Here is a 55061-nt window from a genome sequence, read left to right as displayed (position 1 = left end):
CCGCGACGGGTTGGGCGCGCGCGACCCATCTGGCACAGAAGTCACGCACTGACGACACGTTTCGGCGATTCACGCGGGTGGGGCTCGGCTGAAAAGGGTGCATCGTACCAAAACTCGCGCGGCCCGCCGGCCGGTGGCCGCTTTGCGGCGGCCCACACGCAAAAAAGGCGCGTGCCCCGCAACGGGAACGACGCGCCAAACCTGGTACAACAACCGGGAAGCCGCGCGACGGCGGCCGATCGGCGCCGAAGCTCAGCGCACGAGAAAACCGTAGGTCAGCGGGTCGCGTTCGTCGACGATCCAGTTCGCGAACCCGCAGATATGCGCGCTGCCTTCCACTTCCGGGATCACTGCCGGGATGTCGCCGACCGTCGTTTCGCGCAGCACGCGCCCCTTGAAGACCGTGCCGACGATCGATTCGTTGACGAGCGTGTCGCCGGCCGCGAGCAGCCCGCGCTGGTACAGCTGCGCGACGCGGCCGCCGGTGCCGGAGCCCGTCGGCGAGCGGTCGACCTCGCGATCCGCGAACACGCAGCAGTTCGCCTGCGTCGAGCCCGGATGACGCGGCGCGTTCGCGATGATCGTGCCGTAGATATGGTTGATTTCCGGAATTTCCGGATGCACGACCGGGTACTTCGCGTTCGCCGCCACCTTCACTTCCGCGCCGAAGCGAATCAGCCTTTCCACCGCGGACTCGCGCACCGGCAGGTCGAACGGCGCGCCGTCCACATAGAAGTAGAACGCGCCGCCATATGCGATATCGCCGGTCACGGTGCCGAACGACGGCGTGTCGACCGACACGTCGCGCCGCCAGATGAAAGACGGCACGTTGACGAAGCGCACGGGCCCCGCATGTTCGCCGTCCCATTTGACGAAGGCCTCGATGAAGCCGCACGGCGCGTCGATGCCGACCCGCGTTTCCGGTACCGTGCGCTGCACCCAGCCGAGCTCGACCGCCGCGGTCGACAGCGCGATCACGCCGTGCCCGCAGTGGTCGCTGTAGCCTTCGTTGTGCACGAAGATCACGCCGAAATCGGCGTTCGGCGACACGGGTTCGGTCAGGTAGCCGCCGTACATGTCGGCGTGGCCGCGCGGTTCGAACATCAGCGCGCGGCGGATTTCGTCGGCGTTCTCCTTGAGCCACGCGCGGCGCTGGACGATCGTGTCGCCCGGCAGGCGCGGCAGCCCGCTCGTGACGATGCGGAACGCTTCGCCGCCCGTATGGACTTCGACGGTGGAAAGGGATCGGGAAATTTTCATGGTCGATCGAATACGTGGAAACGAAGGACGGCGGTCCGACCGCCGTCCGGTGGCAGGCCGGTTATTTCGCGTACGGTTCCGGCAGGCCGTTGCGGATCACGTAGACGGTCGTCGGCGCGCCCTTCAGGTCGCCGTTCGCGTCGAACGAATAGGTGCCCGCGACACCCGCATAGTTCGACTTCGCGAGTTGCGCGGTCAGCTTCGCCTTGTCGGTGGTCGTGCCGGCCTTGACCATCGCGTCGGCGAGCAGCTTCATGCCGTCGTAGTAGTTGACGCCGTAGACCTGCGTATCCGTGTGATAGGTGTCGTGGTACTTCTTCAGGAATTCACGTCCGGCCGGCGTCTTCTCGAGCGCGACGCCGCCCTGCGCGCAGTAGACGATCGATGCCGCTTCGCCCGCGACCTTGCCCATGTCCGCCGAACAGATGCCGTCGCCGCCGAGCAGCTTCGCGCGCAGCCCGCGCTGCTTCATCTGCTTGGCCATCGGCGCGCCCTGCGCCGCATAGCCGCCGAAGAAGATCACGTCGGGGTTGCTGGCCTTGATCTTGGTGAGAATGCCGAGGAAATCGGTGGCCGACGAACTCGTGAATTCCTGGTCGACGATCTTGATCCCGTTCGCCTTCGCGACGCTCATGAACTGCTCGGCGACGCCCTGCCCGTACGCGGTGCGATCGTCGATGACGGCCGCGGTTTTCGCGTTCAGCGTCTTCGCGGCGAAGGTGCCCATCGTGCCGCCGAGCTGCTCGTCGCTCGCGCCGATCCGGAAGATGTTCTTGAAGCCCTGCTTCGTGAGTGCCGGATTCGACGCAACCGGCAGCATCGGCACGCCGGCAGTCGAATACACGCGCGACGCCGGGATCGCGACGCCCGAGTTGTACGGCCCGAGCACCGCGACGACGCCCTTGTCGACGAGGTTCTGCGCGACCTGCACGCCGGCCTTCGGGTCGGCCTGGTCGTCGTCGGATACCAGTTTGAACGTGACGGTCTTGCCGGCGACCTTCACGCCAGCCTTGTTGAGCTCGTCGACGGCGAGTCGCGCGCCGTTTTCATTGTCCTTGCCGTTCGCGGCCTGCGGGCCGGTCAGCGGCGCCGAATGGCCGATCATCACGACTTCCTGCGCATGCGCGGAAGTCAGCGCACCGGCGGCGACAGCCACCGAGAGCGCGGTAATGAAGTGTCGCATGATGTCTCCTGATTGGTTTTGTGTGAAACCAATGTAGGACATGCGTGGTCACATCGCAAGCAATATCAAAATATTTTTCGTATATTTGGTCATATTTCATACCAGAACGAAGGCGCATGCGTCATTTCGGCGTGATGTCGCGCCGTACGCGGCGGATGTGCTGCTCGACATAGAACGCGGCCGCATCGGCGTCGCCGGACACGATCGCCTCGTAGATCAGCCGGTGTTCGGACACGTAGAGCCGGATCCGGCCGGCGTCGTAGATACCGTCGTCCTTCAGCCGCTTCCAGAGCGGCTGGTCCATCGTCTTCGCGACTTCGTCCGCGATCTTCACGATCAGCGCGTCGCCGGTCATCAGCGCGAGCTGCCGGTGGAACAGCCGGTCGCTCTCGTTCCACAGCGCGCGCTGGTGCGGATCGTCGACGTCGGTGATGGTTTCCATCTGAGCCAGATAACGCTCGGCGCCCGGGTCGGCCCGCCCGTGCGTGGCCGCGAGGCGCGCGATCGCGGGCTCCAGGATCAGCCGCACGTCGAGCGTCGACGTCGGGCTGAAGTCGGCCTCGGACGCCGCGTGCATGTCGCCGCGCTGCGCGAGTACGTCGAGCGGCGACGCGACGACATACGTGCCCGAATTGCGCTTCGTGTAAACGAGCCCTTCGTTCTGCAGCGCGCCGAGCGCTTCGCGCACCGCCGGCCGGCCGACCTGGAACAGCCCCGCGAGCTCGCGCTCGGACGGCAACCGCGAATCGGCCGCATAGCGCCCCGCACGGATCTCGTCGCGGATCTTCTCGGCAACCTGCTCGTAGATCTGCAGCGGCCTGAAACCGCCTTCGAGTGATTCGGGACGCGCGGACATCATCGTGTGGCTCCTGCCCGGTCGCGGGCGTGGATTTGGAATGGGTTCGCACTATACCGGAGCAGCACCGGTACCGATGCCATGCGACCCTTCTGGACAGATATTAGAACCAAAAGCGGCGCGATGCTTTATTTTCTGGCTTGCGGGTGCGCCAGCAAGTGGTATAGATTCGATCCACACTGCCCTGTGTCACGGTATCCGGCAGCTCCGTGGCGGGCGCGGCATGCGCCCGTCGTCCACGCTCACCGACGCATACGACGTACACGATGACCGCCCTTTCCCCGATTCCCGTTTTCGATGCGGCCGACACGGCCGCGCTGCTCGACTACCCGGCGCTGCTCGCCACGCTCAGGCAGGCCGTCGCCGAGTACGCGGCGGGCGAGATCGTCAGCCCCGAACGCCTGGTCGTGCCGCTGCAGGCCGGCGGCGTGATGCTGTCGATGCCGTCGAGCGCACATGACCTCGCGTCCCACAAGCTCGTGAACGTGTGCCCCGGCAACGGCGCGCGCGGGCTGCCGACGATCCTCGGTCAGGTGACCGCGTATGACGCGACCACGGGCGAGATGCGCTTCGCGCTCGACGGCCCGACGGTCACCGGCCGCCGCACGGCGGCCATCACCGCGCTCGGCATCGACGCGCTGCATGGCGCCGCGCCGCACGACATCCTGCTGATCGGCACCGGCAAGCAGGCGGCCAATCACGCGGAGGCGCTGGCGGCGATCTTTCCCGAAGCGCGCCTTCACGTGCGCGGCACGACCGCCGACAGCGCGGCTGCCTTTTGCGCGGCACACCGCGCGCAGGCGCCGCGGCTCGTGCCGCTCGACGGCGATGCGATCCCCGATGCGATCGATGTCGTCGTCACGCTGACGACGAGCCGCACGCCCGTCTACCGCGAAGCCGCGCGCGAAGGCCGGCTCGTGGTCGGGGTCGGCGCGTTCACCGCGGATGCGGCCGAGATCGACGCGAACACGGTGCGCGGCAGCCGGCTCGTCGTCGACGACCCGGCCGGCGCGCGCCACGAGGCCGGCGACCTGATCGTCGCGCGGGTCGACTGGCAGGATGTCGCGTCGCTCGCCGACGTGCTGAACGGCACGTTCACCCGTGGCGGGCCGCTGCTGTTCAAGAGCGTCGGCTGTGCCGCGTGGGATCTGGCTGCGTGCCGCACGGCGCGCGATGCGCTGGACGCGCGCCAGGCCGGCTGACCCGGCGGCGCAGCCCGCCGGCTGCGCATGCGGCATCGCAACCTCGGAGCCGCTCCGGCGGTTTCCCGTACGCGTTGTAGGAAACGCCCTACAACGCGTCGAAGCGGCCTACACAAAGTTCCAATTCGGCCGATTTCATTTTTCGCGGCGCAACACGATACTGCCGGCATGAATGCCAGCCTGTCACCCGCCGCGCTCAGGGTGTTTCTCGTCGATCACGCCATTGCCGTCCGGCAGCGGATCGCGCTGCTCGTCGGCGCGATCCGCGGCGTTGCTGTCGTGGGCGAAGCGGAAGATGGCCAGGACGCGTGGACGCATATACGCAGCAGTCACGCGGACGTGGTGATCGTCGACCTGCGGCTCGCGGACGGCAGCGGTCTCGACCTGATCGGGATGCTGTCGAAGGCCGCGCCGCGCGTCGTCACGATCGTGCTGACGAATCACTCGGCGCCGGCATTCAGAGAGGCATGCGCGACGGCGGGAGCCGACTACTTCTTCGACAAGACCGTCGAATTCGACGCCGCATGCCGTGTCATCGAATCCCTGGTGCACGCTCGCGCGCACCGCCCCTGACGAGCCGGAGCGACTCATGTCCACCGCCACCGCCTGCGCCGCCGACGTACCCGTCGCGCCCCGCCCGATGATTCCGCTTCGCGCGGTCGCGCGCGCCGACGCCGCCAAACATCCCGCCGCGCGCTGCTCGGTCTGCGCGATGCGCTCGATGTGCCTGCCGCCGCACCTGACGGCGGCCGATTTCGGCCGGCTCGACGCGATCATCTGCACGACGCGCCAGGTTCGCCAGGGCGACGCGCTGTTCCGCACCGACGATCCGTTCCAGAGCATCTATGCGGTGCGCGCGGGTTCGTTCAAGACGGTGATGATGCATCGCGACGGCCGCGAGCACGTGACGGGCTTCCAGATCGCCGGTGAAACGCTCGGGATGGACGGCATCGGCGGCGGCCAGCACTGCTGCGACGCGATCGCGCTGGAAGACAGCGTCGTGTGCATCATCCCGTTCGGCGCGCTCGAAGCGGCGTGCCGCGAGATGAAGCCGATGCAGCACTTCCTCTACCAGATGCTGAGCAGCGAGATCGTCCGCGAATCGAGCCAGATGCTGCTGCTCGGCACGATGTCGGCCGAGCAGCGGGTCGCGCATTTCCTGCTCAATCTCTCTTCGCGTTTCGAGGCACGCGGTTATTCGGCGACGGAATTCAACCTGCGGATGACGCGCGAGGAAATCGGTTGTTATCTCGGGATGAAGCTCGAGACCGTCAGCCGGATGTTCTCGCGGTTCCATCGCGACGCGCTGGTCGAAACGCGCGGCAAGCGCGTGCGCATCATCGACGCGCAAGCGCTCGCACGGGTCTGACGCACGGCGCAGCGCCGCCCGTGCGGCGCGCCATGCGTCACCGTGCCGTTTCCCCGGTCGCCGCGTCGCGCAGCGCCATTCTTTTATCGCCCGCCTGCCACGCGATCAGCGCCTGTTCGGCCTGCGCGAATGCGCGGCGCAGCGCGTCGTCCACATCGTCGCCGACGCACGGCGGCAGCGGCCTGAGCGCCGCGTCGTGCATCACCAGGTCGAGCCGCACGTCGAACGTGCGTGCGCCATCGGCCGCGCCGCGCGATTCGATCGCGAGGTGACAGCCGTTGATCAGCGCTCGGAACCGTTCGAGCCGCACCAGCTGCGCGCCGGCTTCGGCTTCGATCGCGGCGGCGCCCGCGAATCCCCGGCAGGCAATCTGCATGCCCACGCCCATGTCGTATCTCCTGACGTGCCGCCCGCTCGTCGACCGCCTTGCATGTGCCGCCCGCACTGACATGCGGCGGCACGCGTTTCCCGTGGCGTGGCGCGAATTCTTCGTTCGCTGCCTGGCCGAGTGTTCGCCCGCGCCTGCGTCGGCGCGGGACCGTTCATACGTTGAATACCTGCGACGACTTCATTTCGATCCACGTCATTCCGGCCCGCAGCCCTTCGATCATCGCTTCGCGCTCGGTCGGATACGCATGACTGTGCTCGAAAGTATGATGAAAGCGCGCGGCGCCGCTGCCGTGCTCGACCGACACGCGGCAGCGGAATTCGCCCGATTCGCATGGGCGCGTCTCGACTTCGACCGACCAGTCGCGTTCGTGAATGTTCCCCTGCAGTGTCATGCACCCTCCTGCGTATCAGTCTTCGAGCCGGAAGTGGCCGCTGTGCAGCAGCACCGGCCGGCCGCCGATTTCCTCGAGCATCCGTCGCGCCATCGCCTCGATCGCCGACCGGTGTCCTTCGAACGCGGCCAGCAGGTCGCGTTCGAGCAGCGACGGTGCGCCGAAATGGTCTTCCAGTGCCTCGGCCGTGATCGCGCACTGCACGCAACGTCCGTCGACCAGCGCCGAAAACGCAACGACCAGGTCGCGTGCGCAATATTCGGGCGGTTCCGGCGGGAAGGTAATCTGCATCTGTCCGCCTGTCATCGTCGTGATCACTCCATGACGAGAGCATAGTGGCGCGCGCGACCGCGCGCTTGACCCACATCAACCGGTTCGCTGCGCCGCACGATCGCGGCGCGGCCGTGCGACGCCGCGTCAGCCCGCGCCGGGTTCGATCGCCGCGCCGCGCTCCGCGAGCAGCTCGCGCAGCACGCTGCGGTGGCAACGGTTTTCGTCGTCGCAGTAGCAGCCGATCGACAGCGCGGTGGTGGCCGACAGCGCCGCCAGCAGGTCCAGCACCTTCGCCGGATCGCCATGCGCCATTTCCGCGCGGAAATGACGCTTGAACGCACGCCATTCGGCGTCGGTTTCGGCCGCCTGCGCCTGCGCGACGAGCTCGGGGCTCGGCGACAGCGTCGGCAGCCATACATCATAGTAGTTGCGCGACGCGAATTCCGCCTTCGGCACGCCACGCGGCGGCCGCCGCACCGTCCCGATCCGCAGGCCCTCGCCGGCCGCGCGCGGCGTGCCGAGCTGGATGATCCGGATACCCATGTCGCCCCTCTGTCTTGCGTCCGATTCCGTGATCGTACCCCCGCGCCCGCGCTCGCGTCAGCCGGGTGGCACACATAGCGGCCACACAATAAAAAAACCGGCTGCCCCACGAAGGGAGACAGCCGGTTCGGCCTGCATCGCGGCGCGCCGCGTTCAGACGCCGCTTTTCAGCACCTTGCCGATCGCGTCCGCGACGATGCCGACGTTCGAGTCGTTCAGGCCCGCCACGCACATCCGGCCCGAACGCAGGATGTACACGCCGTGCACTTCGCGCAGCGCGTCGACCTGCGATTCGGTCAGGCCCGTGTACGTGAACATCCCGCGCTGCTTCACGTAGCGCGTGAGCGCTTCGCCGCTGACGTGGTCGCGCAGGCCGTCGTGGATCGACTGGCGCATCCGCGCGATGCGGCGGCACATCGCCGACAGTTCCTCTTCCCACTGCTTGCGCAGTGCGGGCGTGCCGAGCACGGCCGCCACGACCTTCGCGCCGTAGGTTTGCGGGTTGCTGTAGTTCGAGCGCACGGCGCCGGCCAGCTGGCCGAGCACGCGCTCGGCCGCGGCCGCGTCTTCGCAGACGACGCTCAGCCCGCCCACGCGCTCGCCGTACAGCGAGAAGTTCTTCGAGAACGAGTTCGCGACGAGCGCCGGCACGCCACGGCGGGCCAGCTCGCGCACCGCGAACGCATCCGCGTCGAGGCCCGCGCCGAAGCCCTGGTACGCCATGTCGACGAACGGCAGCAGCCCGCGCGCCTCGATCACGTCGATCAGCTTCTCCCACTGGCCTTCGTCGAGGTCGACGCCGGTCGGGTTATGGCAGCACGCGTGCAGCAGCACGACGCTGCGCGCCGGCAGCGCGTCGATCGCCGCGAGCATCGCGTCGAACTTCAGGCCGCCCGTCGCCTCGTCGTAGTACGGATACGTGTTCACCGTGAAGCCGGCGCGCTCGAAGATGAAGCGGTGGTTTTCCCAGCTCGGATCGCTGAGCCACACCTGCGCGTCCGGGAAATAGCGCTTCAGGAAATCGGCACCCACCTTCAGCGCGCCCGAACCGCCGAGCGTCTGCAGGGTCGCGATGCGGCCGGCCGCGCGGGCCGGGTGATCGGCGCCGAACACGAGCGCCTGCACGGCGTCGCGATACGCAGCCAGGCCGACCATCGGCAGGTACGGCTTCGGGCCGCTTTCGCGCTGCAGCGCGGTTTCGGCCTCGCGCACGGCGCCCATCACCGGAATCCGGCCTTCGGCGTCGAAATAGATCCCGATGCTCAGGTTGACCTTCTGGTCGCGCGGATCTTTCTGGAAGTTCTCGTTGAGCGTCAGGATCGGATCGCCCGGGTACGCGTCGATGTGTTCGAACATGGCTTGAGTCTGTCTCGTTTGGAAGAATGGTCGGGGCTGTCCTGCGTCAGCGTGCGGACGCGCCGTCGCGCATCGCATAGCCTGCATTCTTCTGACGGAAGCGATACCCGATCGCGAGCACCGCGAGCCATACCGGGATCAGGTACACCGACAGGCGGAGATCCGGCGTCAGGTACATCACGACGAGAATGCCGGCCATGAATGCCAGGCACAGGTAATTCGTGAAAGGATAGCCCAGACTGCGGAAGGAAGTCTCCTCCCCGGCTGCACGCTTGGCCTGGCGGAACTTCAGGTGGATCAGGCTGATCATCGCCCAGTTGATGATCAGCGCCGACACGACGAGGCCCATCAGCACCTCGAACGCCTTGCCCGGCATGAAGTAGTTGACCAGCACGCACAGGCCGGTCGCGAGCGCCGACGCGCCGAGCGCGGCGAGCGGAATGCCGCGCTTGTTCACCGAGCACAGCACCTTCGGCGCGTTGCCCTGCTGCGCGAGGCCGAACAGCATCCGGCTGTTGCAATACACGCCGCTGTTGTAGACCGACAGCGCGGCCGTCAGCACGACGACGTTCAGCACGTTCGCGACCACGTTGCTGCTCAGCGCATGGAAGATCAGCACGAACGGGCTGCCGCCGCTGACGACCTTCTCCCACGGATACAGCGACAACAGCACGGCGAGCGCGCCGATGTAGAAAATCAGGATGCGGTAGATGACCTGGTTGGTCGCACGCGGGATGCTGCGCTTCGGATCGTCGGCCTCGGCCGCCGTGATGCCGACGAGTTCGAGCCCGCCGAACGAGAACATGATCGCGGCCATCGACATCACGAGGCCCGACACGCCGTTCGGGAAGAAACCGCCGTGCTGCCACAGGTTCCTGACGCTGGCTTCCGGCCCGGCATGGCCGCTCGCGAGCAGCCAGCCGCCGAAGCCGATCATCCCGACGATCGCCGCGACCTTGATGATCGAGAACCAGAATTCGGTCTCGCCGTACGACTTCACGCTGGTCAGGTTGATCAGGTTGATGACGCCGAAGAACACGAGCGCCGACACCCAGGTCGGCACGCCCGGCCACCAGTACTGCACGTAGATCCCGACGGCCGACAGCTCGGCCATGCTGACGAGGATGTACAGCACCCAGTAGTTCCAGCCGGACAGGAAGCCCGTGAAGTGGCCGAAGTACTTGTTGGCGAAGTAGCTGAACGAACCCGCGACAGGCTCGTCGACGACCATCTCGCCAAGCTGGCGCATGATGAAGAACGCGACGATGCCGGCCACCGCATAACCGAGCAGCACGGACGGGCCGGCCATCTTGATGGTCTGCGCGATGCCGAGGAACAGCCCCGTGCCGAGCGCGCCACCGAGCGCAATCAGCTGGATGTGCCGGTTCTTCAGCCCGCGCTTCAGGCCGTCGCTCTCGTTTCCAGAAACCATGTCTTCTCCACTCTGTCCGCCTCCGCCTGAAGCGGTGCGGCGCGCCTCGGTGTGCCGGGCGCTGTTTTACTGTGTCGGTGGCCGTTCGTGGAGCCACCGGGTTGGGGACTGCAATCTTCGCGTGGCGGCGCCCGATTCGCGTCGGCGTGCCCGGCAGACTTGCGGCCCGCGCCGCATTGCTGCGGGCGCACACGAAAATCCGGGGTCAGTTTAGCGTCGCGACCGCGAAATCGGGTTTCGTAACCCGTTCATGCAAACCCTACATTATGAGATAAGATTGCATCCAGGAGACAAAAGAGGAAACAAAATGCCAGAACCGGCTCTCGACCGCATCGACCGCCATCTGCTTTCGATCCTGCAGGAGAACGGCCGCGCGTCGAACCTCGAACTCGCGAAGGCCGTCGGCCTGTCGCCCGCGCAGACGCTGCGGCGCCACCGGCGGCTGGAAGAAATCGGCGCGATCCGCCGCTACGAAACCCGGCTCTGCCCCGACACGCTCGGCTTCGGCGTCACCGCGTTCGTGCATGTGACGATGGAACGCGGGCATATCCGCGACCTGTCGAAGTTCCAGAAACTGGTGTCCGATCTCGCGCAGATCCAGGAATGTTTCTCGGTGACGGGTGATATCGACTACGTGCTGAAGGTCGTCGCGCACGACCTGAAGGGGCTGTCCCGGTTCCTGCTCGAAACGCTGATGCGGATTCCCGGCGTGAGCGGCGTGCATTCGAGCGTGTGCCTCGACGAGATCAAGTGCACGAGCGCGATGCCGGTCGAAAGCTGATGCACCGGGCCGCGCGCCCGGCCCGTTCTGCCCGCGCGTTCAGCGCACCGCTTCGAACGCGCTGATCAGCAGCGCGCCGGCCGCGATCACCGCGCAGCCGGCCGCACGGCGCGGCGTCAGCCGCTCGCCGAGATACACGCGCGCGATCAGCGCCGCGAACACCACGCTCGTCTCCCGCAGCGCCGACACGGGGCCCATCGGCGCGCGATCCATCGCCCAGATCACGATGCCATACGCGAGCGCCGCGAACACGCCGCCGCAGGCGGCCTTGGCCGTCTCGCCGACCTCCTGCGTCAGGCGCAGCGGCCCCGCGCGCAGCCGGTAGTACGCGGCCATCATCCCGCCCGTCAACACGAACATCCACGCGGTATAACCGACCGTGTTGCCACTCTCCCGCACGCCGATCCCGTCGACCACGCTATACGCGGCAATCGACACGCCGGTCGCGAACGCGGTTGGCAGCACCTGCATCATCCGGTGCTTCGCGCCGCGCCCGCGTTCGAGCCCGATCGCCATGATGCCCGCGCAGATCAGCACGAGGCCGGCTTGCGCGCCGGCGTTCAGGTGCTCGCCCGCGAACGCCGCCGCGCCGAGCGTGACGAGCAGCGGCGCGGTGCCGCGCGCGACCGGGTACGCGACGGTCAGGTCGCCGTGCTCGTATGCACGCACGAGCAGCAGCGTATAGACGACGTGGATCACGGCCGAAGCAACGACGCACAGCCAGCTCGCGGGCGTGATCGGCGCGGCGGCCGGCAGGAACAGCAGCGCGAACAGCCCGATCGCGATCTGCAACACCGTGGCCGAGCGCAGCCGGTCGCCGCTGCTGCGGACCAGTGCATTCCACGATGCATGCAGGAATGCGGCACACAGAACGGCAAACAGAACGGGAATCGGCACGCTGAATACTCGCTGACGGTCGGCAACGCGAAGGCGTCGCCGCAAGGCGTTCATCGTATGAATCCGTCACCCGATTGTCAAAAACGGGCCCCGCGCGGCGTCATGCATGCACCGGCCGACCGGGCCCTTTCGCCCGCCCCGCATGGCATCCGCGGCAACGGCCGCGCGCGCCGTGGAATGTGTCACTGAGGTGGCGTGCAGTCTGCCCCTTTCCGTTTTCTTTCGCTTGCCGCTGCGCCGTAATGAAATCGATACCGCAGCGCAATCGTCGCGAAATCACTCCGTCCCCATATCTTCATACGCGACTGTTCCAATGCGCGTGCTCTCTCACGAGCTCCGCGCCGAACCGACACGGCGACGGGGCCGCTCTCCACCATCGAAGACCTTACCTGGAGTTTCCCGATGTTCCGTCAAGCCTTGCTTGTCACCGCCTGCGCTGCCGCGGCGCTCGCGCTGTTCGCCTGCGGCGGCAGCGATCCGACGTCGACACCCGTCGTGTCGTCGCAGGACGCGCTGCAGACCGCCACGCCGATCAAGCACGTCGTCGTGATCTATGGTGAAAACATCTCGTTCGACCACTACTTCGGCACCTACCCGAACGCGTCGAACCCGTCGGGCGAACCGGCATTCACCGCCAAGGCCGGCACGCCGACGCCCAATGGCCTGACGGGCACGCTGCTCACCGCGAACCCGAACTTCACGAACACGGTCAACGGCACCGACGCAGCGAACCCGTTCCGCCTCGACCGCACGCAGGCCGCGACCGCCGACCAGAACCACGCGTACACGGCCGAGCAGCAAGCCGAGGACAACGGCCTCGCCGACCTGTTCCCGAAATACACCGGCAAGGGCTCGTCCGGCGGCGCCGGCGCGTTCGGCACGAAGGGCCAGGTGATGGGCTACTTCGACGGCAACACCGTGACGGCGCTGTGGAACTACGCGCAGCGCTTCGCGATGAGCGACAACATGTACACGACGTCGTACGGTCCGTCGACACCGGGCGCGCTGAACGTCGTGTCGGGCCAGACCAACGGGATGCAGATCATCAAGTCGTCCGCGCAGCCGTCGACGCTCGCGAAGAGCTCGTACTACATCAATGACGGCGCGGGCGGTCTCACGATGATCAACGACGTCGACCCGGGCAACGACGTGTGCTCGAGCACGACCGACCAGGCGTTGATGAGCGGCAAGAACATCGGCGACCTGCTGAACAGCGCGAAGATCTCGTGGGGCGGCTTCATGGGCGGCTTCAACCTGTCGACGACCAACAGCAACGGCACGACGGGCTGCAGCCGCAGCACGGTCGCCACCGCCGTGAACGCCGCGACGTCGGACTACATCCCGCACCACAACTGGTTCCAGTACTACGCGTCGACGTCGAACCCGCAGCACACGCGCCCGAGCTCGGTCGCAGCGATCGGTTCGAGCGTCCAGGCCGACGGCAAGACCGCCGAACCCGCTAACCACCAGTACGACACGGACGACTTCTTCGCCGCCGTGAAGGCCGGCAACTTCCCGTCGGTCAGCTACCTGAAGGCACCGGCCGCACAGGATGCGCACGCGGGTTATTCGGATCCGCTCGACGAGCAGGCGTTCGTGACGAAGGTCGTCAACTTCCTGCAGCAGCAGCCGGACTGGCAGAACACGGCCGTGATCGTCACGTATGACGACTCGGACGGCTGGTACGACCACGTGTACACGGCGCCGACCCGCTCGTCGTCGGACCCGGTCGACCAGGTCAACGGCAGCGGCAAGTGCGGCACGGGCGGCACCACCGGCGTGAACGGCTCGACCGTGAACGGCCGCTGCGGCCCGGGCGTGCGGATTCCGCTGATCGTGATCTCGCCGTACGCGAAGCAGAACTATGTCGACCACACGATGATCGACCAGTCGTCCGTCGTGCGCTTCATCGAGGACAACTGGCTCGGCGGCCAGCGCATCGGCGGCGGTTCGTTCGATGCGACGGCAGGCGACCTGCGCGGGCTGTTCGACTTCACGTCGAAGCCGAACACGACGCCGCTGTACCTCGACCCGACGCTCGGCACCGCATTGAGCGCGGCACCGGCGATCTGACCGGCGTGCAGTGACCACAGGCCGGCGCATCACGCGCCGGCCGTTTCCATTTAATGCGCCGCCTCGTGCGGCGCCCGATTTCAGACCGACAGCATGACAGCTCGCCCCGCGTTCCCGTCTCCCGACGCCTCCGGCACCCCCGCGCCGCGCGCCCCTTCCCGCCTGCTGCGCCGCGCGGCGTTCGTGCTCGGCGCGGCCGTGCTCGGCTACGGCGCGTTCGCGATCGCGTTCCCCGCGCAGGTGCCGGCGGCGATCGGCACCGTCGTCGCCGACTGGACGGGCGCGAACCCGCACCCGATCGTGCTGCAGCGGCCCGCCGCGCAGCCGCTGTCGGCGGTCGCGCAGCTCGGGCGCGCGCTGTTCCTCGATCCTTCGCTGTCCGCGTCGGGCAAGCAGTCGTGCGCGTCGTGCCACAGCCCCGATCATGCGTATGGCCCGCCGAATGCGCTCGACGTGCAGCCGGGCGGCCTCGCGATGACGCAGCAGGGCTATCGCCCGCCGCCGTCGCTGATGTACCTGTACCGTCAGCCGAACTTCAGCATCGGCCCCGATGCCGGTGAAAACGACGCCGCGCCGAGCGTCGCGCAGCAGGCCGCGTCGGCGGCCGGCGTCGTCAAGGCGCAGAAGGTGGCCGGCACGTCGGCCGCGCCGCAGCTCGTGCCGCAGGGCGGGATGTTCTGGGACGGCCGCGCCGATACGCTGCAGCAGCAGGCGTTCGGCCCGCTGCTGAATCCGGTCGAGATGGCGAACGCGAGCATCGACGACGTCGCGCACAAGCTCGCGCAGTCGTCGCACCGCGCGCAGCTCGAGCAACTGTTCGGCGCACGCGTGTTCGACAGCCCGCAGCTCGCGGTGTCGGAGGCGATGTTCGCGATCGCGCGCTACCAGGTCGAGGATCCGTCGTTCCATCCGTACAACAGCAAGTACGACCGCTGGCTCGAAGGCCGGGCGCGCCTGTCGCAGGCGGAGTTGCGCGGGCTGCGCCTGTTCAACGATCCGGACAAGGCGAATTGCGCGGGCTGCCACCTGTCGAAACCCGGCAAGGACGGGCTGCCGCCGATGTTCACCGATTACCAGTACGAGGCGCTCGGCGCGCCGCGCAACAAGGAGCTGGCTCAGAACCGCAACCCGGCGTTCTACGATCTCGGTGTGTGCGGGCCGTTCCGCGACGACCTGAAGGACCAGACGCAGTATTGCGCGATGTTCCTCACGCCGACGCTGCGCAACTCGGCGACGCGCCATGTGTTCTTCCACAACGGCGTGTTCCACACGCTCGACCAGGTGATGGCGTTCTACAACGAGCGCAGCATCTCGCCGCAGAAGTTCTACTCGCGCGGCGCGGACGGCAAGGTCGACGAGTACGACGACATTCCGCCGAAATATCGCGCGAACGTCGACGTGACCGATGCACCGTTCGATCGCAAGGCGGGCGACAAACCCGCGATGACGGCGCAGGATATCAAGGATATCGAAGCGTTCCTCGGCACACTGAACGACGAACCGGTCCGGCACTGAGCGCCGCTTGACCGCCGCGCCGCGTCAGCGGCGCGCGCGGATGCACAGGAAGGCCGGCGCCAGCGACAACTCCGCATGGAGCCGTTCCGACGCGGCCTTCATCTCCGGCAGCGGCTTCGGTTCGACGAACCGGTCGAGTTGCCAGCCGCCGTCGGCGAGCGCATTCAGGATGTCGGCGAGTGGCCGTCGCCACGCTTCGACGTAGGGCCTCGGCTCACCGAATCCCGACCAGTGGAAGCCGAAGCGGGACGAGTCGAAATACGTGCCCTCCCCGCGCGTGCGCTCGTCCATCCAGTCGCGCATCGGATGCGCCATCGAGAACACGAGCGTTGCACCCGGCCGCGCGACGCGCCGGAATTCGCGCAGTGTCGACGCGAGATCGCGCACGTAGTCGAGCGCGAGCGAGCACAGCACCTTGTCGACTGCCTGGTCGGGCAGCCAGGCGAGCGGCGCCTCCAGATCGCCTTCCACCACGTCGACCGCGAGGCCCGCGCAGCGCGTCCTCGCGAGCGCGACCATCTCCGGCGTGACATCGAATGCGTGCACGGTCGCGCCGTGGCGCGCGAGGTGTTCGCTGCAGATGCCGGGCCCGCAGCCGGCGTCGAGCACCGTCAGGCCGTCGACGTCGCCGAGCAGCGCCATCGTCGCCGGACGTTCGTAGAGTGCGTTATGCGCCTTGGTCGGCGCGATGTCCGCATAGCGTTGTGCGAAGCTCGCGTACGCGCGGCGGCCGGGGGGATCGTTCGGGTCGGTCATGCGGCATCTGTCTGCGGAATCCGGGAGTGTCGATTCTGCCCGATCGGACGAAGAATGGCGACTCGCGGCCACGCCCCGTCAGGAAAGGCTGTCGAGCAGCCGATACCAGGCCACCCCGGCAGCGATATAGAAGCGCTGCAGCCCGTGAAACGGAATCGGCCGGATCGGCGTGGCGCGGAACGGCAGCGGCAGTTGCGCATCGCCCGACAGGTGCGCGGCCAGATGCTTGCCGAGTGTCGTCGCCATCGCGATGCCGCGGCCGTTGTAGCCGAGCGCGATCGTCACGCCCGGCGCGGGCTCGTGCACGTGCGGCATGAAATCCGCGGTGATCGCGACGCGCCCCGCCCAGCGGTATTCGAACCGGACGCCCGTCAGTTGCGGATACAGCAGCGTCGTTGCGCGCTCGAGATGGCGCCAGTCGCTTGTCGCACGCGGGTCCGCGAACGGGCCGCGGCCGCCCATCAGCAGGCGGCCGGCCGCGTCGCGGCGAAAGTACAGCAGCAGGCGCCGCGCATCCGACGCGACCTCGCCGCCGGCGAGAATGTCGCGGCCGAGCTCCGGCGCGAGCGGCTGCGTCGCGACGATGAAACTGTTCGCGGCGATCACCGACTGGCGCAAGCCCGGCCACAGCCCGTCCGTGTAACCGTTGGTCGCGATCACGACGCGATCCGCCGTCAGCGTCGCACCGCCGGCCGTCGCGATCCGCCAGCGGCCGTCGGCACGCGTCAGCCCGACGGCGCGCGTCAGCCCGTGCACGCCCGCCCCGCTCGCCTGCGCGGCACGCACGAGGCCGCGCGTATAGCTGAGCGGCTGCACGCTGCCTGCGCGGCGATCGATCCAGCCGCCCGCGTACGCGTGCGTGCCGAGCCGCCGCGCGACGTCGTCGCGGCCGAGCACTTCAACCGGTGCACCGCGCGCGGCCCACTGCTGCGCGCGACGCGCGACCGTCTCGAGCATCGCGGTGGTCGGCGCCGGCTGGATCCAGCCGCCACGACGCGCATCGCAGTCGATCGCGTGCCGCGCGATCAGGTCGAACACCGTGTCGGCCGCGCCGCCGGCCACGCAGGCAAGCTGCTCGCCGGCCTCGTCGCCGAACCGGCGGATCAGTTCGTCGGGGTCGTATTTCAGCCCGGGGATCACTTGCCCGCCGTTACGGCCCGACGCACCCCAGCCTGGCTGCGCGCCGTCGATCACGCGCACCTTCACACCGCGTTCGGCGAGGTGGAGCGCAGTCGACAGCCCGGTGAAGCCGGCGCCGACGATCGCCACGTCGCACGATGCGGACGCATCGAGCGCGGGAGTGTCGGGCGCCGGCACGGCCGTCGCCGCCCACAGCGAATCCGGCCACCGGGAGTCGGGCCATGCGGGTACCGCGTTCCTTTCGCTCATGTTCGATCCGGGTTGGCGGCGCCGTCAGACGCCAGCAGACGACGCAGGAAGTCCTGTGTGCGGGGATGCGTCGGCTGCGTGAGCACGTCGCGCGCGGGTCCGCTTTCGCAGATGGTGCCGTCGTGCAGGAAGCACACACGATCCGCCACCTCGCGCGCGAACCCCATCTCGTGCGTGACGACCACCATGGTCATCCCGTCGCGCGCGAGCCCGCGCATCACGCCGAGCACTTCGCCGACGAGTTCGGGGTCGAGCGCCGACGTCGGCTCGTCGAACAGGATCGCCTGCGGCTCCATCGCGAGCGCGCGTGCGATCGCGACGCGCTGCTGCTGGCCGCCCGACAGCTCGGATGGATACGCATTCATCCGGTGCGCGAGCCCGACCTTGTCGAGCAGCGCGCGTGCCTGCTCGCGCGCTTGCGCGGCCGGCACGCGCCGCACGTGCACGGGGCCTTCCATCACATTCTCGAGCGCCGTGCGGTGCGAGAACAGGTTGAAGCGCTGGAACACCATGCCGACTCGCATCCGCAGCTCGTGGATACGCTTCGAATGCGCATCGACCTTCACGCCGTCGATCGTGATCGAGCCTTCGTCGTAGGTCTCGAAGCCGTTGATACAGCGCAGCACGGTCGATTTGCCCGAGCCGGACGGCCCGATCAGGCACACGACTTCGCCCTGCTGCACGTCGAGACTCACGCCCTTCAGCACGGCGTGCTGCTGGAAGCGCTTGTGTATCGAATCGATCCGGATCATGCGCTTCTCCTCAGCGCGAGCCGCTTGCCGAGCCGGTTCACGCCGAACATCAACGGCAGGCCGAGCGCGAGATACAGCAGCGCGACGAGCGTATAGACGCTCATGTTCTGGAACGTCGACGACGCGATCAACTGGCCGGCGCGCGTGATCTCCGCGACCGTGATCGTCGACGCGACGGATGAATCCTTCAGCAGCATCACGAGCGTGTTGCCGTACGGCGGCAGCGCGATGCGGAACGCCTGCGGCAGCACCACGCGCCGCATGATCATCGGGCCGCGCATGCCGATCGCGTGCGCGGCCTCGATCTGGCCGCGGTCGATCGCCTCGATGCCGGCGCGGAAGTTTTCCGCCTGGTAGGCCGAGTACGCGATGCCGAGGCCGAGCACGCCGGCCTGGAACGCCGACAGTTGCACGCCGAGATCGGGCAGCACGAAGTACATGTAGAACAGCTGCACGATGATCGGCAGCCCGCGGATCACGTTGACGATCGTGCTGCCGGCCGTCGACACCGCACGGTTGGGCGACACCTTCAACAGCGCGAGGACCAGCCCGAGCACCGAGCTGAGCACGAACGCGCATGCCGTGATCTCGATCGTGACCACCGCGCCCGTCAACAGGATCGGCAGGAAATCGATCGCGTTCTGAAAAAACATGAGGTCTCCTATGCGATGGCCTGGAGGCACGCCGCGTTGGGTGCCCGCTGGGCGCGGGCAATACCGGTCTGGAAGCGGAGGCCGGCGCTCAGCTCATGTGCCACTTCTGCAGGATCTGCTGCAGCGTGCCGTCGCTTTTCATCTTGCGGATCGCGCCGTTGAGCTGCTCGAGCGTCGCGGTATCGCCCTTGCGCACGATGAAGCAGACCTGCCCCTTCACGACGCTCTGGTATTCGGGCACGAGCCGCACCTGACGGTTGACGCCGTGATCGATCTGGTACGCGACGATCGGCTGGTCGGCGAAGCCGGCCTTGATGCGTCCGAGCGCGACGTCGCGCATGATGTCGGCGATCGAATCGTAGGTCCGGACTTCCTTGAAGATGCCCTTCTTGTTGAGCGCGTCGACGAATGCCGTGCCGACCTGCGCGCCGACCACCTGCCCCTTGAAATCGTCCATCGACGTATAGCGGCCCGGGTCGTCTGCCTTCACGATCAGGCCTTCGCCGAACGAATAAACCGTGTCGGAGAAATCGACGACCTGCTGGCGCGCCGGCGTCTTCAGCATCGCGGCCGAGATGATGTCGATCTTCTGCGTGGTGAGCGACGGGATGAGCGCCGAGAACACGGTCTGCTGCACGTCGACGCGAAAACCGGCCGATTTCCCGGCCGCGGTGATCGCGTCGACCATCATCCCCTGGATCGAATTGCTCTTGACGTCGAGAAACGTGAACGGCACGCCGGTGGCCGTCGCGCCGACCTTCAGCGTCGGCTCGGCCGCGACGGCGCCCGCCGATGCCACGGAAAGGGCGATACAGGTGGCGAAACCGGCGGTCAGTGCGCCGAACCGCTTGATGAACGAAACCATGGTGTCTCCTTCTCGAATAATCCGGTACGCCGGCCAGTCGCCGATCGACATTGCGACGATGACCCGATCTTAAAACGAATCAAAAACATCGCAAATAGATTTTTGCGTATCGATATTCGATACGCTATGATGCGATATAGAATCGATCACGCCCCTCGCTCATGGAAACATCGCCCGATCAGTCAAACGACCTGCTGTTCAACCAGTCGCTGGAGAAAGGGCTGAACGTGCTGCGCGCGTTCAGCGCGAAGCGGCGCACGATGACGCTTGCGGAGGTGGCCGACGCGGCGGGGATGACGAAGAGCTCGGCGCAGCGGATGGTCTATACGCTCGAGAAGCTCGGCTATATCCGCAAGCATCCGGTCACGCGGCGTTACCAGCTCACGCCGCACGTGATGCGGATCGGCTTCAACTACCTCGCGGCCGATACGCTGATCGACGTCGCGAATCCGTTCCTGTCCGAGCTCACGAACCTGACCGGCGAAACCACCAACCTCACCGAGCCGGACGACGACGAGATGGTGTACGTCGCGCGTTTCGTGTCGACGAAGTTCGTGCCGATCCACATGCCGATCGGCAGCCGCATCCCGATGTTCTGCACCGGCAGCGGCCGCGCGTTTCTCAGCGCGCTGCCGCCCGACGATGCACGTGCGCGGCTCGACGGCATGGCGCGCACGCCGCACACGCCGCGCACGGTCACGGCGCTCGACGCGCTCGTCGCGCTGCTCGACAGCGCGCGGCACGAAGGCTATGCCACCAACCAGGAAGAACTGTTCATCGGCGACATGTCGATTGCGGCGCCCGTGCTCGGCAGCCAGGGGCAGCCCGTCGCGGCCGTGCATGTGGTCGCGCCGACGAGCCGCTGGACGTTCGACGACGCGCGCCGCAAGCTCGCGCCGGCCGTGATCGACTGCGCGCGCGGCATCAGCAATTCGATCCGGACGCTCGAATAGCGCCTGCGATCGGGGAACGGCAGCGCCGCTGCATTGCGCAGCGGCGCTTGATCAATACTGCGGCTTCCGCGGATTCTCCGTCCGGTAGGTACTGTTCGGGCGCAATACGAGTTTCTTTGCCGCGGTGTCCAGTTCCTTGCCGTGATACAGGTCAACGCACTTCAGGAAGTCGAACTTCACGTCTGCGACCTCCGATTCGACAACCGGATTCCGGTAATCACGCGCCAGATACTTCGCCACCAGCGCGTGAATGACATCCGGCGCACGCTCCATGTCGTAGTAGGTCCAGTCGCGCAACGCACTGACGCTGCTGCCGATATCCTTGCTCGCGCCGGGCTCCTGCTTGTACGCGGTTGCCAGGCACTCCGCGAGCACCATGTCCTTGAAATTCTGGATGTACGTCCGCGAACCGGCCTCCGGTGACACTCGCGTTGCATCCTTCGCCGACGCCACCGCAGCATGCAGCGCGATGCATGCCAGTACGGCCGCGAGCCAGGCTCCCCTCATGACAGACTCCAGAAGTTCGCACGATCCGTGCGATACAGTGCGCCCGGTTCGTTGAAATAGCAGTGGTCGTAGCACGTATTGCCGTTGAACAGCGTGGCGTGGCCCTGGGCGTCATTCCACCCGGAGACCTCGAACAGCACGATGCCCTGCCGGCCTGCCAATGGACCACCGTTCGACGGCGGGTATTTGACGACCTCTGCCTTCCCCCAGCGCTGTTCGAGAAAGCGGATAAGGTCCCTGACCCGGAAGAAGTATTGTCGATTGTCACCGCCCGATACCGTCTGCCCGGGGACTTTCGGCATCACCATGCCCGCCTCGCCGAGGATATAGCTCATTCTCACCGCGCAGGTGTTGCTCCACCGCTCTGTCGGGCTCGGGTTGTTGACGTTCTTCGCGACGTTCCCGCCGATCACTTTCGCGACGCGCTCGCCAGAATTGGCGGGATCGTAGATGCGTTGGGACGCCGCCCATGCGACGTTAAATGAAGGTCGTTTCACTTTGGCTCCTTGTTGTTGAAATGAATTCGATCGTTGGAAACACATCGGAAAATCGCAACTACGCGTGTCTTCCGAATCCCTTCGAGGCCCTCGAACCCGTGCGTCATGATGCACGAATGGAAATGATTTTGTAGGAATTGCGGCGACGCCAGCACGGCACGTCAATCCTCTCGCGTGACACTTCGTCCTCGTTTTCCCCGATCCCGTTCGCCTTGACTCCGTTCTGCCGATCGGCAACACTTCGCACCTGTCAAGTGTGATCACAGATCGCAGATCAAACCCAGGAGAACCCCGCCGTGGCGCCTCGTATCGTCCCGCCTGCACTGAAAGCCATCGAGCAGGAAACGATGGCCGACAAGGTCTACCAGCAATTGCGCGAAGCGCTGATGAGCGGCCGTTTCGCGCCCGGCCAGGCACTGAGCCTGCGCAGCGTCGCGGAAGCCGTCGGCTCGTCGACGATGCCCGTCCGCGCCGCTCTCACGCGGCTGCGCGCCGAACGCGCGCTGGTCGACGGCCCGAACCGCGCGCTCGTCGTGCCACCGATGACGCTCGACATGCTCGACGAACTGCGCGACGTGCGGATCGCGCTCGAAGGCTGCATCGCCGAGCGTGCATGCACGCGGATGACCGACGCGCAGATCGCCGCCGTGCGCAAGACCTGCGAGACGATGCAGACACATGTCGAGGCCGGCCGTTCGCGCGCTTACCTGCAGAGCAATTTCGCCTTCCACAGCGCGATCTACGCGCATGGCGCGAGCGAAAACACGCTCGCGATCGTCGAGAACCTGTGGATGCGCGTCGGGCCGTTCCTCAACATGGTCGCGCTCGACATCCCGCACATGCGGCGCTCGATGGACGCGCACCGCGCGATCGTCGATGCGCTCGAACGGCGCGACGGCGCGGGCGTGCGGGCCGGCATCGCACTCGACATCGGCGGTGCCGCGCACGATCTCGCCGAGACGCTGCGGGCCGAACAGACACCGCGGACCGTGAACGCGAAGCCGTAGCGACCGCTTGCCGCGATCGCCCGATCGCGCGCGGCCGCATCCGCGCGCCGCATCCGACAACATCAACGATGGAGACAACCCGGCATGACAGCTTCCGACCTGCTGAAACCCTATGACGGCCTGCGCGTTCTCGTGACGGGCGGTGCCTCGGGCATCGGTCTCGAGATCGCCGGCGCGTTCGCGGAGTGCGGCGCGCGCGTGCATGTTTGCGACGCGTCACAAGCCGCGATCGCGGCGCTCGCCGACCGACCACCGCGCGCCGGGGCCAGTGCGATCGGCGCGACGCTGGCGGACGTATCCGATCCGGCCGCCGTCGAACGCGTGTTCGTCGATGTGTCAGCCACGCTCGGCGGCCTCGACGTACTGGTCAACAACGCGGGCATCGCGGGCCCGACCGGCGGCATCGACGAGATTGACCCGGTGCAGTGGGAGCAAACCGTCGCGATCAACCTGAACGCGCAATTCCAGTTCGCGCGCCACGCCGTGCCGCTGCTGCGTGAATCGAAGCACGGCGGCGCGATCATCGCGCTTTCGTCGGTCGCGGGCCGGCTCGGTTACGCGTTCCGTACGCCCTATGCGGCGACCAAGTGGGCCGTGGTCGGCCTCGTGAAGAGTCTTGCGATCGAACTCGGGCCGCTCGGCATCCGTGTGAACGCGATCCAGCCCGGCATCGTGCGTGGCCCACGGATGCGCCGCGTGATCGAGGCGCGCGCGCAGCAGCTCGGCATCGGCTACGACGAAATGGAACAACGCTATCTCGAGAAGATCTCGCTGCGGCGCATGACCGATCCGGCCGAGATCGCCGCGACCGCGCTGTTCCTGTGCTCGCCGGGCGGGCACGGGATCACCGGGCAGGCGATTTCCGTCTGCGGCAACGTCGAAGTGCTCTGACGCCTCCTGCATCGCTCACCGAAAGGAATCCATCCGTGGCAAACGCTCGCAAAGTCATCATCACCTGTGCGCCGACCGGCGCGATCCATACGCCGTCGATGTCGCCCTACCTGCCCGTGACGCCGCACGAGATCGAGACGGCCGCCGTCGCGGCCGCGCAGGCCGGCGCGGCAATCCTGCACCTGCACGCGCGCAACCCGTCGGACGGCAAGCCGACGCAGGATCCGGCCGTGTTCGCGGAATTCCTGCCGCGCATCAAGGCGCAGACCGACGCGGTCATCAACCTCACCTCGGGCGGCAGCCCGCACATGACGGTCGACGAACGCCTGCAGCCCGCGCTGCATTTCAAGCCCGAGGTCGCATCGCTGAACATGGGCTCGATGAACTTCGGGCTGTACCCGATGCTCGAGCGCTTTCGCGAGCTGAAGCATCCGTGGGAACGCGAGCATCTCGAGAAGAGCCGCGACCTCGTGTTCAAGAACACGTTCGCCGACATCGAGACGATCCTCACGCGCTGCGGCGCGAACGGCACGCGTTTCGAATTCGAGTGCTACGACATCTCGCACCTGTACAACCTCGCGCATTTCGTCGACCGCGGGCTCGCGAAGCCGCCGTTCTTCGTGCAGAGCGTGTTCGGCCTGCTCGGCGGGATCGGTGCGCACCCGGAGGACCTGATGCACATGCGCCGCACGGCCGATCGCCTGTTCGGCGGCGACTATGTGTGGTCGATCCTCGGCGCCGGCCGCAACCAGATTCCGCTCGCGACGATCGGCGCCGCGCAAGGCGCGAACGTGCGCGTCGGGCTCGAGGATTCGCTGTGGATCGCGCCGGGCAAGCTCGCGGAATCGAGCGCCGCGCAGGTACTGAAGATGCGGCAGGTGCTCGAAGGCCTGTCGCTGGAGATCGCGACGCCGGCCGAGGCGCGCGCGATGCTCGCACTCAAGGGCGGCGACGCGGTGAATTTCTGATCGCCGGGTAGCGCCCCAACACCAGGACCCGCAAGCGCAGTGACAAGGCGCCGGCCCGAGCCGGCCGGCGCCAGGACGCCTATCATCGCCCCGCTCCGTTCGAGCGCCGCCGGCGCGGCTCCGTCGTCTGCCCATCCGCTGCGCATGTCGCAGCGGCATCTGCCGAACGCGACGCGCCGTGCTTGCCGTGCGCGCCGGTTCGCCTTTACCGGAGTCGTCCGCATGTCCACTCAACACGCTCAGGCCCTGCCTTCCGCCGCCGGCGACGCGAGCGCGTCGCTGAACCGGCTGCTGTTCCGCAAACTCATGCCGCTGCTGATCGCCGCGTACGTGATCAGCTTCCTCGACCGCACCAACATCGCGTTCGCCAAACACTCGATGGGGGTCGATCTCGGCATTTCCTCCGCCGCGTACGGGCTCGGCGCGGGCCTGTTCTTCCTGACCTATGCGCTCTTCGAGATCCCGAGCAACCTGATCATGCATCGTGTCGGCGCGCGCTTCTGGATCACGCGGATCATGATCACGTGGGGCACATTGTCGGTCGCGATGGCGTTCGTCAGCGGCGAAACGTCGTTCTACGTGATGCGCCTGCTGCTCGGCGCCGCCGAAGCGGGCCTGTTCCCCGGCGTTATGTTGTACCTGACGTACTGGTTCGGCCGCGAGGAGCGTGCGCGCGCAACCGGCTTTTTCCTGCTCGGCGTGTGTATCGCAAACATCGTCGGCGGGCCGCTGGCCGGCGCGCTGATCGAACTCGACGGCACGCTCGGCTTCCACGGCTGGCAATGGCTGTTCGTCGTCGAAGGCATTCCGGCGATCCTGCTTGCGTTCGTCGTGTGGACGCGCTTGCCGGATCGCCCAAGCACCGCACCGTGGCTCTCGCCGGAAACCGGCCGCGCGCTCGAGCGCACGCTGGCCGTCGAACAGGATGCGGGCGTCGCCACGCACGGCGATCATGCGTTCGGCGCCGCGCTGCGCGATCCGCAGATCTGGCTCGCGATCTTCGTGTACTTCTGCCACCAGTTGACGATCTACACGGTGATCTTCTTCCTGCCGGGCATCATCGGCGCATCGGGGCGCTTCTCGCCATTCGCGGTCGGGTTGCTGACCGCGCTGCCCTGGCTTGCCGCCGCGTTCGGGGCGGCGACGCTGCCGCGCTTTGCGCGCGAGTCGCGTCATGCACGCCGGATACTGTGCGCGGGGCTGGTCGTGATGGCGGCCGGGATGGTCGGCGCCGCACATACGTCGCCCGTTGCGGGGCTCGCCTGCGTGTGCGTGGCCGCGTCGATGTTCTTCGTCGTGCAGTCGATCGTGTTCACGTTTCCCGCGTCGCGGCTCGCCGGCAGCGCGCTGGCCGGCGGGCTCGGGCTCGTGAATACGTGCGGGTTGCTCGGCGGCTTCGTCGGACCGACTGTCGTCGGCGCGATCGAACAGGCAACCGGCAATGCGAAGAACGGGCTGACGCTGCTTGCGGCTGCGCTCATCGTCGCGGCGTTCGCGAGCCTCGCGTTGCGTCACGGACATGAGCGTTCCGCAGCGCGGTCGCACGGTTGAAGGCCGGCGCGATGCAGGCGTTCAACCCCGCCCGCATCGCGCCTTGCTTCGTCAGAACAGATACATCCCCGCGACGAACACGACGCCCGAGAACAGCAGCGTCGTCACGCAATACCCCATGATGTCGCGCACGCCGAGCCCGGCGATCGCCAGCGCGGGCAGCGCCCAGAACGGCTGCGCCATGTTGGTCCATGCCTCGCCGTACGCGATCGCCATCGCGGCCTTGCCGAGATCGGCGCCGAGCGCCTGCGCGGCCGGCATCACGAACGGGCCCTGCACGACCCAGTGGCCGCCGCCCGACGGCACCGCGAAATTGATCACGGCCGAGCTCAGGAACGCGAGCAACGGGAACGTATGCACGTTCGCGATATCGACGAACCACTTCGTGATCACGCCCGCGAGCCCCGAGTGATCCATCAGCGCCTGGATGCCTGCGTAGAACGGGAACTGGATCATGATCCCGGATGCGCCGCGTGCCGCGCCGGCCACCGCGCGCGCATAGGCCATCGGCGTACGGTGCAGCAGGATGCCGGCCGCGAGGAACGCGAGGTTCACGGTGTCGATGTCGAGCGCGAAACCCTTCTGCACGAAACGCAGCACGAGAAACGCCGCGCACAGCGCCGCGACGAAGACCGACAACACGCGGCTCTCCTCCAGCCGTTCCGCAAACGTCGCGTCGGGCCCGAGCTGGCGCTCGACGCTCGGCGGCTCGGCGAGCAGCGCCGGGTCGACACTGACGACGTCGCCGGGCTTCGGCATCATCATGCGCGCGAGAAACGGCAGCATCACGATCAGCCCGATCGTGATGAACGCGTTGTAGCCGGTGAAGATCGTGTGCGACACGGGAATCAGCCCGATGGTCTTTTCCATCGGATTGCCCTTCGTGGCCGCGACGAGCGGGACCGAACCCGACAGCCCGCCGTGCCAGCTCAGGAAGCCCATGTAGGCGGATGCGACGAGCAACCGGTAATCGCTGCCGGCCACGCGGCGCGCGACTTCGCGCGCGAGCATCGCACCGAGCACGAGGCCGAAGCCCCAGTTGATCGCACAGGCGAGCGCGCCGACGAACGCGACGAGCATCACGCCCTGGCCCGGCGTGCGTGCGGTGCTCGCGAGCGCGACGAGCATGCGCTTGACGGGCGGCGAGCTCGCGAGTGCATGACCCGTGACGAGGATCATCACCATCTGCATCGAGAACGCGAGCAGGTTCCAGAAACCCGAACCCCACATCGTCGTGAGCTGCGCTGGTGTATTCGGCGTGAGGCCGAACGCGAGCGCGAACGTGACGATCGTCAGCAGGATCGCGAAAATCAACGGGTCGGGCAACACGCGGTGAACCACCTGCGTGAAGAAGCGGGAAATGCGCTGAATCAAGTTGTGCTCCTCGTTTCCTGATAGGGACGTCCGCGTGTGTCGTTGTTGGTGGGTACGCGGAAACGCGCGGATTCTTGCACAGAACCGGAGAACGCGCTTTGGAGTGCGCGGCGGCGATCGTGTGGTGGCGCGACCGGGAAAACGGGGACGACAACGGCGACAGGCGACGCGATCGGCGCCGCCTGCGAAGATGACGGATGACCGCGCGTTAGCGGGCTGCCGTCGTAGACATGCTCACTGCCGCAACCGCACTCGCCCGCCCCTCGGCCAGCCGCTGCGCGAACCGGTACGCGACGAGCGACCCTGCCACGGCAAGCAGCATCGGCACGAGGCTGTCGTGATCCGCGCGCGTGAATTCGAGCAGCAGCACGACGGCCGTGATCGGCATCTGCATCGACGCGGCGAGAAACGCAGTCGCGCCGACGAGCGCGCATCCGCCGATCGATGCGCCCGGCCACACGAGGCTCCACAGCCCGCCGAGCACGACGCCGAACAGCGCGCCGTTCGCGAGGCCCGGCGTCAGCAGCCCGCCCTCCGCGCCGGCCCGCAGGCTGCCGGCCTCGATCAGCACCTTCAGCACGAGCAGCGCCGCCGCGAGACCGATCGTCAGCGTGCCGTCGAAGCCCAGCGACGCCGGGCCCTTGCCGTTGCCGAGCAGTTGCGGCAACCACATCGCGAGCACGCCGATCACCGCGAAGTTGACGAACGCGAACACCGGCAGCCGCCAGTCCTTCGGCGCGTTCGCCCGCGCGCGGGTCGTGAGCCGCACGAAGCCGTACGCGGCGAAGCCGAACAGCGGCCCGCAGACGATCGACCATGCGACCAGCGGCGTGCTCAGCGCGAAGGCCGGCACCGTGTACTGGTGTTCGTTACCGAGGCCGATCCACGCGACGGCCGCCGCGATCGCCGACGTCACGACCGCGACGATCAGCGCACGCAGTTCGAACGTGCCGAGCAGCACTTCGAGCACGAAGATCGCACCGCCGAGCGGCACGTTGTAGACGGCCGCAAGGCCCGCACCGGCACCGCACGCGACCATCAGCCGGCAGTCGTCGGGCGTGAGCCCCGCGCGATGCGCAAGCCGCCCGGCGAGCAGCGAGCCAATCTCGCGCGGCGCGACTTCGCGGCCGAGCGGCGAGCCGAGCGCGACGGTCACGATCTGCAGCAGCGCGTGAATCGTCGTGCTGACGAACGGCATCCGCGGATCGGCCGCACGCACCGCGCGGCGAATGCTGACCAGCGGCCGGCCGTACCGGTAAAGCGCCCACCAGCCGCCGCCGGCAACGATCCCGCAGACGATCAGCACCGCGAGCCGGCGCAGCGGATCGGCGCCGGTCACGCCGGTCAGGAAGCTCTCGGTGCCGATCACGTGCGCGACGCTGTAGCCGTACGCGACGTGCTGGATCGCATGCAGCAGCAGCGCGAGCAGCATGCCGCCGAGCCCCGCGCCGACACCGGTCAGGATCGTGACGACGGCCACGCGCGCGAACGGGCTGGCAGGCGGCGGAGAGGATGCGGGAGCGGACGGGAGATCGAGGCGCATGGGGTCGGTGAACGGGGATCGAAAAGACGGCGCGCAACTCGCGCGCCGTCGTCAGGACCGCATCGTAGGCCTGAGCCTCTCATGAGACAAACGTATTTTTCGAATCGACTCATGCGTTTTTAGAATACTTAACGACGGACAGCGGTTGGCCGCGTGATCCGATCGACGAGGATGAATGGCAAGCGTCGATGCACGCACGCGTCGCGCTTCAGGACCAGCCTTCGAACGTCAGGCCGGTTTCGGCAGCCGCTTGCTCGGGCGTCACGTCCCGCACGTGCTGGCCGAACGTCCACACGTGCTGCTCCGGATCGCGTGCGCGATATGTGCGGTCGCCATAGAACTGGTCGGTCGGTTCCTGCAGGATTTCCGCGCCGGCCTGCCGCGCGTGTTCGCAATGCGCGTCGAGGCCGTCGGCAAGCTGCACGTGCACGCTTTGCGTGTTCCTGCCGCCGATCTCCTGCGGGCTCGCGACGAAATCGGCCCAATGGCCGCCGATCATCACGACGCCGCCGCGATGCGTGAGCTCCGCATGCGTGACCTGGCCGTCGGCGGTACGGACGACGATCCCGCGCGCGAATCCGAATGCGCGCTCGAGCCATTCGAGTGCGGCATTCGGATCGCGGTAGTACACGGCGACGCTGATCGGCGGATGGCGGTCGGGCTGGGACATCGTGTGTCTCCGGTCGTGGGCGCGAGCGACTCATTCTCCGCGCGTCGGCCGTGCCGATCAACCGCCGCGCCCCGCCCCGCGCATGTTGCAACGGCACGACGGCCGGCCCGCATCGAACCGATGCCGCCTGCGCGCGATCGCGCAAAAACGGCCGGCGTCGGGCGCGCTCGGCACGTCGTGTCAGTTTTGTGAAGGACTCTTGCCGGATCCGGAAAGGTGCGCTCGCAGCGTCAGGCGGCCTTGAGCACGCGGTGCATTCCTATACTTGCGCCGAACTTTTGACCCCGGTCCCACACGCAGGAGCCTTTCCATGAAAAAAACCTTCATCGCCGGCGCATGCACCGCCGCGCTGTTCACCCCGCTCGCCCACGCTCAAAGCTCGGTCACGCTGTACGGCCTGATCGACGCGGGCATTGCATACACCAACAACGCGGGCGGCGCATCGCTGTGGCGCCTGAGCACCGGCACGATCAACGGCAGCCGCTTCGGCCTGCGCGGCACCGAGGATCTCGGCGGCGGCGTGAAGGCGCTGTTCGTGCTGGAGAACGGCTTCAACGCGAACAACGGCGCGCTCGGCCAGGACGGCAAGCTGTTCGGCCGCCATGCGTATGTCGGCCTGAGCGGCAATGGCTACGGCACGCTGACGCTCGGCCGCCAGTACGACACAATGGTCGACTTCGTCGCGCCGCTGTCCGCGACGGCCGGCGACTTCGGCGATGCGGGCTTCGCGCATCCGTTCGACAACGACAACCTGAACCATTCGCTGCGCATCAACAACGCGGTCAAGTACACGAGCGACACGGTCGCAGGCTTCAAGGCCGGCGCGATGTACGCGTTCTCCAACTCGACGAACTTCAGCGCCAACCGCGCATACAGCGTCGCGGCGAGCTACACGAACGGCCCGTTGAAGCTGGCCGGCGCGTACCTGCAGATGAACGGCACGAAGGGCTCGACGAGCGCCAGCCCCGGCGCGACCGATTCGGCCGAGGCGAAGAGCGTGAACCAGGGCGGCTGGTCGATCGGCTCGGACCGCATGCGCACGTACGGCGGCGGCATCAGCTACGTGTTCGGCCCGGCGACCGTCGGCTTCGTCTATACGCGCTCGCAGTACGACAACACGGGTTCGTTCGGTTCGAGCGGCCAGATCGCGTTCAACAACTACGACGTGAACGTGCGCTATGCGGTGACGCCGGCGGTCAGCCTCGGCGCGGCCTACGTGTACACGGACGCCAGCGTGTCGAACCCCGACAGCAAGCACGGCACCGATCCGAAGTGGCACCAGGTCGACCTGCAGGCCGTGTACAAGCTGTCGCGCCGCACCGACGTGTACGCGGAGGCGATGTACCAGCATGCGTCGGGACGCGGCTATCAGGCGTTCATCAACGGGTCGGGTGGCGCGTCGAGCACACCGAACCAGATCGTCGGCGCGATCGGCATGCGCACGCGGTTCTGATTCGCGTGGCGCAGCGTCGCCCGTCGGCTATGAACCCGCGTTCGCAGGCGGGTTCGTTCACCGCAGTCGTTGCGCCAATGTTGTTCCATCTGGAAGGCAGCCTGCCTGGAATCGGGGTTTTTACGCGCGCGGGCGCTGCGTAGACTGCCATCGAAGGTCAGGGTCACGCATCGCGCGTCGACCCGGCCACCTACCCCGTACCCAGGAGAACCTCGTGAAATCGCTCGTCGTTACCGCCGCCGCTGCCGTCCTGCTTGCCGCACCGGCCCTGTCGTTCGCCCAGTCGGCGAAGTCGCCCGTCACGCGCGCGCAGGTGCTGCAGGAGCTGATCGATCTCGAGTCGGTGGGCTTCAACCCGGCGCGCGGTGAAGTCGGCAACTATCCGGAGGACATCATGGCGGCACAGGAACGACTTCAGACGAAGCGTCTCGCGGAGCAGAAAGCCGCGCAGGCCGCCTACGGCCCGGCCGGCGAGCCGGCCACCGAATCGGGCGCGGCGGCGAAGCCCGCGCTTTGATGACGTGACGAAGCGCCCCGCCCGCATCAATGATGTGCCGGGAGCGAGGCGCGAGTCGCTGTTACCTAAAGAAGAAACCGGCAACGCGCCGACGTGCGTCAGGCGGCCTGCGGTTCGCGGTCGATCGCGCTCAGCATCTCGACGTCGCGCGCGATCATCCCCGGCACCTGCGCCCGCAGCATCTCGACCCAGGTCCGCACCTTCGCGTCGACGAAGCGGCGCGACGGATACAGCGCATACACGTTCATCTTCTGCAGGATATGCGCGGGCAGCACGCGCACGAGCGTGCCGTCGTGCAGCGCGTCGATCGCCGAGTACAGCGGCAGCATGCCGATCCCGATGCCGTCGCGGATCGCGAGTGCGAGCGATTCGGCCGTATTGGTCTGGACCGGCCCGGCGACATGGATCTGCTCGACGCCTTCGGGCCCTTCGAGCACCCACTCGTGCGTCGGGAACGCCGGCGTGCTAAGCGTCAGGCACGCATGCGCGGCGAGATCCTGCGGACGGGCCGGCACGCCGTGCCGTTTCAGATAGTCGGGCGACGCACACAGGATGCTGAACGTCGAGCCGAGCAGGTGCGACACGAGTTCCGAATCGGGCAGCGACGACGCGGTCACGACGGCCATGTCGCTCGTGCCGTCGAACAGATCGGGCATGCGCTGCGACAGCGACAGCTCGATCGACACGTCCGGGAACTGCGCGTGATAGCGCGTCAGCGCGGGCAACACATAGTGATGACCGACACTCGCGAAGCTGTGCATGCGCAGTACGCCGGCCGGGCGCTCGTGCGCGCAGCTTGCCTCTTCTTCCGCGCGGTCGACGTCGGCGAGGATCTGGCGGCAGCGCCGCAGATAACTTTCGCCGGCCGACGTGAGCGCGAGGCGGCGCGTCGAGCGATTCATCAGACGGGTGCGCAGGCGCGCCTCGAGCTCCGACACCGCACGCGACATCGCGCCCGTCGTCGAATTCAGCGATTGCGCGGCGGCGGTGAAGCTGCCCGTCTCGACGACGCGCGTAAACACCCGCATGTTTTGTAGCGTATCCATTCCTGTGAGCAACCTGTAGCGGAGCCGCTATTTTCCTCCACGGGATGCGACAGATTGTTACGCCGGCTGCAACTATCGTTTCCCCGCAACTGCGTTAATGCGCGGGCGCCGCACTCCTACAATCGGCGCCTCACCAGTCGAACGGACCCGTTCGGACAGGCCGCGGCACCGTGCCCGGCGACGTACGGGCCCCCTCTTTTCATGAAGCCACAACCTGCGATCGAGCGACCTTCCATCGAACCGGCACGATGGAGGACATGGCTCGATCCGCTCGGCGACGCGGCGCGCGACTGGGCCGCCAGCGACGGGCTGATCTGGCTGCACCTCGCGAAAACCGTGCTTGCTGCGCTGCTGGCGATGGGCATCGCGATGCGTCTCGAGATGTCGCAGCCGCGCACGGCGATGACGACCGTGTTCGTGCTGATGCAACCGCTGTCGGGGATGGTGTTCGCGAAGAGCTTCTACCGCGTGCTCGGCACGGCGGCCGGCCTCGTCGCCGCGCTTGCGCTCGGCGGGCTGTTCGCGCAGCAGCCCGAGCTGTACATGGCAGGCCTCACGCTGTGGATCGGCGGCTGCATCGCGCTCGCGGTGCGCAACCGCCACTTCCGCTGGTACGGGTTCGTGCTCGCCGGCTACACGGCGGCGCTGATCGGCCTGCCGGCGGTGATGACGCCGCAGACGCTGTTTCAGTCCGCGCTCACGCGCGCCGCGGAAGTCGCGCTGGGCATCGCATGCTCGGGCGCGGTCAGCGCGCTGATTCTGCCGCTCAGTTCCGCGAAGGCGCTGATGCGCTCGCTGAGCGCGCGCCATGCGACGTTCGCGGCCTTCACGGCCGGCGCGCTCGCGGGCGACGTCGCACGCGGCGATTTCGAGCGGCGCTTCGCCGATTTCGTCGACGATATCGTCGGCTTCGAGGCCAACCGCGCATTCGCGTCGTTCGAGGATCCACATATCCGCGCGCGCAGCCGCCGGCTTGCGCGGCTGAACAGCGAGTTCATGAATGCATGTACACGGCTGCATGCGCTGCACCAGCTGGTCAAGCGCCTGCGCGCGAATGGCTCGGACGCGGTGCTCGTCGCGCTCGCGCCGCACGTCGACGCGCTCGCGCTGCGGTTCGCCGCGCTGCGCGACGAGCGGCAGCGCGGCAACGCGCCGGCCACTGGCGCGCTGCTCGACCTGCGCCGCTTTCACAGCGCGCTGCCGAAGGCCGCGCGCGCGTCGCGGCGGAACCTCGAGGACCATGCGGCCGGCGGGCTACTCGATTTCGATACCGCGATCGAACTGCTGTACCGCTTCATTGGCGAATATCTCGGCTACGCCGACACCTACGCGTCGCTCGACCAGGACGATCACGCGTTCGAACGCTCGGTCACGCATTACGCGGTGAAGACCAATTCGTTCTTCGTCGGCTTCGCGTTCCTGCGCACCGTCGTCGCCGTCGGTGCGATGAGCGCGTTCTGGATCGCGTCGGAGTGGCCTAGCGGCTCGCTCGCGGTGATCGCCACCGCGATCGCGTGCGCGCTCAGCTCGACGTCGCCGCGCGCACCGAAGTTCGTCGCGCAGATGGGCGTCGGCGCGGCATTCGCGACCGCCGTCGGTTACCTGTTCCTGTGCTACGTGTATCCGAACATCGACGGCTTCCCGCTGCTGTGCGCGACACTCGCGCCGGTGCTCGGCCTTGGCGCGTTTCTCGCGATGCGGCCGGGCCTGTCCGGCTACGGGATCGGCTTCGCGGTGTTCTTCTGCCTGCTCGCGGGCCCCGACAACGCAATCGCGTATACGCCCGAGGTGCTGATCAACAACGGGCTGGCGATCGTCGTCGCGATGCTCGCGTGCTCGCTCGTGTTCGCGGTCGTGTTTCCCACCCACATGCCGTGGCTCACGGGCCGGATCGCGCACGACCTGCGCCGCCAGGTCACGCTTGCATGCGAAGGCGCGCCGGACGGCCTCGCGCAACGCTTCCAGTCGAGCACGCACGACCTGATGGCGCAGTTGCGCATGCTGCTCGTGCGGCGCACGCGGCAGCATCGCGACGCGTTGCGCTGGATGCTGTCGACGCTCGAGGTCGGCCACGCGGTCATCGACCTGCGCGACGAACTGCACGCGTTCTGCGCATCGAAGCCGCCGCAGACACTGCGCTGGACCGGTTCGATCGATGCGGTGCTGGACGAACTGCCGCGCTTCTTCGACGATCCGACGCCCGGCCATCACGCGCGCACGCTGAAGTCGGTGAATCTTGCGATCCGCGCGGCGCAGCACACGCTGCAGGCGTGGTACGCGGTGCCCGACGCGCGCCGCAGCATGCAGCGGATCGTCGGCTGCCTGCACTTCATGCGCAGCGCGCTGCTGGACAAGGACGCGCCGTTCAACCGGCACCGGCACTGAACATCGGTGCGTGCGCAACGGGATCCTTGTTCCGATTGGAAATAAGCTCTACAGCCGCGGTGATTAATCTTTAAGCAGTGCGAGCCTATAGTTTCCTCACTGCCAGCGAGACTGGCATCCACCCAGGAGAAACCAAAATGAAGCCGCTGCACCTCGCCCTCGTTGCCCTGTCGCTCACCGCTGCTGTCGCCCACGCGCAGCCGGCACCGGAAGACGTCGCACAGCAACAGGCGAACCGCGCCGAAGCCGTCAAGGCTGCAGGCCGCGTCGATCGTGCGCAATCGAAGCAGGAAGACCCGAACGCCTGTGTCGGCCCCGTCAGCTTCTGCAACATCTACTTCGGCAGCTGAGCATGACGCCGCGTCGTCACGGCCAGGTCCGCATCGCCCGCATCGACTCCGCGGGCGGGCGGCGTGCCGGTCGATCGCCGCATCGCCGCCCCGCCTCACGCCGCTTCATTTGAAACGGCGCTTGCCGTTTCAGGCGCCGCGCCCCGGCCGCCAGCCCACTTCCCGCAACGCGTCCAGCAAGCGCGCCGGCCCGAGCCCTTCGACCCGCGCACCGCGCGACTCGACGTCGCCGCCCGCGACCAGCGCATTCACGATCGCTTCCTCCACCGCTTCCGCCGCCGCGACGAACAGCGCGGAAATATGGTCGTTGTTGACCATCTTCACGCCGGTGGTCGGTGAGCCCTTGCTGCCGTAGTTCGCCGCTGGCAGGCCGTCATTACCCGTTGCGAACGCAAGGAAGATGTCGCCGCTCGAATCCTCCGTGCCGCCGCCGACGCGCGCAAGCCCGACGCTTGCACGCTGCGCGAGACGCGTGCACTGGTGCGGCAGCAGCGGCGCATCGGTCGCGATCGTGACGACGATCGAACCCATGCCGGCCTCGCCTGCCGCATCGGGCGCGCGGAATGGCGAATGCACGTGCCGCAGCACTTCGCCGACCGGGTAGCCGGCCACGCGCAGCATCTCGCGCACGCCGTAGTTCGCCTGCACGAGCGCGCCGACGGTCCAGCCGCCCGCGTCGGCCGCGACCACGCGCGACGCGGTGCCGATGCCGCCCTTGAACTCGTGGCAGATCATGCCGGTGCCACCGCCCACGCCGCCTTCGGCCACCGGCCCCGACTGCGCGGCGGCCAGCGCGCGCTGCACGTGCGCGGCGTTCACGTGCTGCCCCCAGATGTCGTTCAGCAGCCCGTCGTAGGTTTCCATCACGACCGGCATGCACCAGTACACGCGGCCGGCCGCCGCTTCACGCTCGTTCGCGACGAGCGCGTCGCGCACCGCGCCGACGCTGTGCGTGTTCGTATAGGCGATCGGCGTCGTCAGCAGGCCCGCCTCGCGAATCCATTCGAGCCCCGTCGCGTCGCCGTTGCCGTTCAGCACGTGCACGCCCGCGAAGCACGGCGAATCGTGCGCGGCGCCCGCGCGCGGCTCGATGACGGTGACGCCGGTGCGAATCGATGCGTCGCCGTTCTCGACGTTCAGCGTGCAATGTCCGACCCGCACGCCCGGTACGTCCGTGATCGCGTTGAAGCGGCCCGGTGTGCCGAGTCCGATGCGGATGCCGAGATCCCTCGTGCGCATGATGCAATTCCTCCAGTCTTTCAATGGTTCGGTGTTTCGGTGTTGCTCGGTGTCGATCCTTCGTTCAGAGCGCGCGGAATGCTTCGCTGTGACGCGCCCAAACGACATACATCACGAGCGCGGCGACCAGCAGCCCCGCGATGATGATCAGGTCGGTCGGCTTCGTCGCCGTCGCCAGTGTCGTGTAGAGCGTGTACGCGGCGCCCGCCACCGCGACGAGCGGCGTCACGGGCCACAGCGGCATCCGGTAATGATGTTCGACGTCGCGGCGCACGAACCGACTCGCGAGCGCGGCCAGCCCGACGACCAGATAGATCAGCAGCAGCAGGTCGACCGTGAACGCAGTCAGCTCGTCCAGGCTCGACACGAACACGAGCCCCGCCGACGGCACCGCGAGCGCGATCGTCGCGAGCCACGGCGATTCCAGGCGCGGATGGATCGTCGAGAATGCACGGTTGCAGGTGCGCGACCAGAGCGCGTGCCGGCCGCTGCTGTACAGCAGGCGGCCCATCGTGATCACGATCGCGATGATCGCGTTGAACACCGACAGGAAGATCCCGGCGCTGACCACGCGCGACACGGCCGGGTTGCTGAGCGAACGCACGACATAACCGATCGGGTCGGCACTCTTCGTGAGTTCGGTCAGCGAAGGCGCACCGAGCACGATCGCGGTGAGCGGCACCAGTTCGACGACGAGGATCACGAGCAGCGAATAGATCACGGCCTTCGCGACGTTGCGGTTGCCGCCGCGCAGGTCTTCGGCAAGATAGGCGGCGGAGCCGAAGCCGTTGTAGCAGAAGATCGCCGTGCCGATCGCGGGCACGATCGCTGCGAGCGTCGCCGGGACGAGCGCGTTGCCGCTCGCGACGACCGGCGCGATCAACACGTCGGCGCCGCGATGCAGCGCGCCGAAACCGAGCCCCGCGATCAGCATCAGCACGCCGATCTCCACGACGAGGAACGCGCCGGTGATCCACGCGTTGGTCTTGATGTTCAGCATGCCGAGCAGGTAGCTGAGCAGCACGATCGTCAACGCGACCGACTGGTTGCTGAAGTGCGTGCCGAGCGCGTTGTTCAGGTAAGGCGCGGCACCGCTCGCGAGCACGGCCGGGATGAACACGCTGACGGACAGCACCGTGATGAAGGTCAGGTAGCCCGGCAGCGTGCCGAACACGCGCTTGGCCATCACGTACTCACCGCCCGCGCTGCGGTGCGCGGCGCTGAGCTCCGCATAGCAGAGTGCGAACGCGAGCGCGAGCACGCCGCCGAGCAGGAACGACAGCACCGCGCCGCTGCCGGCCTGCTGGATCGCAAACGGCGCGATCACGAAGATCGAGCTTGCGGGCGTCACGCCCGACACGGTGATCATCACCGCATCGCGCACGCTGAGCGTCTGCGACAGCGCGCGCGGCGCGTCTTCCGTTGCAGGCGCCGCTTGCAGCGTGCCCGTCGATTCCGACATCATCGCCATTTCGTTCTCCTGTGCTGCACTTTTTTGAACGCCCATACTCGGGCCCGACTGATTGCGTGGCAGTCTAGGAAGCCAATTTCAGGACCGCTATTCCCCCTTCGTGTTACGCCTTTCCGGTGGTGGTATGGATCGTCTCTTTTCCGAAATCGCGATGCACCAGGCGCTTGGCCGTGCAATCGATCATCTCGGCCAACCGCGTTTCTGGCGGTTCCTGGTGCTGCTGCTCAATGAAATGGCGCCGTTCGACAATGCGCTCGCGACCGCGGTCGGCCGCGACGGCGTGCCGGTCGTGCTCGACGAATACGACACGGGCGGCACCGACACCGCATCGCCGGTGCCGCTTTACCTGAACGGGTTATATCTGCTCGACCCGTTCCTGCAGGCCGCGCACGACGGGCTCGCCGACGGCTGTTACCGGCTCGAGGAAGTCGCGCCCGACCTGTTCCGGCAGAGCGAGTATTTCCTCAGCTACTTCCGCGATGCGGTCGGCGACGACGAGATCCAGATCCTGGTGCGGCCGAACCCCGACACGCTGCTGTCGCTGTCGCTTGGCGCGGCCGCGCGCTTCGACGTCGAGCCGCTCGGCAAGCTGACGGCCGCGATGCCGTGGGTGCTCGCGACCATCCGGCAGCACTGGCGGCTGGTGGGCGACACCGCGCGCGTGACGCCCGACGCCGATCTCGGTGTGCGCGTCGAGCAGGCGCTGGCACGCTTCGGCGCGGGCGTGCTGACCGATCGCGAGATGTCGATCGCGAGAATGGTGCTGCGCGGCAATTCGTCGAAGGCGATTGCGGAGCGGCTCGCGATTTCACCGGAAACGGTGAAGGTGCACCGGCGGCATCTTTACGCGAAGCTTGGTATCTCGTCACAGCCCGAGCTGTTTTCGCGATTCATCCAGGCGCTCGGGGAAGACGCGGCGGGATGAGCGCATCGACACATCGATAAAGACGGATGGCAGCGGGCGCGGATTCGTGCAATATCCGTGAATCGCCGCATGCCGTGGTCATCCGTCGAAGCACATACGGGTGTTCCGTCGACAACGAGACTGCCCCGAAACAGGAATCCCGATTCATGTCGCTCATTCCGCTCGTCGGACTTGGCTGGTTGTTTTTGTGTGCCATCAGCGCCGCATCGATCGTGCTCGTGCCACCGCTGCTGCTGGTCGCCTGCCTGATGGGAAAAGATGTCTGGTCGATCCTGACGCGCGGCCGGCTGCAGTTCGCGTTCCTCGCCTACCTGGGTTCCGCGCCGGTGCCGGCGGTCTTCACGTTCCTCCTGGAAGCCGGTGCCGCGGCCGGGAGTGCCGGCGGCGTTGCGCCCGACAGCCTGGCCGCGTGGAACGAACGGTGTTTTTTCATTTTCGTGGGTGCGGCAGCGCTGAGCGGCCTGCTGTTGCTGCTGCGGCCGAAAGACAGGCAAGCGGCAAACGTCGAGCCGTCACAGTCTGCGCCATAGCCGGCGCGCGAACGCCGCGCCATGCCGCCCGCCCGGTGTTCGGGCAGGGGCACGGTCATGCGCAGCGCCCTGCTACCGCCACTTCGTGCCAAGTTGCGCGAGCCCGGCGTTCCGGAGATCGTCCGGCAGCATCACCACGCGGAACTCGCAGTCTGCATTCAACATCAGGAACCACGGCTCCGCGAGCGCCGGGATCTGCGACGGGTCATCCAGATTGACGATCACGACCGCCCCGCGCCCGCCGTTCTGCTCCGTGAAATACACAGCCTCCGGCTTGACCGCTTCGAGTATTCGCGAGATCACGTCGCCGACGCTGCCGTCGCGCACCAGCGTGTTGAACGGCTCGTGAGGGATTCGTATGTTGAGAAGCATGCGCATGACCATCCTCCTTGGGCTCCGCCCGGCTTGGGCCCTTCAAGCATAGGTGCTGCGCGACGCCGCGCCAGTGGCGCCGCAAGCAGTTGCCGGCACGCATTCACATTCCGACGATTCGATGACACCGCGTCGCGCGAACGGCCATCGCCCGCGCGATGCAGGCCGGGTCGAATCGTCCGCTCATGCCCCATCACGCGGAGACCGTATCGGCCGTCAGCCCCGTCGGCGCGATCGCCAGATGCAACGCCCGCTCCGGCCGCAGCGTCACGTTCAGCACCTCGCGCGGCGGCGTCATGCCGGGCGGCACCGACAACACATAACGCTGCAGGATCATTGCGGCCACAACCGTCATCTCCGTCATCGCCAGATGCTGCCCGAGGCACACGCGCGGGCCGGTGCCGAACGGCATGTACGCACCGCGCGGCAGTGCCGGCGCATCGTCGGCGAAGCGCTCCGGACGAAACGCATCGGGCTCCGGAAACCATCGCGGATCGCGCTGCATCAGTTGCAGCGGCAGCATGAACAGCGTGCGCGCGGGAAACTGCCATGCGCCCAGCGTGATCGGCCGCGCGGCGCGCCGGCTGATCAGGATCGGCGCGGACGGATACAGCCGCAGCGTTTCGTCGAGCGTCTGCGTCAGGTAGCGCAACGAAGCGCGCGTCTCGGCGGATGGCGCACGACCGCCCAGCACGCGGGACACCTCGTCGCGCGCGGCGGCCTGCATCGCCGGGTTCGTGGCCATGCACCATGCCCACCAGGTCAGCGCGCCGGCCGTCGTCTCGTGGCCGGCCAGGAACGCGGTCACGCATTCGTCGTGCACGGCCTGCAGCGGCCATTTCCGCGCATCCGTCCGATGCAGCCGCAACAGGCGCGACAGCAGATCGTCGGGCCACGTATGCTCGGGCCGGTCGAGGCGCGCATGCAGTTGCCGGTCGATCAGTTCGTTCAGCACCGCCATCGCCCGCACCTTGGCGCGCTTCCACGGCACCCAGTCCGGCGCGCTTGCCGGCACGTAGAACGCCGCATTGGCCGCCGCGCTCACCACGCGCACCGCCTCCTCGGCCGCACGCGCATCGTCGCCGATCGTTTCGGAGAACATCGTGCGCATGATCACGTCCATCGCCAGCGACGTCAGCGCGCTTTCGATCGGCCAGTCCGGATCGCGTGCGGGCCACTGCGCGAGTGCATGACCGGCCGTCGCCGCGATCGCCGGAACGAACGCCTGAACCGGCTTCGGCATGAAGTTCGGTTGCAGCGCATGCCGCTTGTCGCGCCACGCATCGCCCTCGGCGACCAGCACGCTGTGGCCGTGCACCTGCCCGAATACGCGGATGGCCCGCTCCCAGCGCCCGAGCGCGTCGTGATGCGTGACCAGCAGTTCGCGCACGAGCGCCGGATCGGTCACGACCACGGCGTGCTCGGGCCACACGCGCAAGTGCACGACGTCGCCGTACGCACGCTGCCAGCCGGCCAGCGTGCCGATCAGGTCGCGCGACATCGCACGCAGCAGCCCCCACCCCGTCAGGCCGGCGTGCGGCCCCGGCGGCCATACGCCGGGCGGGTGAAGCACGGGCGCCGGCGCAGCGGTGCCCGCATGGAATGGACATTGGGAAGAGGTTCGTGTGTTCATGCGACGGATTGTCCACAGCGGCGAGCCGGCGGTCTTGAACGCAAACGACATCGACACGCATCTTGCCGGTCCCTATACTCCGGCGTCATGTTCTCCGGACCGCCATCGATCCCGCTGTCATGCCCCGATCCGCTTGCGCGCGCGCCCCGTGTCGCGAGCGGCGGGCGGTCGCCGCATGCGCGGCTGCATCCCGCACCGGCCGCGCTGCAGGGCGCGGTGGTCGCGATCGTCCTGTACGACACGCGCGGCTTCGCATTGAGCGACACGCAGCGGCTCTCGCACTTTCCGGCCACGCCGCTCGTCTGCGTATCGTGGTACCGCGATCTCGACGCCGGCTTCGTCGAACGCACGGCCGACGGCCCGCAATGGCGCCCGTTCGGCGCGGCGGCGACGCTGTCGGGCAGCCATTCGGCTCCCACCGTTGCGTGGGCGCCGACGGGCGGGCTGATCGGCATGATCTGTTTCACCGCCGATGCGGCGCGGACGCTGTTCGGCATCGCGCTGCCGGACATCCACGACCGCGTTGTCGACGCGCATGTGTGCCTCGGCCACGACTGGCACCCGCTGCTCGATGCGCTGATCGGCGCGGATCGCGACACCGACGTGCTGGCTGCGATCGATCGCCATCTCGCGCCGCGCTGGCAAGCGCTGCGGCCCGCGACGCCGCTGTCGTCGCTGCGCAACGCGGGCCGCAGCTGGGTCGAGCGCCTCGCGCTGCAGGCGCGCGAATGGCGCGGCACGCACAGCCCGCGTCAGGTCGAACGGCGCATCAAGACCTACAGCGGCCGATCGCTGCGCGAATGGCAGGCGCTCGTCAGGACCGAAAGTGCGTTTTTCGCGGCACGCGACCGGTTCGAAGCCGGCACCGCGTTCAACTGGGCCACGCTGGCGCTGGACGAAGGATTCGCCGACCAGGCGCACCTGAGCCGTGAGGTCAAGCGCATCACGGGCTTCTCGCCGAGCGAATTCACGCAACGCTTCATCGACGACGAATCGTTCTGGATGTATCGGCTGTGGGTGTGACACGGCGGCGGCCGGGTTCCGAAGCGTCGTCCTGACCTTCATCGATAGTCGAAGCGAACGCGGATCGGCACTGCGCCTGCCGTCTCGCTGAACCTGCCCCGCCGTTACTTGCATTACTCACCCCGGTTGCCCGTTTCGACCCGCGCGGGCATGATGGGCGCGAACCATCCGCCTGCCTGCCGTTCGTTGCCCATCCGGCTTCCCACGTCACTTCGCCCATGTCACTACGCGCATTCAGAACGCTGGTCGCGATCGCCCGATACCGGACCTTCGCGCGCGCCGGCGAAGCCATCGGGCTCACGCAATCGGCGGTGAGCCTGCAGATCAAGACGCTCGAAAACGAATACAACGTGCAGTTGTTCGACCGTTCGCGCCGGCAGCCGGTGCTGACCGAGGCCGGCAACATCCTGCTCGCGCAGGCCGAGCAGGTGCTCGCGATGGTCGACCGGATTCCCGATGCGTTGAGCGACGAGAAGAAGCTCGTCGGCCGCCTGCGGATCGGCGCGATCCAGACCGCGCTGTCCGGCCCGCTGCCCGACGCGCTGCTCGCGTTGCGTGACGCGCATCCGTCGCTGCGCGTGCACGTGTCGGCCGGCATGTCGGCCGAGCTGGCGAACCGCGTCGCAGCCGGCGAACTCGATGCGGCGATCACGACGCGCCCCGTGCGCCCGCATCCGGCCGAACTGACATGGACCACGCTGTACGAGGATCGCTTCTGGCTGCTGGCACCGCCCGAATATGCGGAACGCGACACGGGCACGCTGCTCGACGCGCTGCCGTTCATCCGCTTCGACGCGCAGGCCTGGGCCGGCCGCATGATCGCCGCCGAACTGCGCCGCATCGGCGTGCGCGTACGCGAAGAGATGGTGCTGGACAGCGCGGAAACGATCGCGCGCATGGTGGCGCGCGGGCTCGGCGCGGCGATCGTCGCGCTCCCGGACGCGACGCTCGCACGCCTGCCACCCGTCACGCGCTTGCCGTTCGGCCAGCCGCAGATGGGGCGCGCGGTCGTGCTGCTCGAACATCAGTCGCGTCCGGCCGAGCGTTTCGCGCGTGCACTGGCCGCCGAAGTCACCGCGTCATCGATGAGAATTTCTCATTGAACACCCGATAATTAACAATTATTCCTGTTGCTTGCGCGTGTTAACTTGGCGGCATCGTCACTCTTTCGATTGCGTGTCGCCATGTTGCCCGCCGGATGGATTCCCGCCTCGATTCGCCACACCGCCTGCCGTCCGCTCCGCGCGTTCCGCCCGGCCCGCGTGAAGGTGCGCCAATGATCGGCCCGATCCTGCTCGCGCTGGCGCCGGTCGCGCTGCTGGTCGCGTTCGGCCACGGCCTGCGCCGCACGGGCTTCATCGCCGAAGCGTTCTGGCCGCAGGCCGAGCGGCTTTGCTACTACGTGCTGCTGCCCGCGCTGTTCGCGGACGGCCTCGCGAACGCGCGACTGCAATCGTTGCCCGTTTTACCGCTCGCGGCAGCGCTGGTCGGTTCGACCGCGCTCGCCGCGGCGCTTCTTCTGCTGGTCCGCCGGTTCGTCCGGGTCGACGGCGCCGGCTTCACGTCGGTGTTCCAGGGCGCCGTGCGCTTCAACAACTATGTCGGCACCGCGCTGGCGGCCGGGCTGTTCGGCGCGCAAGGCATCGCGCTCGCGGCCGTGTGCGTCGCGGCGATCGTCCCGACCGTCAACCTGATGTGCGTGCTGGTCTTCGCGCGCTACGGCGACACGCGACTCGGTGCGGCGGCGCTCGCGCGTCAGATCCTGTCGAATCCGCTGGTCGTCGCATGCGCGCTCGGGATCGCGATGCAGGCCGGCGGCGTCGCGTTCCCGGCTGCCGTCGAGCCGGCCGTGCGCGCGCTCGGCACCGCATCGATGCCGCTCGGCCTGCTGTGCGTGGGCGCCGCGCTGAAATTCGATGCGGCCCGCGCGTGGCTGCAGCCGGTCTGTGTCGCGTCGGCATTCAAGTTCCTGGCGATGCCGCTCATCACGCTCGCGGCCGGCCGCATGTTCGGGCTCGGCGATGCGGCACTGACGGTCGCGCTGCTGTTCCAGGCGCTGCCGACGTCGTCGGCGTCGTACATCATGGCGCGCCAGCTCGGCGGTGACGCACCGCTGATGGCCGGCATCACCGCGTTCCAGACGATCGCGGCAGCGCTCGCGATGCCGGTCGTGCTGACGGCGCTCGCGTCCGCGCCCGCGTTTCGCTGACGGCGCCGCACCGGCACCCGACCACCTATCCCCTGAATCAGCCTGCAGGCCAGCCAGCGCGCGGTCCGGCATCGTCAGCTGCGCGCGGTCGCGCACGCGTTGCCGCAGGCGCCTTTCGAGAAAACCCGTCACATGAACACTCCCGCCCCACCCGCCGGCATCGTCGCCACCCGACCGAATGCGGCCATCTACTTGAAGCTCACGCTCGTCGCGCTGTTCTGGGGCGGCACGTTCATCGCGGGCCGGATCCTGGCTGCCACGATGTCCGCGACCTCGGCGGCCACCGGCCGCTTCGCGATCGCCGCGCTGCTGCTAGTCGTGCTGACGTGGAAGATCGAAGGCGGGCTGCCGAAGCTGAACGGCCGCCAGATCATCACGACCTTCGGACTCGGCGCGACCGGCATCTTCCTGTACAACGTGTGCTTTTTCGCGGCGCTCGCGCGGATGCCGGCCGGTCGCACCGCGCTGTTCGTCGCGCTGAATCCGGTCGCCACCGCCGTGCTGCTGTCGGTCGTCGTGCGCGAACGCCTGTCGCTGTCGCGCTGGGCCGGCATCGCCGTCGCGCTGTTCGGCGCGCTGATCGTGATCAGCCGCGGCGAATTGCTGCGCGTGCTGACCGATCTCGGCAACACGTTCGGCGCCGGCGAACGCTACATGCTGTGCGCGGTATTGAGCTGGGCCGCCTATACCGTGATCGGCCGGCGCGCGCTCGACGGGCTGTCGCCGCTGACGGCCACGACGTATGCGGCGCTGTGGGGGCTTGGATTGCTTCTCGTCGCGCACCTGTTCGGCTCGCACGCGAGCAGCGGCACGCCGCTGACGTGGCAGGCCGTCGCGTCGATGATCTACCTCGGCGCCATCGGCACGGTGGTCGCGTTCGTCTGGTACTCGCAGGGAATTCGCGAACTCGGGCCGGCCCGCGCCGCCGTGTTCACCAATCTGGTGCCGGTGTTCGGCGTGCTGCTGTCGGTCGCGCTGCTCGGCGAACCGCTGTCGCCGTCGATGCTGGCCGGCGGCGCACTCGTGATCGCGGGCGTCGCGCTGACCAATCGCGCGCGGCGCTGACGCGTTGATCTGCGCGCCGGCCGGGCTCGGGGACAGATGCCGAATCCGGAATCGCGACGGCCTTCGCTGCGCCGTTGCGCGACACCTGCACCCGGCCGATACGCACCCCGTTCTACTCGCAGCCCTGCAAAAAACCGCCTATCGTGAAGGTAGCGCCCCGTTTGCCGCCATCCGACCCTGCGTCGCTCGCGCCGGCGGCGACGGCACCGCGTTCCGGCACCATTCATCGCGATCCTGGCGCACGCTCGCCCGTGCGCGCGACCGCGGCCGCCCACCGGACTACCAGGAGGCACACATGAAAGCCGTGTTGTTCGTCAGTTCCGCCCTGCTTGTCATTGCATCTGCTTCAGCCTCGGCCCAAGGTTCAATCACGAAAGTCGAAAACGGCGCGCTCGTCGCCGCGAACGGAATGACCGTCTACGTATTCGACAAGGACAAGGCCAACGCCGGCACCAGCGCCTGCTCGGGCCAGTGCGAATCGTTCTGGCCGCCGTACAAGGCCAGCGCGACCGACGTTCCGGCCGGGCCCTACACGATCGTCAAGCGCGACGACGGCAGCCCGCAATGGGCGTACAAGGGCAAGCCGCTGTACTTCTTCTCGAAGGACATGAAACAGGGCGACCGCAACGGCGACAACTTCAAGGACATGTGGCACGTGGCCACGCCGTAAGCGCTGTTCCGCCGACTTCCGCGCAATCGGCGCGGACGTAAAAAAGCCCGCCCGGATCGTCGATCGGGGCGGGCCTTTGCACCTTTACGCCAGCCGTGTTGCAGCCGAAATACGCGTCAGCGGTTCGACGGGAAGCTGAACACCGTCCCTTCGCGCACGCCGGCCGACGGCCAGCGCTGCGTGATCGTCTTGCGCTTCGTGTAGAAGCGCACGGCGTCCGGGCCGTACGCGTGCAGGTCGCCGAACAGCGAACGCTTCCAGCCGCCGAACGAGTGGTACGCGACCGGCACCGGCAGCGGCACGTTGATGCCGACCATGCCGATCTGGATGTTGTCGCTGAAGTAACGCGCGGCCTCGCCGTCGCGCGTGAACAGGCACGTGCCGTTGCCGTATTCGTGCGCGTCGATCAGCGCCATCGCCTCGTCGAGCGACTTCAGCCGGATCACGCCGAGCACGGGCCCGAAGATCTCGTGCTGATAGATCGGCATGCCGGGCTTCACGTTGTCGAACAGGCACGGGCCGAGGTAGTAACCGCCGTCGTGGCCGTCGACCTTCACGCCGCGGCCATCGACGACGAGCGTCGCGCCCGCCGCCACACCCGCCTCGACGAAACCCGTCACCTTCTCGAAATGCTGCTGCGTGACGAGCGGGCCCATGTCGACGCCCGCGCCGTTGCCGGGGCCGACCTTCATCTTCTCGATCTCGGCCTTCAGGCCCGCGACGACCTTGTCGCCCGTCTCGTCGCCGATCGCGACGACCAGCGGAATCGCCATGCAGCGCTCGCCGCACGATCCGTATGCGGCGCCCATCAGCGCGTTCACCGCGTTGCCGATGTCGGCGTCCGGCATCACGACCGCGAAGTTCTTCGCACCGCCGAGCGCCTGCACGCGCTTGCCGTGCGCGCAACCGGTCGAGTAGATGTATTCGGCGATCGGCGTCGAGCCGACGAAGCTCACGGCCTTCACGCGCGAATCGGTCAGGATCGTGTCGACCGCTTCCTTGTCGCCGTTCACGACGTTCAGCACGCCCGGCGGCAGGCCGGCCTCGACCGCGAGTTCGGCCATGCGCAGCGTCGACGACGGCGTGCGCTCGGACGGCTTCAGCACGAACGTGTTGCCGCACGCGACCGCCATCGGCCACATCCACAGCGGCACCATCACCGGGAAGTTGAACGGCGTGATGCCGGCCACGACGCCGAGCGCCTGGAATTCGCTCCACGAATCGATCGCGGGGCCGACGTTCTTGCTGTGCTCGCCCTTCAGCAGCTCGGGTACGTAGGTCGCGTATTCGACGTTCTCGATCCCGCGCTGCAGTTCGCCCATCGCATCGGCGAGCACCTTGCCGTGCTCGGCCGTGATCAGCGCGCACAGCTCGTCGGCGTGCTCCTCGAGCAGCGTCTTGAAGCGGCTCATCACGCGTGCGCGCTTCAGCGGCGGCGTGTTGCGCCACGCCGGGAACGCGGCCTGCGCGGACGCGATCGCGGCTTCGACGGTCAGCTTGTCGGCGAGCGCGACGCTCTTGTCCGATTCGCCGGTGGCCGGGTCGAACACCGGCTGGACGCGGCTGCCACCGTCGACGCGCTTGCCGTCGATCAGGTGGCCGAGGGTGGAAGTCACATTGCTGTCGTGTTTCATCGTTCAGGCTCTTTCGTGAATTCGGTTGTCGCTTGGGGCGAGCCGCGGCTCAGTCCACTTCGTTCAGTGCGTCGGACAGCGCGTTGATCAGGTTGTCGATCTCGCGCTTCTCGGCGATGAACGGCGGCGCGAGCTGGATCGTGTCGCCGCCGTAGCGCACGTAGAAGCCCTTCGCCCAGCAGCGCATCGCGATCTCGTACGGGCGCCGCGCCGGTTCGCCCGGCAGCGCCGCGATCGTCAGGCCGGCCGCGAGGCCGTAGTTGCGGATGTCCGTGATGTGACGCTGGCCTTTCAGGCCATGCACGTCCGCCTCGAAATGCGGCGCGAGCTCGCGCACGCGGCCCACCGCGTCTTCCTTCACCAGCAGGTCGAGCGCCGCGACGCCGGCCGCGCACGCGACCGGATGCGCCGAATACGTGTAGCCGTGCGGGAACTCGAGCATGTACTCGGGGCCGCCTGCCGCCATGAACGTGTCGTAGATTTCCTTGGTCGCGATCACGCCGCCGAGCGGCTGCACGCCGTTCGTCACCTGCTTCGCGAAGTTCATGATGTCCGGCGTCACGCCGAACGCGTCGGCGCCCGTCATCGCGCCGGCACGGCCGAAGCCCGTGATGACTTCGTCGAAGATCAGCAGGATGTCGTGCGCGGTACAGATGTCGCGCAGGCGCTTCAGATAACCCTTCGGCGGCACGACCACGCCGGCCGAGCCGGAGAACGGCTCGACGATCACGGCCGCGATGTTCGATGCATCGTGCAGCGCGATCAGCTCGAGCAGGCGGTCGGCCAGCTCGGCGCCGTGCTCGGGCATCCCGCGCGAGAACTTGTTTTCGGCGAGCTGCGTGTGCGGCAGGAAATCGGCGTCGAGGCCCTGGCCGAACAGCTTGCGGTTCGGCCCGATGCCGCCGACCGAGATGCCGCCGAAGTTCACGCCGTGGTAGCCCTTCTCGCGGCCGATCAGGCGCGTCTTCGTGCCCTTGCCCTTCGCGCGCCAGTAGGCGCGGGCCAGCTTCAGCGACGTGTCGGCCGCTTCCGAACCCGAACCCGTGAAGAACACGTAGTCGAGGCCGGCCGGCGTCAGGTCCTTGATCTTGTTCGCGAGCTCGAACGACTTCGGATGACCGAACTGGAACGCCGGCGCGTAGTCGAGCTGCGCGACCTGGCGGCTCACGGCTTCGACGATTTCCGTGCGGCCGTGACCGAGGCCCGTGCACCAGAGGCCCGACAGGCCGTCGAAGATCTTGCGGCCTTCGCCATCCGTGTAATACGCGCCCTGACCCGACACGATCATGCGCGGGTCGGCCTTGAACTGGCGGTTGGCCGTGAACGGCATCCAGTGCGCGTCGAGCCATGCGGCGTCGGTGCGGATGGTCGTGTCGTCCTGCTGCGCGGCGGTGGTGATGTCGGTCATGTCGGTCGGCGCGGCGCGCCCCTCCTTCTTGTGATGATGTTGCGCATTGTCGGGAGGCCAATTAGTCTCTTCAATATCGCAATATCAATGTTCACTTGCGCAATTATGCAATCAAAGCAACCGAAGAGCCGCGCGCTGCTCGGGCAGCTCAGCGACATGGATCTCCGCCTGCTGCGGGTCTTCAAGGGCGTCGTGCAGTGCGGCGGGATGGCGGCGGCCGAACTGGAACTGAATATCGGCATCTCGACGATCAGCCGGCACGTGAAGGATCTGGAGACGCGCCTCGGCCTCGTGCTGTGCCGGCGCGGCCGCGCGGGCTTCACGCTGACGCCCGAGGGGCAGACGGTGTACGAGGAGACGTTGCGACTGCTCGCGTCGATGGAGGCATTTCGCAGCAGGATCGACGGCATTCACGACCGGATGGGCGGAGAACTGCACATCGCGGTGTTCGACAAGACGGCCACCAACGAGAACGCGCGCCTCGGCGACGCGATCCGCCAGTTCGCCGACGAGGCGCCGGATGTCACGCTGAACCTGCACGTCGCGTCGATCAACGAGGTCGAGCGCGGGATCATCGACGGCAGCTACCAGGTCGGGATCATTCCCGCGCACCGCAATTCGGGCAGCCTCGTGTATTCGGAACTGTTCGACGAACGGATGCTGCTGTACTGCGGCCGCCAGCATCCGCTCTACGACGCGCCGCACGGCAAGCTCACGTGGACGACGATCCGCAACCACGCGTTCGCGGGGCTCGGTTTCCATTCGCCGAACATGGAACTGAGCCATCGCGCGAAGCTCACGCGCAGCGCGACCGCGTCGGACCAGGAGTCGATCGCGACGCTGATCCTGTCCGGTCGTTATCTCGGCTTCCTGCCCGACCATTACGCGGAAAGTTTCGAAACCAAGGGGCTGATGCAGCCGATCGCGCCGCACCGGTTCAATTACCGGTGCCGGTTCGTGAGCCTGCTGCGGCGTTCGCCGCGGCCGTCGCGGGCCGCGCTGCTGTTCCAGTCGTGCCTGGAAGCCGCGCATGCGGCGGCTCGGCCGGCGGCGTAGGCGGCGCACGCGGGGAATCTGGTTCCCTGCGGTGCGCCTTTTTGCATCTCGCAAGCGGAACACTCGGCTGGACGATCGGCTGGCCCTGCGTACGCGCGCCGACCTCGAATATGAAACGGGCTGGGCCGGGTGCGCCCCCGCCCTGTTACATCACGCGCGTTCGCCCTGGTCGGCCGCGCCGCCTGCGCGCAGCCTGGCCCGGCTGCGCTTCACGAAATGCGTCGCGACGAGCGCAGCCGCAAAGCCGGACGCCGCGCCGACGCCGAGCGCCCAGCGCGGGCCGAGATGGTTCGCGACCCAGCCCGCCACCGGCGCGCCGATCGGCGTGCCGCCGAGCGCGACCGCGAGGCGCAGCGCCATCACGCGGCCGCGCATCGCCGGCTCGGTGGATAGCTGCATCAGGCTGTTGGTCGAGTTCATGAAGGTGATCGCGGCGATCCCGGTCAGCACGAGCGCGGCGGCGAACAGCCAGTAGCTCGGCGCCAGCGCGGCGAGCGTGCAGCCGAGCCCGAACAGCGCCGCGCCGAACCACAGATGCCGGAACCGCGGTTGTTCGCGGCGCGCCGCGAGCAGCGCGCCCGTCACGGTGCCGACCGCCATCATCGACGACAGGACGCCGAAGCCGCGCGCATCGACGTGGAACACGCTGGCCGCCATCGTCGAGATGAACAGCTGGAAATTGAGCCCGAACGTGCCGATCAGGAACAGCATCACGAGGATCGCCTTCAGGTCGTCGCGTCGCCACACATAACGGAACCCGTCGAGCAGCCCGCTGCGCGCGCGGCCCGCCCGCACATTCGCGCGCAGTTCGTCCTCCCGGAGCAGCGACAGCGACGCCAGCACCGCGAAAAAGCTTAGCCCGTTGGCGAGGAACGCCCAGCCGGTACCGATCGACGCGATCAGGAACCCTGCCGCCGCCGGGCCGATCATCCGCGCCGCGTTGAACGACGTCGAATTGAGCGCGACCGCGTTCGCCAGCTCGCGGTCGCCGACCAGTTCCGCGACGAAGGTCTGCCGCACGGGCGCGTCGAACGCCGCTGCGCAACCGAACAGGAACGCGAAGATGTACACATGCTCGAGCTGCACGACACCGGTGACCGTCAGCGCGCCGAGCACCAGCGCCAGCACACCCATCAGCCCCTGCGTCACCATCAGCAGCTTGCGCTGGTCGAAGCGGTCGGCCGCATAGCCGGTCCACGGTAACAGCAGGAGCTGCGGCCCGAACTGCAGCGCCATCACCGTACCGACCGCCGATGCGTCGTGATGCGTGAGCTGCGTGAGCACGAGCCAGTCCTGCGCGGTGCGCTGGATCCACGTGCCGATGTTCGATACCAGCGCGCCGATCGCCCACACGCGATAGTTGAAACTCCGAAGCGAACGGAACACGCCTGCCGCCGGCACGCTCATGGCCGCTCCCGTTCCGGATCGTTGCCGCCGTGCAGCGCGCCGAAGCGTCGTGCCAGGAACAGGCCGAGCGCAAGCATGCCCAGGCCGAGCGCGGCCGCGTCGGCCGTCGCGTTCAGGTCGAACTCGCCGACCCGGCGGACCAGCGCATAGCCGATCACGAGATTGACCATGCCCCACACGACATTGACGGTGGACGACGACAGCCCGCGGCCGGGCGGATTCGCGAACGGCGTCTGGAACGCCTCGCCGCGCAGCCCGCTGACGAGATGCGGCACGGCGTTCGCGAGGAACGCGCCGCCGAAGAAGTACGACACGAGATGCAGCAGGTTCATGTTCTGGCTTTCCTCCCGCCGGGCGGGTCGATGGGGTTACGGGCGCGCCGCTTCCTGGAATTCCGCGAGCCGCTGCAACAGCTTCACCGCCGACGCGAGTTCGGCCTGTTCCCGCGCCGACAACTGCGCGTGCAGCGCGCGGAACAGCCAGTCGTCCTTGGCCGCGCGGTTGGCCTGCAGCACCTTGCGGAAACCGGGCGTGAGCGCGATCAGCGTCTGCCGGCCGTCGGTCGGATCGGGCGCACCGCTGACGGCGCCCATCGTTTCCAGCGCCGCCACCGTCACGCGCATCGACTGCGGGCGCACGCTTTCGGCGCGGGCAAGCGCCGACACGGTCGCGGGACCGTCGCGGTCGAGTCGCAGCAACACCGATCTCTGGGAAGACGTGAGGTCATTCGGGCGGGTCTGCTCCCGCATCCGCCGTATCAGCTTGCCGACCGAGATGCGGAGTTCGCCGGCGAGACCGGCCAGGGGGAGCGTTTCGGGGGACGAGGATGGCGTGTTCATGACGCGATGATAGTCCATATACAGTCAAACTGTACAGTTTGACTGTATATATCGACACGCAACCGATACGCGTCTGCAGCGGCTCGAGAATCGGAGACGAACGCGAAATGTCGCGTTCGGCCGCGCGATCCGGCTCTGCGATAATGCGGGCTCCCCATTTCCGCACTACCGCCCGCCATGACGCAGCCTTCCGCCCCGCTCGCCACCGACCTGCCGCCGATCTCGTGCCTGCCCGGCGACGCGCTGCCGTGGCTACCGATGAGCGCCGACCTGCCGGGGCTGGCGATCAAGTACCTGCATATCAACGCGGCCGAGGACACGCTGACCGCGCTGCTGAAGATGCCGGCCGGCGGCACGCTGCCGCGCCACCGCCACGACGGCGAGGTGTTCGTCCATACGCTGCAGGGCGCGTGGCGCTACCGCGAATACGACTGGGTCGCGCACGCCGGCTCGACGGTGCTCGAACCGGCCGGCTCGGTGCATACGCCGGAAACGCTCGGCGCGCCGGGCGAGGACGTGATCACGCTCAACGTGATGCGCGGCGATCTCGTGCTGCTCGACGACGACGGCCGCGAAACCGCGCGCGAGAATTGCCGTGTCGCGCTGCTGCGCCAGCGCAAGCATGCGCGCATGGCGCCGGACGACGCCGTGGCGTTCGTGACGCGCTGACGTCAGGCGCGATCGAATTCCGCGATCGGGGCATGCGCGCCCGGCGTCGAAAAACCGGGGCCGCGCCGCATCGCCGAACGGGCTTAGACAGCGGACCGCCGGATCAACTGGCGCAGCGATAGCGCGTGCAGCAGGATCGAGGTCGGCACCACGAACGCCGGGGTCAACACATCCGGATAAACGCCGGCACCGATGCTCGGCACATTCGGAACTATCAGCTGGAACCGTCCGGGCGACGTGATCATGCCCAACGTGATCGCGATGGCAAAATCCGCGAGGCCGAAGAGGTTCCACATGATCGCCGCCTTCCGACCCTCGGCCGTGCCGGTCGCGACGGCGATTGCCGCCGGCACGGCGAACACGCCGGTCAGCACGTCGCCGATTCCGGCCGGCAACGCAAACACGCCCGGCATCCCGCCATGCAGCCACGCGGCGAGCGCCCAACCGCCGAATACGCGGTAAAGCTGAAGCGCGACGAGCCACGTCGCCGGCATCGCATCGAGCACCTGCCCGACCCGCCTCGACAACAGCAACAATGGCGCGCCGATCAGCACCGGCAGAACGATCGCCAACGGCAGCAAAGGCGGCGCGTCCGGCGCGCCCGCGCGGAACGTGCCGTCGATGGCCGCGCTCCACGCGACAGCGAACCAAAGCGTGTACGGAATCATGACCGCAAGCCAGGTCGTGCTGCGTTGGCCCGGCGTCAGGCCGGTGCGTTCGAGGCCGAGCCATAACCCGATCGCGACGACCGCATGGACCGTCAGTTGGTGCGCGGTAGCCGGAACGCCGCTCGCCGGGATGGCCGGCTGCCAGTAGATCAGGCCGAGCCACACAACCGTCAGCGGTACGATCCAGAGCAGGCCGCGCCAGGCAGCGCGCGACGGAACGATACCGGCAGGAAAAGGAGCGGTTGTCATCAGCGGGCCTCCACGCGGCTCGGGGTATGCGCGGCGTCGGCCTCGAACACCGCGGTGAGAATGCCGACCCGGCCTTCGACGAGATTGCGTCCCAGGTTCGCGAACAGTTGCGCGAAATCCGGCCCCAGCACGATGCCGAGATTCGGCGACGGCGGCGGCCCGGACGCGCGCCGTTGGGCGATCCACGCTTTGGCGGCCTCCGTGTCGTCTTGCCAGGTCAGCGTGCGGAAACCGGCTGCCTCGATGGCCTCGCGTGTTGCATCGGCCGTCATCAGAAAGCTCGTGGCCGGGGTTCGCGCCCACGGAACGGGATAGTGCAGTTCGCTGCCGTTGGCGACGACGTCG

At 67.6% G+C, this 55061-nt stretch carries 57 protein-coding genes (2 of these 57 cut by a window edge); 24 read left to right on the top strand and 33 right to left on the bottom strand.

Going from position 1 to position 55061, the window contains the following annotated elements:
- From ACN22W_RS21855 to ACN22W_RS21840, 4 genes are all read right to left on the bottom strand, one after another.
- Positions 1-103, bottom strand: partial view of a penicillin-binding protein 1A gene (locus ACN22W_RS21855; RefSeq protein WP_419689378.1) — the 5' portion only. 2480 nt of this gene lie to the left of the window's left edge; the window shows 103 of its 2583 coding nt (coding positions 1-103); it begins with the start codon at positions 101-103; its stop codon lies beyond the left edge, outside the window.
- Between the two features lie 149 nt (positions 104-252).
- Positions 253-1260: a trans-3-hydroxy-L-proline dehydratase gene (gene lhpH / locus ACN22W_RS21850; RefSeq protein ID WP_419689377.1), complete on the bottom strand. Its 1008-nt coding sequence runs from the start codon at positions 1258-1260 to the stop codon at positions 253-255.
- 61 nt (positions 1261-1321) lie between these two features.
- Positions 1322-2443 carry a branched-chain amino acid ABC transporter substrate-binding protein gene (locus ACN22W_RS21845; protein WP_419689376.1) on the bottom strand — a complete coding sequence of 374 codons (1122 nt, stop codon included), beginning with the start codon at positions 2441-2443 and terminating at the stop codon, positions 1322-1324.
- A gap of 121 nt (positions 2444-2564) precedes the next feature.
- Positions 2565-3302 (bottom strand): FadR/GntR family transcriptional regulator, encoded by a 738-nt coding sequence (locus tag ACN22W_RS21840; protein ID WP_048244568.1) that lies wholly within the window; start codon positions 3300-3302, stop codon positions 2565-2567.
- 263 nt (positions 3303-3565) lie between these two features.
- On the opposite strand from ACN22W_RS21840, the gene lhpI reads away from it, so the two are divergent.
- The 3 genes from lhpI to ACN22W_RS21825 all read left to right on the top strand — a co-directional run bounded on the left by lhpI (position 3566) and on the right by ACN22W_RS21825 (position 5870).
- Complete coding sequence (lhpI, locus tag ACN22W_RS21835) at positions 3566-4501, top strand: bifunctional Delta(1)-pyrroline-2-carboxylate/Delta(1)-piperideine-2-carboxylate reductase (RefSeq protein WP_419689375.1); 936 nt, start codon at positions 3566-3568, stop codon at positions 4499-4501.
- 168 nt (positions 4502-4669) lie between these two features.
- Complete coding sequence (locus tag ACN22W_RS21830) at positions 4670-5074, top strand: response regulator transcription factor (protein WP_419689374.1); 405 nt, start codon at positions 4670-4672, stop codon at positions 5072-5074.
- A 16-nt stretch (positions 5075-5090) separates the two neighbouring features.
- Positions 5091-5870, top strand: a complete 780-nt coding sequence (locus ACN22W_RS21825; RefSeq protein ID WP_412024589.1) for a helix-turn-helix domain-containing protein — start codon at positions 5091-5093, stop codon at positions 5868-5870.
- Positions 5871-5907: 37 nt separating this feature from the next.
- Here the strand turns inward: ACN22W_RS21825 and ACN22W_RS21820 are convergent, their stop codons facing one another.
- The 6 genes from ACN22W_RS21820 to ACN22W_RS21795 all read right to left on the bottom strand — a co-directional run bounded on the left by ACN22W_RS21820 (position 5908) and on the right by ACN22W_RS21795 (position 10256).
- On the bottom strand, positions 5908-6258 hold the full coding sequence (locus tag ACN22W_RS21820; protein WP_419689373.1) for a metal ABC transporter ATPase: 351 nt from the start codon (positions 6256-6258) through the stop codon (positions 5908-5910).
- A 154-nt stretch (positions 6259-6412) separates the two neighbouring features.
- Positions 6413-6652: a UDP-glucose 4-epimerase gene (locus ACN22W_RS21815; protein ID WP_419689372.1), complete on the bottom strand. Its 240-nt coding sequence runs from the start codon at positions 6650-6652 to the stop codon at positions 6413-6415.
- A gap of 15 nt (positions 6653-6667) precedes the next feature.
- Positions 6668-6958: a DUF1488 domain-containing protein gene (locus tag ACN22W_RS21810; protein ID WP_193100584.1), complete on the bottom strand. Its 291-nt coding sequence runs from the start codon at positions 6956-6958 to the stop codon at positions 6668-6670.
- A 111-nt stretch (positions 6959-7069) separates the two neighbouring features.
- On the bottom strand, positions 7070-7468 hold the full coding sequence (locus ACN22W_RS21805; protein ID WP_419689371.1) for a DUF488 domain-containing protein: 399 nt from the start codon (positions 7466-7468) through the stop codon (positions 7070-7072).
- Between the two features lie 153 nt (positions 7469-7621).
- A complete protein-coding gene (locus ACN22W_RS21800; protein WP_129514849.1) occupies positions 7622-8824 on the bottom strand; it encodes an amino acid aminotransferase in 1203 nt (400 codons plus the stop codon).
- A 46-nt stretch (positions 8825-8870) separates the two neighbouring features.
- Positions 8871-10256, bottom strand: coding sequence for an amino acid permease (locus ACN22W_RS21795; protein ID WP_048244583.1), 1386 nt, complete (start codon positions 10254-10256; stop codon positions 8871-8873).
- Positions 10257-10563: 307 nt separating this feature from the next.
- Here ACN22W_RS21795 and ACN22W_RS21790 point away from each other — a divergent pair, with 307 nt between their 5' ends.
- Entirely contained in the window at positions 10564-11037 is a 474-nt protein-coding gene (locus tag ACN22W_RS21790; RefSeq protein ID WP_193100585.1) for an Lrp/AsnC family transcriptional regulator, read from the top strand.
- 39 nt (positions 11038-11076) lie between these two features.
- Here ACN22W_RS21790 and ACN22W_RS21785 read toward each other — a convergent pair whose 3' ends face one another.
- A complete protein-coding gene (locus tag ACN22W_RS21785) occupies positions 11077-11988 on the bottom strand; it encodes an EamA family transporter (protein ID WP_419689370.1) in 912 nt (303 codons plus the stop codon).
- A gap of 348 nt (positions 11989-12336) precedes the next feature.
- On the opposite strand from ACN22W_RS21785, the gene ACN22W_RS21780 reads away from it, so the two are divergent.
- Together ACN22W_RS21780 and ACN22W_RS21775 are read left to right on the top strand one after the other, a co-directional pair.
- A complete protein-coding gene (locus tag ACN22W_RS21780; RefSeq protein WP_419689369.1) occupies positions 12337-14007 on the top strand; it encodes a phospholipase C in 1671 nt (556 codons plus the stop codon).
- A 93-nt stretch (positions 14008-14100) separates the two neighbouring features.
- Positions 14101-15522 (top strand): cytochrome-c peroxidase, encoded by a 1422-nt coding sequence (locus tag ACN22W_RS21775; RefSeq protein WP_419689368.1) that lies wholly within the window; start codon positions 14101-14103, stop codon positions 15520-15522.
- A 24-nt stretch (positions 15523-15546) separates the two neighbouring features.
- On the opposite strand, the gene ACN22W_RS21770 is transcribed toward ACN22W_RS21775, so the two are convergent.
- The 5 genes from ACN22W_RS21770 to ACN22W_RS21750 all read right to left on the bottom strand — a co-directional run bounded on the left by ACN22W_RS21770 (position 15547) and on the right by ACN22W_RS21750 (position 19937).
- Positions 15547-16278 (bottom strand): class I SAM-dependent methyltransferase, encoded by a 732-nt coding sequence (locus ACN22W_RS21770; RefSeq protein ID WP_419689367.1) that lies wholly within the window; start codon positions 16276-16278, stop codon positions 15547-15549.
- A 78-nt stretch (positions 16279-16356) separates the two neighbouring features.
- A complete protein-coding gene (locus tag ACN22W_RS21765) occupies positions 16357-17667 on the bottom strand; it encodes an NAD(P)/FAD-dependent oxidoreductase (RefSeq protein ID WP_419689366.1) in 1311 nt (436 codons plus the stop codon).
- A complete protein-coding gene (locus ACN22W_RS21760; RefSeq protein ID WP_419689365.1) occupies positions 17664-18419 on the bottom strand; it encodes an amino acid ABC transporter ATP-binding protein in 756 nt (251 codons plus the stop codon). Before ACN22W_RS21760 ends, ACN22W_RS21765 begins: the two co-directional genes overlap by 4 nt.
- Positions 18416-19072: an amino acid ABC transporter permease gene (locus ACN22W_RS21755; RefSeq protein WP_419689364.1), complete on the bottom strand. Its 657-nt coding sequence runs from the start codon at positions 19070-19072 to the stop codon at positions 18416-18418. Before ACN22W_RS21755 ends, ACN22W_RS21760 begins: the two co-directional genes overlap by 4 nt.
- 88 nt (positions 19073-19160) lie before the next feature.
- A complete protein-coding gene (locus ACN22W_RS21750) occupies positions 19161-19937 on the bottom strand; it encodes an ABC transporter substrate-binding protein (RefSeq protein WP_419689363.1) in 777 nt (258 codons plus the stop codon).
- A gap of 161 nt (positions 19938-20098) precedes the next feature.
- On the opposite strand from ACN22W_RS21750, the gene ACN22W_RS21745 reads away from it, so the two are divergent.
- Positions 20099-20890 carry an IclR family transcriptional regulator gene (locus ACN22W_RS21745; protein ID WP_412024598.1) on the top strand — a complete coding sequence of 264 codons (792 nt, stop codon included), beginning with the start codon at positions 20099-20101 and terminating at the stop codon, positions 20888-20890.
- Between the two features lie 51 nt (positions 20891-20941).
- On the opposite strand, the gene ACN22W_RS21740 is transcribed toward ACN22W_RS21745, so the two are convergent.
- Together ACN22W_RS21740 and ACN22W_RS21735 are read right to left on the bottom strand one after the other, a co-directional pair.
- Positions 20942-21397 carry a type VI secretion system amidase immunity protein Tai4 gene (locus ACN22W_RS21740; protein ID WP_419689362.1) on the bottom strand — a complete coding sequence of 152 codons (456 nt, stop codon included), beginning with the start codon at positions 21395-21397 and terminating at the stop codon, positions 20942-20944.
- On the bottom strand, positions 21394-21894 hold the full coding sequence (locus ACN22W_RS21735; protein WP_129514835.1) for a type VI secretion system amidase effector protein Tae4: 501 nt from the start codon (positions 21892-21894) through the stop codon (positions 21394-21396). The genes ACN22W_RS21740 and ACN22W_RS21735 overlap by 4 nt, the downstream gene beginning before the upstream one ends.
- Before the next feature lie 296 nt (positions 21895-22190).
- Between ACN22W_RS21735 and ACN22W_RS21730 the strand changes: the two genes are divergently transcribed.
- The 4 genes from ACN22W_RS21730 (at position 22191) to ACN22W_RS21715 (ending at position 26311) form a co-directional block, all read left to right on the top strand.
- A complete protein-coding gene (locus ACN22W_RS21730; protein ID WP_419689361.1) occupies positions 22191-22901 on the top strand; it encodes a GntR family transcriptional regulator in 711 nt (236 codons plus the stop codon).
- An 84-nt stretch (positions 22902-22985) separates the two neighbouring features.
- Positions 22986-23792, top strand: coding sequence for an SDR family oxidoreductase (locus ACN22W_RS21725; protein WP_419689360.1), 807 nt, complete (start codon positions 22986-22988; stop codon positions 23790-23792).
- A gap of 35 nt (positions 23793-23827) precedes the next feature.
- On the top strand, positions 23828-24760 hold the full coding sequence (locus tag ACN22W_RS21720) for a 3-keto-5-aminohexanoate cleavage protein (protein WP_419689359.1): 933 nt from the start codon (positions 23828-23830) through the stop codon (positions 24758-24760).
- A 222-nt stretch (positions 24761-24982) separates the two neighbouring features.
- A complete protein-coding gene (locus tag ACN22W_RS21715; RefSeq protein ID WP_419689358.1) occupies positions 24983-26311 on the top strand; it encodes an MFS transporter in 1329 nt (442 codons plus the stop codon).
- A gap of 51 nt (positions 26312-26362) precedes the next feature.
- On the opposite strand, the gene ACN22W_RS21710 is transcribed toward ACN22W_RS21715, so the two are convergent.
- The 3 genes from ACN22W_RS21710 to ACN22W_RS21700 form a co-directional block, all read right to left on the bottom strand.
- Positions 26363-27685 (bottom strand): TIGR00366 family protein, encoded by a 1323-nt coding sequence (locus ACN22W_RS21710; RefSeq protein ID WP_343493830.1) that lies wholly within the window; start codon positions 27683-27685, stop codon positions 26363-26365.
- A gap of 208 nt (positions 27686-27893) precedes the next feature.
- Complete coding sequence (locus ACN22W_RS21705; protein ID WP_419689357.1) at positions 27894-29228, bottom strand: chloride channel protein; 1335 nt, start codon at positions 29226-29228, stop codon at positions 27894-27896.
- Positions 29229-29436: 208 nt separating this feature from the next.
- Positions 29437-29898, bottom strand: coding sequence for a VOC family protein (locus tag ACN22W_RS21700; RefSeq protein WP_419689356.1), 462 nt, complete (start codon positions 29896-29898; stop codon positions 29437-29439).
- A gap of 310 nt (positions 29899-30208) precedes the next feature.
- Here ACN22W_RS21700 and ACN22W_RS21695 point away from each other — a divergent pair, with 310 nt between their 5' ends.
- On the top strand, positions 30209-31351 hold the full coding sequence (locus tag ACN22W_RS21695) for a porin (RefSeq protein WP_419689355.1): 1143 nt from the start codon (positions 30209-30211) through the stop codon (positions 31349-31351).
- A gap of 214 nt (positions 31352-31565) precedes the next feature.
- Entirely contained in the window at positions 31566-31868 is a 303-nt protein-coding gene (locus tag ACN22W_RS21690; protein WP_343493824.1) for a DUF4148 domain-containing protein, read from the top strand.
- A gap of 98 nt (positions 31869-31966) precedes the next feature.
- Here the strand turns inward: ACN22W_RS21690 and ACN22W_RS21685 are convergent, their stop codons facing one another.
- Positions 31967-32914, bottom strand: a complete 948-nt coding sequence (locus ACN22W_RS21685) for a LysR family transcriptional regulator (protein ID WP_419689354.1) — start codon at positions 32912-32914, stop codon at positions 31967-31969.
- A 201-nt stretch (positions 32915-33115) separates the two neighbouring features.
- Here ACN22W_RS21685 and ACN22W_RS21680 point away from each other — a divergent pair, with 201 nt between their 5' ends.
- Together ACN22W_RS21680 and ACN22W_RS21675 are read left to right on the top strand one after the other, a co-directional pair.
- Positions 33116-35299: an FUSC family protein gene (locus ACN22W_RS21680; protein WP_419689353.1), complete on the top strand. Its 2184-nt coding sequence runs from the start codon at positions 33116-33118 to the stop codon at positions 35297-35299.
- Positions 35300-35436: 137 nt separating this feature from the next.
- Entirely contained in the window at positions 35437-35649 is a 213-nt protein-coding gene (locus ACN22W_RS21675; RefSeq protein WP_419689352.1) for a hypothetical protein, read from the top strand.
- A gap of 129 nt (positions 35650-35778) precedes the next feature.
- Here the strand turns inward: ACN22W_RS21675 and ACN22W_RS21670 are convergent, their stop codons facing one another.
- Together ACN22W_RS21670 and ACN22W_RS21665 are read right to left on the bottom strand one after the other, a co-directional pair.
- Positions 35779-36888, bottom strand: a complete 1110-nt coding sequence (locus ACN22W_RS21670; RefSeq protein ID WP_419689351.1) for a P1 family peptidase — start codon at positions 36886-36888, stop codon at positions 35779-35781.
- 64 nt (positions 36889-36952) lie between these two features.
- Positions 36953-38359: an APC family permease gene (locus ACN22W_RS21665; protein ID WP_129514824.1), complete on the bottom strand. Its 1407-nt coding sequence runs from the start codon at positions 38357-38359 to the stop codon at positions 36953-36955.
- 124 nt (positions 38360-38483) lie between these two features.
- Between ACN22W_RS21665 and ACN22W_RS21660 the strand changes: the two genes are divergently transcribed.
- On the top strand, positions 38484-39284 hold the full coding sequence (locus ACN22W_RS21660) for a helix-turn-helix transcriptional regulator (RefSeq protein WP_419689350.1): 801 nt from the start codon (positions 38484-38486) through the stop codon (positions 39282-39284).
- A gap of 146 nt (positions 39285-39430) precedes the next feature.
- Positions 39431-39814 (top strand): hypothetical protein, encoded by a 384-nt coding sequence (locus tag ACN22W_RS21655; protein ID WP_419689349.1) that lies wholly within the window; start codon positions 39431-39433, stop codon positions 39812-39814.
- A gap of 72 nt (positions 39815-39886) precedes the next feature.
- Here ACN22W_RS21655 and ACN22W_RS21650 read toward each other — a convergent pair whose 3' ends face one another.
- Positions 39887-40192 carry a panthothenate synthetase gene (locus ACN22W_RS21650; RefSeq protein WP_129514821.1) on the bottom strand — a complete coding sequence of 102 codons (306 nt, stop codon included), beginning with the start codon at positions 40190-40192 and terminating at the stop codon, positions 39887-39889.
- A 187-nt stretch (positions 40193-40379) separates the two neighbouring features.
- Positions 40380-41819 (bottom strand): cytochrome P450, encoded by a 1440-nt coding sequence (locus ACN22W_RS21645; RefSeq protein ID WP_419689348.1) that lies wholly within the window; start codon positions 41817-41819, stop codon positions 40380-40382.
- A gap of 87 nt (positions 41820-41906) precedes the next feature.
- Between ACN22W_RS21645 and ACN22W_RS21640 the strand changes: the two genes are divergently transcribed.
- The 5 genes from ACN22W_RS21640 to ACN22W_RS21620 all read left to right on the top strand — a co-directional run bounded on the left by ACN22W_RS21640 (position 41907) and on the right by ACN22W_RS21620 (position 46786).
- On the top strand, positions 41907-42842 hold the full coding sequence (locus tag ACN22W_RS21640; protein ID WP_419689347.1) for a helix-turn-helix domain-containing protein: 936 nt from the start codon (positions 41907-41909) through the stop codon (positions 42840-42842).
- Positions 42843-43060: 218 nt separating this feature from the next.
- A complete protein-coding gene (locus ACN22W_RS21635; protein WP_419689346.1) occupies positions 43061-43945 on the top strand; it encodes a LysR family transcriptional regulator in 885 nt (294 codons plus the stop codon).
- Positions 43946-44118: 173 nt separating this feature from the next.
- On the top strand, positions 44119-45051 hold the full coding sequence (locus ACN22W_RS21630) for an AEC family transporter (RefSeq protein ID WP_419689345.1): 933 nt from the start codon (positions 44119-44121) through the stop codon (positions 45049-45051).
- 132 nt (positions 45052-45183) lie between these two features.
- Entirely contained in the window at positions 45184-46116 is a 933-nt protein-coding gene (locus ACN22W_RS21625) for a DMT family transporter (protein WP_419689344.1), read from the top strand.
- Positions 46117-46411: 295 nt separating this feature from the next.
- Positions 46412-46786 carry a hypothetical protein gene (locus tag ACN22W_RS21620; protein ID WP_129514815.1) on the top strand — a complete coding sequence of 125 codons (375 nt, stop codon included), beginning with the start codon at positions 46412-46414 and terminating at the stop codon, positions 46784-46786.
- 116 nt (positions 46787-46902) lie between these two features.
- On the opposite strand, the gene ACN22W_RS21615 is transcribed toward ACN22W_RS21620, so the two are convergent.
- On the bottom strand, positions 46903-48420 hold the full coding sequence (locus ACN22W_RS21615) for a CoA-acylating methylmalonate-semialdehyde dehydrogenase (RefSeq protein ID WP_343493813.1): 1518 nt from the start codon (positions 48418-48420) through the stop codon (positions 46903-46905).
- Between the two features lie 49 nt (positions 48421-48469).
- On the bottom strand, positions 48470-49828 hold the full coding sequence (locus ACN22W_RS21610; protein WP_419689343.1) for an aspartate aminotransferase family protein: 1359 nt from the start codon (positions 49826-49828) through the stop codon (positions 48470-48472).
- A gap of 105 nt (positions 49829-49933) precedes the next feature.
- Here ACN22W_RS21610 and ACN22W_RS21605 point away from each other — a divergent pair, with 105 nt between their 5' ends.
- Positions 49934-50884 (top strand): LysR family transcriptional regulator, encoded by a 951-nt coding sequence (locus ACN22W_RS21605; RefSeq protein ID WP_419689342.1) that lies wholly within the window; start codon positions 49934-49936, stop codon positions 50882-50884.
- Between the two features lie 150 nt (positions 50885-51034).
- On the opposite strand, the gene ACN22W_RS21600 is transcribed toward ACN22W_RS21605, so the two are convergent.
- Genes ACN22W_RS21600 through ACN22W_RS21590 form a run of 3 tightly spaced genes read right to left on the bottom strand, consistent with a single transcriptional unit; the run spans position 51035 to position 53148 of the window.
- Positions 51035-52291: an MFS transporter gene (locus ACN22W_RS21600; protein WP_419689341.1), complete on the bottom strand. Its 1257-nt coding sequence runs from the start codon at positions 52289-52291 to the stop codon at positions 51035-51037.
- A complete protein-coding gene (locus ACN22W_RS21595; protein ID WP_419689340.1) occupies positions 52288-52623 on the bottom strand; it encodes a hypothetical protein in 336 nt (111 codons plus the stop codon). The genes ACN22W_RS21600 and ACN22W_RS21595 overlap by 4 nt, the downstream gene beginning before the upstream one ends.
- A gap of 36 nt (positions 52624-52659) precedes the next feature.
- Positions 52660-53148 carry a MarR family winged helix-turn-helix transcriptional regulator gene (locus ACN22W_RS21590; RefSeq protein ID WP_419689339.1) on the bottom strand — a complete coding sequence of 163 codons (489 nt, stop codon included), beginning with the start codon at positions 53146-53148 and terminating at the stop codon, positions 52660-52662.
- Between the two features lie 159 nt (positions 53149-53307).
- On the opposite strand from ACN22W_RS21590, the gene ACN22W_RS21585 reads away from it, so the two are divergent.
- Complete coding sequence (locus tag ACN22W_RS21585) at positions 53308-53799, top strand: 2,4'-dihydroxyacetophenone dioxygenase family protein (RefSeq protein WP_419689338.1); 492 nt, start codon at positions 53308-53310, stop codon at positions 53797-53799.
- Between the two features lie 83 nt (positions 53800-53882).
- Here ACN22W_RS21585 and ACN22W_RS21580 read toward each other — a convergent pair whose 3' ends face one another.
- Both ACN22W_RS21580 and ACN22W_RS21575 read right to left on the bottom strand, forming a co-directional pair.
- On the bottom strand, positions 53883-54716 hold the full coding sequence (locus tag ACN22W_RS21580; protein ID WP_419689337.1) for an MFS transporter: 834 nt from the start codon (positions 54714-54716) through the stop codon (positions 53883-53885).
- Positions 54716-55061 carry the 3' end of a class I SAM-dependent methyltransferase gene (locus tag ACN22W_RS21575; protein ID WP_419689878.1) on the bottom strand. 506 nt of this gene lie beyond the right edge of the window, so the window shows 346 of its 852 coding nt (coding positions 507-852); the start codon falls outside the window, past its right edge; its stop codon occupies positions 54716-54718. The genes ACN22W_RS21580 and ACN22W_RS21575 overlap by 1 nt, the downstream gene beginning before the upstream one ends.

This window comes from Burkholderia theae (genome assembly GCF_048565265.1).
In the GTDB taxonomy this organism is placed as follows: domain Bacteria; phylum Pseudomonadota; class Gammaproteobacteria; order Burkholderiales; family Burkholderiaceae; genus Burkholderia; species Burkholderia theae.
This window is presented reverse-complemented; position numbering and strand designations above follow the sequence as displayed.

Bases quoted from the DNA above. Each gene is read 5' to 3' on its own strand.
- ACN22W_RS21810 (WP_193100584.1), bottom strand. From the start codon at position 6,958: ATGACAGGCGGACAGATGCAGATTACCTTCCCGCCGGAACCGCCCGAA.
- ACN22W_RS21805 (WP_419689371.1), bottom strand. From the start codon at position 7,468: ATGGGTATCCGGATCATCCAGCTCGGCACGCCGCGCGCGGCCGGCGAG.
- ACN22W_RS21775 (WP_419689368.1), top strand. From the start codon at position 14,101: ATGACAGCTCGCCCCGCGTTCCCGTCTCCCGACGCCTCCGGCACCCCC.
- ACN22W_RS21760 (WP_419689365.1), bottom strand. From the start codon at position 18,419: ATGATCCGGATCGATTCGATACACAAGCGCTTCCAGCAGCACGCCGTG.
- ACN22W_RS21830 (WP_419689374.1), top strand. From the start codon at position 4,670: ATGAATGCCAGCCTGTCACCCGCCGCGCTCAGGGTGTTTCTCGTCGAT.
- ACN22W_RS21715 (WP_419689358.1), top strand. From the start codon at position 24,983: ATGTCCACTCAACACGCTCAGGCCCTGCCTTCCGCCGCCGGCGACGCG.
- ACN22W_RS21600 (WP_419689341.1), bottom strand. From the start codon at position 52,291: ATGAGCGTGCCGGCGGCAGGCGTGTTCCGTTCGCTTCGGAGTTTCAAC.
- ACN22W_RS21645 (WP_419689348.1), bottom strand. From the start codon at position 41,819: ATGAACACACGAACCTCTTCCCAATGTCCATTCCATGCGGGCACCGCT.
- ACN22W_RS21750 (WP_419689363.1), bottom strand. From the start codon at position 19,937: ATGGTTTCGTTCATCAAGCGGTTCGGCGCACTGACCGCCGGTTTCGCC.
- ACN22W_RS21640 (WP_419689347.1), top strand. From the start codon at position 41,907: ATGTTCTCCGGACCGCCATCGATCCCGCTGTCATGCCCCGATCCGCTT.
- ACN22W_RS21685 (WP_419689354.1), bottom strand. From the start codon at position 32,914: ATGGATACGCTACAAAACATGCGGGTGTTTACGCGCGTCGTCGAGACG.
- ACN22W_RS21670 (WP_419689351.1), bottom strand. From the start codon at position 36,888: ATGCGCACGAGGGATCTCGGCATCCGCATCGGACTCGGCACACCGGGC.
- lhpI (WP_419689375.1), top strand. From the start codon at position 3,566: ATGACCGCCCTTTCCCCGATTCCCGTTTTCGATGCGGCCGACACGGCC.
- ACN22W_RS21770 (WP_419689367.1), bottom strand. From the start codon at position 16,278: ATGACCGACCCGAACGATCCCCCCGGCCGCCGCGCGTACGCGAGCTTC.
- ACN22W_RS21595 (WP_419689340.1), bottom strand. From the start codon at position 52,623: ATGAACCTGCTGCATCTCGTGTCGTACTTCTTCGGCGGCGCGTTCCTC.
- ACN22W_RS21765 (WP_419689366.1), bottom strand. From the start codon at position 17,667: ATGAGCGAAAGGAACGCGGTACCCGCATGGCCCGACTCCCGGTGGCCG.
- ACN22W_RS21615 (WP_343493813.1), bottom strand. From the start codon at position 48,420: ATGAAACACGACAGCAATGTGACTTCCACCCTCGGCCACCTGATCGAC.
- ACN22W_RS21635 (WP_419689346.1), top strand. From the start codon at position 43,061: ATGTCACTACGCGCATTCAGAACGCTGGTCGCGATCGCCCGATACCGG.
- ACN22W_RS21625 (WP_419689344.1), top strand. From the start codon at position 45,184: ATGAACACTCCCGCCCCACCCGCCGGCATCGTCGCCACCCGACCGAAT.
- ACN22W_RS21745 (WP_412024598.1), top strand. From the start codon at position 20,099: ATGGAAACATCGCCCGATCAGTCAAACGACCTGCTGTTCAACCAGTCG.
- ACN22W_RS21620 (WP_129514815.1), top strand. From the start codon at position 46,412: ATGAAAGCCGTGTTGTTCGTCAGTTCCGCCCTGCTTGTCATTGCATCT.
- ACN22W_RS21795 (WP_048244583.1), bottom strand. From the start codon at position 10,256: ATGGTTTCTGGAAACGAGAGCGACGGCCTGAAGCGCGGGCTGAAGAAC.
- ACN22W_RS21780 (WP_419689369.1), top strand. From the start codon at position 12,337: ATGTTCCGTCAAGCCTTGCTTGTCACCGCCTGCGCTGCCGCGGCGCTC.
- ACN22W_RS21705 (WP_419689357.1), bottom strand. From the start codon at position 29,228: ATGCGCCTCGATCTCCCGTCCGCTCCCGCATCCTCTCCGCCGCCTGCC.
- ACN22W_RS21655 (WP_419689349.1), top strand. From the start codon at position 39,431: ATGTCGCTCATTCCGCTCGTCGGACTTGGCTGGTTGTTTTTGTGTGCC.
- ACN22W_RS21675 (WP_419689352.1), top strand. From the start codon at position 35,437: ATGAAGCCGCTGCACCTCGCCCTCGTTGCCCTGTCGCTCACCGCTGCT.
- ACN22W_RS21695 (WP_419689355.1), top strand. From the start codon at position 30,209: ATGAAAAAAACCTTCATCGCCGGCGCATGCACCGCCGCGCTGTTCACC.
- ACN22W_RS21610 (WP_419689343.1), bottom strand. From the start codon at position 49,828: ATGACCGACATCACCACCGCCGCGCAGCAGGACGACACGACCATCCGC.
- ACN22W_RS21585 (WP_419689338.1), top strand. From the start codon at position 53,308: ATGACGCAGCCTTCCGCCCCGCTCGCCACCGACCTGCCGCCGATCTCG.
- ACN22W_RS21590 (WP_419689339.1), bottom strand. From the start codon at position 53,148: ATGGACTATCATCGCGTCATGAACACGCCATCCTCGTCCCCCGAAACG.
- ACN22W_RS21815 (WP_419689372.1), bottom strand. From the start codon at position 6,652: ATGACACTGCAGGGGAACATTCACGAACGCGACTGGTCGGTCGAAGTC.
- ACN22W_RS21680 (WP_419689353.1), top strand. From the start codon at position 33,116: ATGAAGCCACAACCTGCGATCGAGCGACCTTCCATCGAACCGGCACGA.
- ACN22W_RS21800 (WP_129514849.1), bottom strand. From the start codon at position 8,824: ATGTTCGAACACATCGACGCGTACCCGGGCGATCCGATCCTGACGCTC.
- ACN22W_RS21740 (WP_419689362.1), bottom strand. From the start codon at position 21,397: ATGAGGGGAGCCTGGCTCGCGGCCGTACTGGCATGCATCGCGCTGCAT.
- ACN22W_RS21845 (WP_419689376.1), bottom strand. From the start codon at position 2,443: ATGCGACACTTCATTACCGCGCTCTCGGTGGCTGTCGCCGCCGGTGCG.
- ACN22W_RS21700 (WP_419689356.1), bottom strand. From the start codon at position 29,898: ATGTCCCAGCCCGACCGCCATCCGCCGATCAGCGTCGCCGTGTACTAC.
- ACN22W_RS21605 (WP_419689342.1), top strand. From the start codon at position 49,934: ATGCAATCAAAGCAACCGAAGAGCCGCGCGCTGCTCGGGCAGCTCAGC.
- ACN22W_RS21725 (WP_419689360.1), top strand. From the start codon at position 22,986: ATGACAGCTTCCGACCTGCTGAAACCCTATGACGGCCTGCGCGTTCTC.
- ACN22W_RS21650 (WP_129514821.1), bottom strand. From the start codon at position 40,192: ATGCGCATGCTTCTCAACATACGAATCCCTCACGAGCCGTTCAACACG.
- ACN22W_RS21665 (WP_129514824.1), bottom strand. From the start codon at position 38,359: ATGGCGATGATGTCGGAATCGACGGGCACGCTGCAAGCGGCGCCTGCA.
- ACN22W_RS21755 (WP_419689364.1), bottom strand. From the start codon at position 19,072: ATGTTTTTTCAGAACGCGATCGATTTCCTGCCGATCCTGTTGACGGGC.
- ACN22W_RS21820 (WP_419689373.1), bottom strand. From the start codon at position 6,258: ATGGGCGTGGGCATGCAGATTGCCTGCCGGGGATTCGCGGGCGCCGCC.
- ACN22W_RS21825 (WP_412024589.1), top strand. From the start codon at position 5,091: ATGTCCACCGCCACCGCCTGCGCCGCCGACGTACCCGTCGCGCCCCGC.
- ACN22W_RS21580 (WP_419689337.1), bottom strand. From the start codon at position 54,716: ATGACAACCGCTCCTTTTCCTGCCGGTATCGTTCCGTCGCGCGCTGCC.
- ACN22W_RS21785 (WP_419689370.1), bottom strand. From the start codon at position 11,988: ATGAACGCCTTGCGGCGACGCCTTCGCGTTGCCGACCGTCAGCGAGTA.
- ACN22W_RS21630 (WP_419689345.1), top strand. From the start codon at position 44,119: ATGATCGGCCCGATCCTGCTCGCGCTGGCGCCGGTCGCGCTGCTGGTC.
- ACN22W_RS21660 (WP_419689350.1), top strand. From the start codon at position 38,484: ATGGATCGTCTCTTTTCCGAAATCGCGATGCACCAGGCGCTTGGCCGT.
- ACN22W_RS21840 (WP_048244568.1), bottom strand. From the start codon at position 3,302: ATGATGTCCGCGCGTCCCGAATCACTCGAAGGCGGTTTCAGGCCGCTG.
- ACN22W_RS21790 (WP_193100585.1), top strand. From the start codon at position 10,564: ATGCCAGAACCGGCTCTCGACCGCATCGACCGCCATCTGCTTTCGATC.
- lhpH (WP_419689377.1), bottom strand. From the start codon at position 1,260: ATGAAAATTTCCCGATCCCTTTCCACCGTCGAAGTCCATACGGGCGGC.